The organism is Pseudoflavonifractor sp. An44 (genome assembly GCF_002161675.1).
Taxonomy (GTDB): Bacteria; Bacillota; Clostridia; order Oscillospirales; family Oscillospiraceae; genus Enterenecus; species Enterenecus faecium.
On record NZ_NFIH01000021.1, the window covers coordinates 1 to 45,401 of the forward strand.

The 45,401-nt window shown below is 61.2% G+C and carries 35 protein-coding genes, 2 tRNA genes and 1 pseudogene; 23 read left to right on the top strand and 15 right to left on the bottom strand.

Annotation, left to right across the window (positions count from 1 at the left end; all coding sequences use genetic code 11):
• The 3 genes and pseudogenes from B5F98_RS13005 to B5F98_RS09700 all read left to right on the top strand — a co-directional run.
• Window positions 1-424, top strand: a pseudogene (locus tag B5F98_RS13005) (hypothetical protein); the annotation flags it as partial.
• 85 nt (window positions 425-509) lie between these two features.
• Window positions 510-1,544 carry a M42 family metallopeptidase gene (locus tag B5F98_RS09695; RefSeq protein WP_087371966.1) on the top strand — a complete coding sequence of 345 codons (1,035 nt, stop codon included), beginning with the start codon at window positions 510-512 and terminating at the stop codon, window positions 1,542-1,544.
• 459 nt (window positions 1,545-2,003) lie between these two features.
• Window positions 2,004-2,468: a hypothetical protein gene (locus tag B5F98_RS09700; protein WP_087371969.1), complete on the top strand. Its 465-nt coding sequence runs from the start codon at window positions 2,004-2,006 to the stop codon at window positions 2,466-2,468.
• 253 nt (window positions 2,469-2,721) lie between these two features.
• On the opposite strand, the gene B5F98_RS09705 is transcribed toward B5F98_RS09700, so the two are convergent.
• The 13 genes from B5F98_RS09705 to B5F98_RS09765 form a co-directional block, all read right to left on the bottom strand.
• Window positions 2,722-3,408 (bottom strand): V-type ATP synthase subunit D, encoded by a 687-nt coding sequence (locus B5F98_RS09705; protein ID WP_087234360.1) that lies wholly within the window; start codon window positions 3,406-3,408, stop codon window positions 2,722-2,724.
• Between the two features lie 3 nt (window positions 3,409-3,411).
• Entirely contained in the window at window positions 3,412-4,794 is a 1,383-nt protein-coding gene (locus B5F98_RS09710) for a V-type ATP synthase subunit B (RefSeq protein WP_087234362.1), read from the bottom strand.
• On the bottom strand, window positions 4,791-6,566 hold the full coding sequence (locus B5F98_RS09715; RefSeq protein ID WP_087371971.1) for a V-type ATP synthase subunit A: 1,776 nt from the start codon (window positions 6,564-6,566) through the stop codon (window positions 4,791-4,793). The genes B5F98_RS09710 and B5F98_RS09715 overlap by 4 nt, the downstream gene beginning before the upstream one ends.
• A gap of 216 nt (window positions 6,567-6,782) precedes the next feature.
• Window positions 6,783-7,097 carry a V-type ATP synthase subunit F gene (locus tag B5F98_RS09720; protein WP_087371974.1) on the bottom strand — a complete coding sequence of 105 codons (315 nt, stop codon included), beginning with the start codon at window positions 7,095-7,097 and terminating at the stop codon, window positions 6,783-6,785.
• A gap of 15 nt (window positions 7,098-7,112) precedes the next feature.
• A complete protein-coding gene (locus B5F98_RS09725) occupies window positions 7,113-8,111 on the bottom strand; it encodes a V-type ATPase subunit (protein WP_087371977.1) in 999 nt (332 codons plus the stop codon).
• Window positions 8,112-8,155: 44 nt separating this feature from the next.
• Window positions 8,156-8,746: a V-type ATP synthase subunit E gene (locus tag B5F98_RS09730; RefSeq protein ID WP_087371981.1), complete on the bottom strand. Its 591-nt coding sequence runs from the start codon at window positions 8,744-8,746 to the stop codon at window positions 8,156-8,158.
• 15 nt (window positions 8,747-8,761) lie between these two features.
• Window positions 8,762-9,256, bottom strand: a complete 495-nt coding sequence (locus B5F98_RS09735; protein ID WP_087234373.1) for a V-type ATP synthase subunit K — start codon at window positions 9,254-9,256, stop codon at window positions 8,762-8,764.
• A 1-nt stretch (window position 9,257) separates the two neighbouring features.
• Window positions 9,258-11,264 (bottom strand): V-type ATP synthase subunit I, encoded by a 2,007-nt coding sequence (locus tag B5F98_RS09740; protein ID WP_087371986.1) that lies wholly within the window; start codon window positions 11,262-11,264, stop codon window positions 9,258-9,260.
• Window positions 11,264-11,578: a hypothetical protein gene (locus B5F98_RS09745; RefSeq protein ID WP_087234377.1), complete on the bottom strand. Its 315-nt coding sequence runs from the start codon at window positions 11,576-11,578 to the stop codon at window positions 11,264-11,266. Before B5F98_RS09745 ends, B5F98_RS09740 begins: the two co-directional genes overlap by 1 nt.
• A 285-nt stretch (window positions 11,579-11,863) precedes the next feature.
• Window positions 11,864-12,556, bottom strand: coding sequence for a hydrolase (locus B5F98_RS09750; RefSeq protein ID WP_087371989.1), 693 nt, complete (start codon window positions 12,554-12,556; stop codon window positions 11,864-11,866).
• Window positions 12,557-12,651: 95 nt separating this feature from the next.
• Window positions 12,652-13,695 carry a putative glycoside hydrolase gene (locus B5F98_RS09755; protein ID WP_087371992.1) on the bottom strand — a complete coding sequence of 348 codons (1,044 nt, stop codon included), beginning with the start codon at window positions 13,693-13,695 and terminating at the stop codon, window positions 12,652-12,654.
• 143 nt (window positions 13,696-13,838) lie between these two features.
• Window positions 13,839-14,093, bottom strand: a complete 255-nt coding sequence (locus B5F98_RS09760; protein ID WP_087233755.1) for a pro-sigmaK processing inhibitor BofA family protein — start codon at window positions 14,091-14,093, stop codon at window positions 13,839-13,841.
• Window positions 14,090-14,326 carry a DUF2508 family protein gene (locus B5F98_RS09765; RefSeq protein WP_087371995.1) on the bottom strand — a complete coding sequence of 79 codons (237 nt, stop codon included), beginning with the start codon at window positions 14,324-14,326 and terminating at the stop codon, window positions 14,090-14,092. The genes B5F98_RS09760 and B5F98_RS09765 overlap by 4 nt, the downstream gene beginning before the upstream one ends.
• A 440-nt stretch (window positions 14,327-14,766) precedes the next feature.
• Between B5F98_RS09765 and B5F98_RS09770 the strand changes: the two genes are divergently transcribed.
• The 7 genes from B5F98_RS09770 to B5F98_RS09800 all read left to right on the top strand — a co-directional run bounded on the left by B5F98_RS09770 (window position 14,767) and on the right by B5F98_RS09800 (window position 24,137).
• Entirely contained in the window at window positions 14,767-16,509 is a 1,743-nt protein-coding gene (locus B5F98_RS09770) for a Na/Pi cotransporter family protein (RefSeq protein ID WP_087371998.1), read from the top strand.
• A 204-nt stretch (window positions 16,510-16,713) separates the two neighbouring features.
• Window positions 16,714-18,711 (top strand): toprim domain-containing protein, encoded by a 1,998-nt coding sequence (locus B5F98_RS09775; protein ID WP_087372003.1) that lies wholly within the window; start codon window positions 16,714-16,716, stop codon window positions 18,709-18,711.
• Between the two features lie 172 nt (window positions 18,712-18,883).
• A complete protein-coding gene (locus B5F98_RS09780) occupies window positions 18,884-21,130 on the top strand; it encodes a DNA gyrase subunit A (protein WP_087372006.1) in 2,247 nt (748 codons plus the stop codon).
• 12 nt (window positions 21,131-21,142) lie between these two features.
• Complete coding sequence (locus tag B5F98_RS09785; RefSeq protein ID WP_087372009.1) at window positions 21,143-22,006, top strand: YitT family protein; 864 nt, start codon at window positions 21,143-21,145, stop codon at window positions 22,004-22,006.
• 32 nt (window positions 22,007-22,038) lie between these two features.
• Window positions 22,039-23,121: a hypothetical protein gene (locus B5F98_RS09790; RefSeq protein ID WP_087372011.1), complete on the top strand. Its 1,083-nt coding sequence runs from the start codon at window positions 22,039-22,041 to the stop codon at window positions 23,119-23,121.
• A gap of 76 nt (window positions 23,122-23,197) precedes the next feature.
• Window positions 23,198-23,273, top strand: a tRNA-Gly gene (locus B5F98_RS09795).
• Between the two features lie 788 nt (window positions 23,274-24,061).
• Window positions 24,062-24,137, top strand: a tRNA-Gly gene (locus tag B5F98_RS09800).
• A 282-nt stretch (window positions 24,138-24,419) separates the two neighbouring features.
• On the opposite strand, the gene B5F98_RS09805 is transcribed toward B5F98_RS09800, so the two are convergent.
• Window positions 24,420-25,682: a competence/damage-inducible protein A gene (locus B5F98_RS09805; protein ID WP_087372014.1), complete on the bottom strand. Its 1,263-nt coding sequence runs from the start codon at window positions 25,680-25,682 to the stop codon at window positions 24,420-24,422.
• Window positions 25,683-26,090: 408 nt separating this feature from the next.
• Here B5F98_RS09805 and aroF point away from each other — a divergent pair, with 408 nt between their 5' ends.
• The 9 genes from aroF to B5F98_RS09850 all read left to right on the top strand — a co-directional run bounded on the left by aroF (window position 26,091) and on the right by B5F98_RS09850 (window position 38,963).
• A complete protein-coding gene (gene aroF, locus B5F98_RS09810) occupies window positions 26,091-27,113 on the top strand; it encodes a 3-deoxy-7-phosphoheptulonate synthase (protein ID WP_087372017.1) in 1,023 nt (340 codons plus the stop codon).
• Between the two features lie 26 nt (window positions 27,114-27,139).
• The gene (locus B5F98_RS09815) at window positions 27,140-27,472 is read left to right on the top strand and encodes a DUF6054 family protein (RefSeq protein WP_087372020.1); all 333 of its coding nucleotides are present in this window, start codon (window positions 27,140-27,142) and stop codon (window positions 27,470-27,472) included.
• Between the two features lie 15 nt (window positions 27,473-27,487).
• Window positions 27,488-28,549: a 3-dehydroquinate synthase gene (gene aroB / locus B5F98_RS09820; protein WP_087372023.1), complete on the top strand. Its 1,062-nt coding sequence runs from the start codon at window positions 27,488-27,490 to the stop codon at window positions 28,547-28,549.
• 12 nt (window positions 28,550-28,561) lie between these two features.
• Window positions 28,562-29,788, top strand: a complete 1,227-nt coding sequence (locus tag B5F98_RS09825; RefSeq protein WP_087372027.1) for a 3-phosphoshikimate 1-carboxyvinyltransferase — start codon at window positions 28,562-28,564, stop codon at window positions 29,786-29,788.
• Window positions 29,785-30,831: a chorismate synthase gene (gene aroC / locus B5F98_RS09830; RefSeq protein ID WP_087372028.1), complete on the top strand. Its 1,047-nt coding sequence runs from the start codon at window positions 29,785-29,787 to the stop codon at window positions 30,829-30,831. Before B5F98_RS09825 ends, aroC begins: the two co-directional genes overlap by 4 nt.
• A 101-nt stretch (window positions 30,832-30,932) precedes the next feature.
• Entirely contained in the window at window positions 30,933-32,096 is a 1,164-nt protein-coding gene (locus B5F98_RS09835) for a bifunctional chorismate mutase/prephenate dehydratase (protein WP_087372031.1), read from the top strand.
• Entirely contained in the window at window positions 32,093-33,031 is a 939-nt protein-coding gene (locus B5F98_RS13530; protein ID WP_087372034.1) for a type II 3-dehydroquinate dehydratase, read from the top strand. Before B5F98_RS09835 ends, B5F98_RS13530 begins: the two co-directional genes overlap by 4 nt.
• Window positions 33,032-33,033: 2 nt before the next feature.
• Window positions 33,034-33,864, top strand: coding sequence for a shikimate dehydrogenase (locus tag B5F98_RS09845; protein ID WP_087372038.1), 831 nt, complete (start codon window positions 33,034-33,036; stop codon window positions 33,862-33,864).
• A gap of 314 nt (window positions 33,865-34,178) precedes the next feature.
• A complete protein-coding gene (locus B5F98_RS09850) occupies window positions 34,179-38,963 on the top strand; it encodes a beta-N-acetylglucosaminidase domain-containing protein (protein ID WP_158099833.1) in 4,785 nt (1,594 codons plus the stop codon).
• 273 nt (window positions 38,964-39,236) lie between these two features.
• Here B5F98_RS09850 and B5F98_RS09855 read toward each other — a convergent pair whose 3' ends face one another.
• A complete protein-coding gene (locus B5F98_RS09855) occupies window positions 39,237-39,431 on the bottom strand; it encodes a hypothetical protein (protein ID WP_087372045.1) in 195 nt (64 codons plus the stop codon).
• Between the two features lie 294 nt (window positions 39,432-39,725).
• On the opposite strand from B5F98_RS09855, the gene B5F98_RS09860 reads away from it, so the two are divergent.
• The 4 genes from B5F98_RS09860 to B5F98_RS09875 all read left to right on the top strand — a co-directional run.
• Window positions 39,726-40,076, top strand: coding sequence for an Asp23/Gls24 family envelope stress response protein (locus B5F98_RS09860; protein WP_087234398.1), 351 nt, complete (start codon window positions 39,726-39,728; stop codon window positions 40,074-40,076).
• Between the two features lie 34 nt (window positions 40,077-40,110).
• Window positions 40,111-41,787 (top strand): DAK2 domain-containing protein, encoded by a 1,677-nt coding sequence (locus B5F98_RS09865; protein WP_087372047.1) that lies wholly within the window; start codon window positions 40,111-40,113, stop codon window positions 41,785-41,787.
• A gap of 410 nt (window positions 41,788-42,197) precedes the next feature.
• Entirely contained in the window at window positions 42,198-43,319 is a 1,122-nt protein-coding gene (gene prfB / locus B5F98_RS09870) for a peptide chain release factor 2 (RefSeq protein ID WP_087372050.1), read from the top strand.
• 166 nt (window positions 43,320-43,485) lie between these two features.
• On the top strand, window positions 43,486-45,401 hold a 1,916-nt coding region (locus B5F98_RS09875), incomplete at its 3' end, for a CAP domain-containing protein (protein ID WP_242961648.1).

A 45,401-nucleotide genomic window follows, 5' to 3' on the forward strand; every position in this document is an offset into this window, starting at 1 on the left:
CCCGGCGCCCCCCAGACCGCAGCCTCAGCCCAAGACCTGCTGTCTGCGCCAGCAAGTGCTGGACAGCCTGGAGCAATGGCAGCTGGCCCGACTGCTCAGCCGCCGGGCGGGCAAGCAGAGCCGCCAAATGTCCAACGTGGCCGCCCAGCTCCACCAGCAGGCCAAGCAGCTCTCGGCGGCCTACTTCCTCCAGTCCGGGGTCCGCTACTGGCCCGTGGCCCAGCTCACCGCCCCCCGGATGACCACCTACGTAGGGGGCCTGCGCCAGCTCTATCAGCGAAACCAGGCCCTCACCCAGGAGTTCCAGACCTGCCGAGCCAAGGCGGGCAGCCCCGACCTTGCCCAACTCTATGGACAACTGGCCCAGGAGGGCGTGAAGCGGGCGGCCCTGCTGCGCCAGCTGCTGGAGCAGACCGGGATGTGACCTTGCACATTCCCCCGACACCATGCTATACTAAAGTCCGACGGCATTGGGCCGCCGGACTTTTTCAACAAAGGAAGCGATCTGTGTGGAACACGTAGTAAATGACGCCGTGGAACAGGCTCTGGCCCTGCTGGCCATTGACAGCCCCTCCGGCTACACCGAAACGGTGGCACAATATACATACAATCATCTGAAAGACCTGGGTTTTGAACCCCAATACACCCGGAAAGGGGCCGTTCTGGTGAACCTCACCCCCAACCTGCCCCAGGCGGGCGGCCTGCTGCTGCTGGCCCACCTGGACACCCTGGGGGGCATGATCTCCCGCATCACCGGAGAGGGCCGCATCCACATTGTCAACGTGGGCGGCCTGCGTCCCCACAACTGCGAGGGGGAGAATGTGCGCATCCGCACCCGGGATGGCAAGGTGTACACCGGCACCTTCCAGCTCCACAACCCCTCCGCCCACGTCAACCCCGACTACGCCGACACCCCCCGCACCTTCGACACCATGGAGGTGGTGCTGGACGAGGAGGTGGAGAGCCGGGAGGACGTGAAGGCCCTGGGCATCTCCAACGGGGATGTGGTGTGTTTTGACCCCCGCACCACCGTCACCCCCTCTGGGTACATCAAGAGCCGCTTCTTGGACGATAAGCTGTCTGCTGGTATCCTCCTGGCCCTGGCCCGCCAGGTGGCCCATGGGAACGTGACCCCCACCCGGCCGGTGTGGCTCCACCTCACCGGATACGAGGAAGTGGGCCACGGCGGCTCCACCTCCGTCCCCGCTGGCATCACCGACGTGGTGGCGGTGGACATGGGCTGCGTGGGCGACAACCTGGAGGGCGAGGAGCGCAAGGTGTCCATCTGCGCCAAGGATGGCCGCTCCCCCTATGACTACGCCCTCACCAGCCAGCTGATTGAAGCCGCCAAGGCCGGCGGCGCCGACTACGCCGTGGACATCTTCACCAACTACGGCTCGGACGCCGACGCCACCCTCTCCGCCGGGTACGAGGTGCGCCACGGCCTCATCGGCCCCGGGGTGTTTGCCTCCCACGGCTATGAGCGCAGCCACAAAAAGGGCGTGCTGAGTACCTTGAAGCTGCTGGACGCCTTTGTGGGGTAAATTTCCTCTGTATATCTCTTCCCCGCCAAAATCTTTAGACTTATTAAAGATTTGGCGGGGAATCCTTTACTTTCCATCATATCTTCTCTTCTTTTTTATTATTATGTCGCATATTATGCAAAAAACATATTTCTTATGTATATGTATGTAGTTTTAACTTGCACGGGTAATATATATATGCTAGAATTAGTAAGGAGGCATGTATCCTGTGCATAAAAAAGGAAGTATATTTATGACAAATTTTTTATATTCATCTAAGACAAAAAGCTATTCTCAATCTCAATCTATAGCCCCATCTAAAATAACTATATCCGACATGAAGGTGAAAATTGCACGTAACATAACCAAATCTTGCACAGTTCCCCTCCTTATTTCCTTGCTTAAAATGAATCACGACTTAACAATTTCTATTTTGCATGGTATTACCACAAGTAACATGAACAAGGAGGACTGACTGCAATGGAAAACGATGAAAACAATCTGAATGATTCTGGGCTGTCCGACAACTCCGACAATTTAGAACAGGATATTCCTGCAGAAATCGAAGCTATTTTGGGAAGCGTTCCTCCAGATCAAAAGAAACATGCTGAGCGGTTAGTTATTGAAAAAACTTTTGGCATGTTAGGAATGGGACAACTATCTCAAGAAAACGAAATTGCTAAAAAAATCACTGAATCACATATAACCGACTATCTTCAAGCCTCCAGAGAACAAATGCAAAATACATATCAAGAACGTCACGAAAGAAAAATATTTACTTTTGGTTTGGTCGCTCTTGCACTGCTATTCTTTATTGCGATAATTGTACTATTAGATGAAAAAACTGATATATTGGAAAAAATCATCTATTCTGTTACTGGCTTAGTTGCTGGTGCATTTGGCGGATATGGTTTTGGCCGCAATCACAAAAAAGATGATGATTAAAAACATTTACGCTTAATAGGCTTAGTACAGATAAATTCTTAAATTATAAGATCTTATGATAATATTTAAAGCCCTCAGCAGAAAATAGGTATGCTTACCTTTTTCTGCTGAGGGTATATTTTTACACTATACATGTCCATACACTGTTGCAAAATGGTGGTTAGCCCCCCCTTCCCTGGTTGTCAATGCCCAGCGGGGATGGCTTCCAGTCCAAAAAACAAGGTGCCAAAATAGGCACCTTGTTTTTTTGCTCTTATTGGAAGTTCTGCAAAGCCTCAGCATCCCGGGCCTTCTGCTCCTCCAGGGCCTGCTTGAGCAGCATGTCCTTCACCTTCATCAATCGGGTGGTGGTGGAGCGGTCGTTCTCATCCAGCTTCATGGTGATATACCGGATGGCCTCCTGGGTGTTGGGAATCATCACATATTCCAGGGCGTTGACTCGGCGGCGGGTCTTCTCGATCTCCTCGGCCAGCAGCTGGGCCGTCTTTTCGATCTGGGCCAGCTTGAGCATGGACTGGAACACATCCCCCAGGGCCTCCACGGCGGAGTCCAGCTCGCCGGAGGTGGTGGCAAAGCCGTAGGGGAAGATGTCCGAGGTGTCGCTGGTGCGGGTCTTGTAGGTGTAGGTGGGCACGTTGACGCTCATCACATTGCGGAAGCTCATGTCCAGCTCCACGCTCTGCTTGGGGTACATCAGCGCCTGCTCCATGGCCGCCCCGCTCATGAGGGCGGAGGCCACGGTGAAGGAGCCGTGCACCCGCATCAGCTCCTCCTCCACCTGGCTGCGCAGGGCGCGCACCTCCCGCACGGTGTCCAGAAACTGCTTCATCAGCTCGTCCCGCTTGTCTTTGAGCAGCTTGTGGCCCCGCTGGGCGGTCTTCAGCTTGCGTTTTAAGCGGGTGAGCTCCATTCGGGTGGGATTGACAACGGTGGCAGCCATTGTTTATCCCTCCTTCTTGGGCAGGTACTTGTCGATATACTCCGGCTTGATGCGCTTGAGCTCCGCCTTGGGCAGGATGGACAGCAGCTCCCAGCCCAGGTCCAGGGTCTCCTCAATGGAGCGGTTGGTCTCATAACCCTGGTTGACATAGCGCTTTTCAAACTCATCGGCGAACTTGGCGTACAGCAGATCGGTGGGGGTCAGAGCGGCCTCACCCAGAATGGACATCAGCTCCTTGTTGTCCTTACCGGTGGAGTAGGCGGCAAAGAGCTGGTTCATGGTGTTGGCGTGGTCCTCTCGGGTCTTGCCCTCGCCGATACCCTTATCCTTCAGACGGGACAGGGAGGGCAGCACGTCCACGGGGGGATTGATGCCCTGGCGGTAGAGAGCACGGGAGAGGATGATCTGGCCCTCGGTGATATATCCGGTCAGGTCGGGGATGGGGTGGGTCTTGTCATCCTCGGGCATGGTGAGGATGGGGATCATGGTGATGGAACCGGGCTTGCCCAGCTGACGGCCGGCACGCTCGTACATGGTGGCCAGGTCGGTGTACAGGTAGCCGGGGAAGCCACGGCGGCCGGGCACTTCCTTCTTGGCAGCAGACACCTCACGGAGGGCCTCGGCGTAGTTGGTGATGTCGGTCAAGATGACCAGCACGTGCATGCCCTTCTCAAAGGCCAGGTACTCGGCGGCGGTCAGGGCCATACGAGGGGTGGAGATACGCTCCACGGCGGGGTCGTTGGCCAGGTTGGTGAACAGCACGGTGCGGTCGATGGCGCCGGTGCGCTTGAACTCCTGGACGAAGTACTCGGACTCCTCGTAGGTGATACCGATGGCGGCGAACACCACGGCGAAGTTGCCGGCGTCGTCGCCCAACACACGGGCCTGACGGGCGATCTGAGCGGCCAGCTGGGCGTGGGGCAGACCGGAGCCGGAGAAGATGGGCAGCTTCTGGCCACGCACCAGGGTGTTCAGGCCGTCAATGGTGGACACACCGGTCTGGATGAACTCGTTGGGGTAGTCCCGGGCGGCGGGGTTCATGGGCAGGCCGTTGATATCCCGGTACTCCTCGGCCAGGATCTCGGGGCCTCCGTCAATGGGACGGCCCATGCCGTTGAACACGCGGCCCAGCATGTCGCCGGACACACCCAGCTGGAGGGGGTGGCCCAGGAAACGCACCTTGGACTGGGCCAGGTTGATGCCGGCGGCGGACTCGAACAGCTGCACCACAGCGGTGTCGCCGTTGACCTCCAGCACCTTACCACGGCGGATGCCGCCATCGGGCAGCTCTACCTCTACCAGTTCGTCATAGGTGACGTTTTCCACCATCTTCACCATCATCAGAGGAGAGACGATCTCCTGAATGGTTCTATATTCACGAATCACAGGGTATCACCCGCCTTTTCCACAACTTCGTCGATTTCCCGCTCCATCTGCACCCGGATGTCGGCGTACTCCTGCTGGTACTGCTCCACGGGCACGGACTTGGCGCGGCCAATGCGCTCCCGGGCGGGGATGCCAAACAGCTCCATGGTGGGAGCGCCCTTGGCGATGGCGGCCCGGCACAGCTTGTCATAGTTCAGAATCATGGCCAGCAGCTGGGCCTGGCGGTCATAGCTGGAGTAGGAGTCCACGTCCATAAAGGAGTTTTGCTGGAGGAAGTCCTCACGCACCATACGGGCGGACTCCAGGGTCAGCTGGTCATTGGGGGACAGGGAGTCCTTACCAACCAGCTGCACAATCTCGTTGAGGCTGGCCTCGCTCTGCAGCAAGCTCATGGCCTGCTCCCGGTTGGCCATAAACTCAGGGCCCAGGTTCTCGTCAAACCAGGGCTTCAGGGAGTCCAGGTACAGGGAGTAGGAGTTGAGCCAGTTGATGGCGGGGAAGTGGCGCTTGTAGGCCAGCTGGGCGTCCAGAGCCCAGAACACCTTGACGATACGCATGGTGCCCTGGCTGACGGGCTCGGACAGGTCGCCGCCGGGAGGGGACACGGCGCCCACGGCGGTCAGAGAACCACGGCGGTCGTCGCTGCCCAGGCAGGACACGGAGCCAGCCCGCTCGTAGAACTGGGCCAGACGGGAGGCCAGGTAGGCGGGGTAGCCTTCCTCACCGGGCATCTCTTCCAGACGGCCGGACATCTCACGCAGAGCCTCGGCCCAGCGGGAGGTGGAGTCGGCGATGACGGCCACATCGTAGCCCATGTCACGGAAGTACTCGGCGATGGTGATGCCGGTGTAAATGGAGGCCTCACGGGCAGCCACGGGCATGTCGGAGGTGTTGGCAATGAGCACGGTGCGCTTCATCAGGGACTCGCCGGTGCGGGGGTCGATGAGTTCGGGGAACTCCCGGAGCACGTCGGTCATCTCGTTGCCACGCTCGCCGCAGCCAATGTAGATGACGATGTCCACGTCAGACCACTTGGCCACGGCGTGCTGCATCACGGTCTTGCCGGAGCCGAAGGGGCCGGGGATGGCGGCGGTGCCGCCCTTGGCCACGGGGAAGCAGGTGTCCACAATCCGCTGTCCGGTGGACAGGGGACGGACGGGGGGATACTTGCGCTTGTAGGGACGGCCCACACGCACGGGCCAGCGCTGGCTCATGGTGATCTCCACGTCGGTGCCGTCCTCACGGGTCAGGACCGCCACCACGGTCTTCACGTTGTAGGAGCCAGCGGGGGTGACGCTCTTCAGAGTGCCCTTGAGATAGGGGGGCACCATGATCTTGTGGAGCACCACGGGGGTCTCGGGGACGGTGCCGATGACGTCGCCGCCCTCCACTTTATCCCCCACCTTGGCCACGGGAGTGAACTCCCACAGCTTCTCGGGGTCGATGGGGGGAACCTCCACGCCACGGGGCAGGTTGTTGCCCCCCACCTTCTTCATGATCTCCTCCAGGGGTCGCTGGATTCCATCGTAGATATTCTCAATCATGCCGGGGCCCAGCTCTACGCTCATGGGGTAACCGGTGGTTACCACCTCGGCGCCGGGGCCCAGGCCGGAGGTCTCCTCATAGACCTGAATGGAGGCGGCATCCCCGTTCATGGTGAGGATCTCACCGATGAGGCGCTGGGGACCCACACGGACTACGTCGGACATGTTGGCGTCCGACAGGCCGGTGGCCACCACCAGGGGGCCGGAGACCTTAACTACTTTACCCATATCGTCGAAACCTTCCTTCTAGGTTTTGATTTTTGTGTATTCAAACACGCCATGGCAATGCCGAGACATAACGGCAAGTGGTATGACGGAGCAATTTTGTGTCAGACCGAGGCGTGGCTTTGCAGAAATCCTTTGTGGATTTCAAAAAGTCACAACGATGGTATGGCGCAAAAGGGCCCGTCAGAACCGCAGCCGTCATGGCGAGGGATTGCCCCATCAAAGAATGTCTGCGCCTACGGCACGTTCCACCGCTTTTTTGATGTTGCGCATGCCGATGCCCTGGCTGCCCTCTTTCCCGGGAATGAGAATGATGGCAGGGGTCAGCTCGTCCTTGTAGCGGGCGATGTCGCTGTCCATACTGGCCGCCAGGGTCTCGGTGAGATAGATAATCCCGTAGTTCTCCTTGGCGATGGTGTGGAGGGTGGTGCGGGCCTGGTCCACGCTGTCCACCGGAAAGGTGGCCAGCCCTAAGGCCTTGAAGCCCAACACGCTGTCCTTGTCGCCGATGACGGCGATCTGATAACGAGCCATGTCCCTTCCCCTCCTTTAACCGTAGGTCCGGCGCAGACGCTGCCGGATGGTGTCTCCGTCCAGGCCCGCCATACGGCCGGACAAAATGATGCGAATGGCGGTCATCTCCGCCTCCCGGGCGTAGAGATAGCCCACAATGGGCTGCTCGCCAAAGGCCACTCGGCGACCGGCACCCAGGTACTCCATCACCGCATCGTCGCACTGCCGCTCAAAGTCAGTCAGCGCCCCGGAGCCGGGGGCGGACAGAGCGGAGCCAGTGGCAGCGGCCTGGGAGAGAGGACTGGTGCGGAACAGGCCCGCCAGCTCGTCCCCCCGGGCAGTGGCCAGGGTACGGGCGGGGACATTGCCCCCGGGCACCAGCACCTGCTGGAGAAAATCCATGCCCTTGTTCAGCCGGGATGCCCGGACGCAGGAGCGCAGGTTGGCCACGTCAATGGTCAGGGCCACGTAGCCCTCCAGGAACTTGCTGTCCGCCTGACGGGCCATGGCAGTGAGCTCCTCAAAGTAGGCCCGGTCCAGGATGAAGTCGGACAGCTGGGGGTCGCCGGTGGCACCCAGGGTCTCCCGGGCACGGGCCACACCCCGGCGGAAGATGTCGGAGCAGCCCCGCAGATCCTCCCGCTGGTAGTCCTCCGCCAGCTTCTGGGGGTCGTACCGGCCGCCCCCCACCAGCAGGGACTCCTGGTTTGACCCCAGGGCTTCCCCCTTCACCAGCACCTTGGCATTGTGGTAGTCGTAGCTGCACCGGAACACATCCAGCAGCGCCCGGTTGCCCACAGCACTGCTCAAATCGTGGAACAGGTCGGTCTGGGCCTTGGAGAGCATCTCCTCAATGCCCCCTGCCGTCACCTGCCCCAGGTCTTCATATCCGCACTCGGTGAGCACCTTGGCAGCCTCAGAAAGCTCCCGGGCCTCAATCATCCGCTCCATGCGCTCATGGTTGAGCAGTCGGTTCTCCATGGCGTGGATGCGGGCGGATATGGTCAAATAATCCAAATCTTTCTCGTGTGACATGGTTGATTTCCCCCTTTCTGAAATGATGTGTGAAAGGGTCTGCATCAACCGAAGAGCACGTCTGCCACCTGGGTGGACAGGGTGTTCCGCTGCAGCCGCACCAGGGTCTCAAAGGTGCAGTTGACCTCCACCACCCCGTCGCTGAGGATGAAGCCTCCCTGCATGGGGCGGGTCTCCTGGGACAGGGTCAGCTGGCCCTTGTCCCCCAGCTTCTGGTTAGCGGCCACCACCACCGCCTTGCCCAACCGGGCCCGGTCGGCAGCGGAGAAGATGAGGGCCTCGGTGCCCTTGGAGGCAGCCTGGGCGGCCAGATCGGCCAGCAGAGCCACGCACTTCTCCTGGGGCAGCTGGGTGAGTTTCTTCATGGCCAGCTGGAAGGCCTCTTCCACGACCTCCTGCTTGGCCCGCAGCACTTCCTTGCGACACTCCAGCTGGGCCACGCTGGCCAGCCGTTCGCCCCGCTCGGCAGCGGCCTTCTCCCCACGGGCCAGGATGTCGTCGGCCTCGGCCTTGGCCTGAGCCTGATACTCAGCGGTGATCTTCTCCGCCTCGGCCTGGGCCGCTGCCAGCACGTCGTCCACTTCCCGCTGGGCATCGCTGCTGATGCGGTCTATGATCTTCTCGATTCCGTCCATAGTCTACCTCTCAGCTCAGAAGCCGAACATGATCATCAGGAAGGAGATGAGCAGGGACAAAATGGCGTAGAACTCCACGATGATACACAGCACCATGCCCTTGGACCAGTCGTTGGGGTTCTTGGCCACGATGTTCACCGAAGCGGCGGCCACACGGCCCTGGGCAATGCCGGAGAGCAGACCACCCAGTGCCATGGGTAGGCAGGCGGCCAGAATCAGCAGGCCGTTGGCCACGCTCAGCTGGGCCACGGTGCCGTCAAACAGGCCCATCTTCATCAGGGCCAAAAAGCCGATGACCAGGCCGTACAGACCCTGGGTGCCGGGGATGACCTGCAGGATCATGCACTTGGAGAACTGAGAGGGATCCTCGGACAACAGGCCGGCGGCGGCCTCACCGGCCAGACCGGTACCCTTGGCGGAACCGACGCAGGCCAGGCCTGCAGCCAGAGCAGCACCCAGAAATCCAAAGAAGGGACCGGCATACATGGTCAGAAATTCGCTGATATACATATTATTTTTCCTCCTCAATATCGACGTACTTGGTGTTGATTTCCAACGGACGCCAGGGACGTCCGCCTTCCTGATAAAATTGTTTGAAAAATTCCAGATATTGCAGTCGGGACGTGTGTACATAGGTACCAATGACATTGAGCCCGATGTTGAAGCTATGTCCCAGCAGGAAGATGATGAAGAAAATTGGGATCCCCAGCGCCGGGGGCAGCCCGCTGCCGGGCATGGCCGCCAGGATGTTGAACACCTGGCCGATGACCGAGCCGGCCAACATCATCACCATCAAGCGGGAGTAGGAGAGGATGTCTCCAAAATAGCCGGTGACACCGTTGTACACCGCACCGATCACCGCACCCAGCTTCCCGCCGATGCCCTTGGCCCCCCGGGCCTGGCCCAGCAGCATCAAACAGCCCACGATCAGCACCACCGGGTAGCCCGACACATTGCCGATGCCCAAGGCAAACAGGGCGATGCCCACAAAGATGACCCACCAGGATCCCACGTCCAGCACCGCATCCAGCACCTTGCCGTCCCGGCACAGCATCCAGAACTTCACCGCCATGCCCACCACGATCTGAACCAGGCCTACCACCAGGGAGAACACCAGCACACTCATGGGATCGCCCATGACGTTGAGCAGCGGGCTGGGTACGCCGCTGCCCTCGGGCGCCGACAAAAACGGAATCACCGGCTGGGGCAAGCCCAGCATCCCGGTAAACTGCACCAAAAAGTCGGAGAAAAAGCCACCGGTGAGCAGGCCGATCACCGCAGAGGAAATGCCGCACATGATCATCAGCCGCACCAGCTGACCGAATCCCCCCTTGGGACGGATCCGCCACTGGATGAATGCGGTGACGGCGGCCAGGATCAGGCCGTAGCCCAAATCGGCAAACATAAAGCCAAAGAAAAACACATAAAAGGGCATCATCAGCCCATTGGGATCCACTCCGTCATAGGCGGGCAGGGAGTACATGGTGGTAATGGTGGTCAGCGGCTCGGTGAGCCGGTTGCTCTTGAGCTTCACCGGCACCGTGGGATACTCCTCCCGCTCCGGCGCCCGGATGTCCCAGGCGCAGACATAGCCCCTCAGGGCCTGTCCCAGCGCCTCTACGTCGGGGTCGGGCACCCAGCCCTCCAGATAGAAGGCACATTCCGAATCCACCAGTCGACCCTTGGCCTCCTCCCGAGCGATGTCCTGAGCCACCCGGTCCAGGCACAGACGCAGAGCGTCCCGGTGGGGGGCAAAGGAGGCGATGTGCTCTTTGGCCTCATCCATCTTCTGGGCCACCACCGCCAGCTGGTTGTCCAGCTGCCGGTCATTGTCCGCCGCCGTCCCTGTCCAGCCCCGGAGGTTGGAGCGGGAGAAGCCAAACTCCCGCATGGCCTCACAGCAAAGCTCCTCCACATCGCTATGACAGATGAGGAGGAAATACTGCAAGTCCCGGTCGGCGCTGGCATAGGTCAGGCTGGTCAAGTCACTGGCCTGGGTCACCGCCGCCTCCATGGCGGCGTAATCCGCCCGGGCGGGGATGGTGCCGAAGATCACGGCAATGTTCTCATCCCCGGACAGCTCCAAAGGTACATCCAGGGACAGCCATGGGGCCAGCGCCGCCTTTTGAGTTTGCAACTTGCCCTGCTCTGCCGTGAGGTTGGCCAGCTCCCGCTCCCCGTCCACAATGGCCTGAGCGGTGTCCAGCCCCCGCCGGTAGCTGTCCTGGTCGAACAGCTCCTTCCGGCTCAGCCGGGGCCGGGGGCGCAGCAGCCCCCCCTTGAGAGAGACGTGCCTGGCCAGCACGTTCAGCGCCTGGTTGAGCAGATTGCTCTGCTCCCGGGCGGTGGCCAGTCCCTGTCCATCCGGCTTGCCCACCGCCGCCCACTGGGGATCGGACAGATCAATGGCAGGCTCGTCCACCTCCACGCACCCCAGCTTTTGCAGCAGGTGCAGCAGGCTCTCACGCTCCGACCGCATCCCCATCAGGCGCAGCCGTTTCATTTTTACGATTGCCATCAGTTTTTACCTACCCTTCCAACAATGAGGTCCGCCGCTTGCTCCAGATGCCCGCGGGCCTGCCGCTTCATGGCCTCACAGGCCTGGGCGTTGCCCTCCAGCACCTGGCGGGACTGCTGGGCGGCCAGCTCCTCGGCCTGGGCCATCATGGCCTTGGCCTTCTCCTGGGCCTGGGCCCGGGCCTCGGCCACCAGCGCCTTTCCAGCCCGCTGGGCGTCCGCCACAATCCGCTTGGCCTGGGCGGCAGCTTCCGCCTTCTGGCCCCGGGAGGCCTCCTCGGTCTGGGTCACCTTCTGGATGGCTTCAAATGCCATAGTATCTCACCTCTTTCTGGGACTCAAAGGTCATCAGGTTCCTTGGTTAGATGATCCCCGATTATGTTAAAATTGTACCACATTTGTCAAATCAGTTCAATAGTTTTTTAAGATTTTCGGTGAAAAAGTTCTACACTTCTTTTTGTAAAATCCCTGTGTTTTTTGTATTTTCCGTTCTATTTTTATCTCTTTTCTACTTTACTACCTATTTAACTAATGTTCCACAAAAAGAAACCCCCAGGGCGTACGCCTTGGGGGCATAAAGGAATCGGGTATGTGGAAGGCTCAGGTTTCCCCCTGTTCCTGGCGGTAGCGCTGCATGGAAACGGCGAACAGATCCGCACTGCTGGGCGGGGTATAGGTAATGGCGTTGGCCCCGGCGGCGATGGTCTCCAAAATGCTCTCGTCGGTGGGTCCGCCGGTGGCGATGATGGGGACGTTGGGGAACTGCGCCCGCACCGCCCGGACGATCTCAGGGGTGTGCCGGGCCCCGGAGATGTTGAGGATATCCGCCCCGGCCTCCAGCCGGGCGGCGATGTCGGTGTTGGGGGACACCACAGTGACCACCACCGGGATGTCCAGCACCTGCTTGAGCCGACGCACCACGTCGTTTTGGGTGGGGGCGTTGACCACCACCCCGAAGGCGCCCTCGTGCTCGGCGTCGTTGGCCAGGTTCACCACCCGCAGACCCCGGGTGACGCCGCCGCCCACTCCCACAAACACGGGCATGTCGGCGGCCTGCATCACCGCTCGGTGGATGGCGGGCTGGGGGGTGAAGGGGTAGACGGCCATGACGGCGTCGGCGTTGATGTTGCGAATCACCGCCACGTCGGTGGTAAAGGCCAGGGATTTGATTCTCCGCCCGAATACCCGGATGCCGGAGCACTCGGAGATGCAGGTGGGAATTTTAATCATGTGGCTGCGCAGGGTGCCCTCGTACTCAGGCACCCACTTGCGGGGGGCAATTTTCTCTGTCATGGGGGTTCTCCTCTAAATGGGACAATGAAGAATGAAAAATGATGAATGCAAACCCTGATCGTGCTTGCGGCTCCCTCCGGGAGGCTTTTCGTCGCTCACTCCCAGATGGTCTGACCGCTGGTGTTCTCCTGGACCACCAGTTGGCGGGAGGGATCCATCCCCGCCTGGGTCAGCGCACGGGTCACCTGGGTCTGGGTGGTGGCCTTGTTCAGGGTCACCCACACCCGCTGGGTGTACTGGGCCAGCAGCTGGGGGGTCATGCCGCTGGTCACGCCGCCCTCCACCAGGGAGTCTCCCCGCACCTGGGCGGAGAGGCGCACCTGGCTGCCCTCCAGGGCCTGGGTGACCTCCTGCCAGAACTGCTCCACCACGGTGGCGCGGGTCTGGGGGTAGTTGGTGGACTGGGCCAGCACGTGCACCTCCCCCTGGTCGGGGAAGTAGGCGCTGTCCAGCACCAGCTCGTCAAAGCCCATCTGGGACAGCTCCACGCACAACTCCACCAGGTACTGCCGCACCTGGGTATTCACCGGGCTGACCCAGCTCATGCCCATGAAGTCATACCAGCGGTTGCCGCTACGGGCCATCAGTAGGCTACCTCCCACGTTGGCAGCGGCCAGGGCCTGGTCCCGGAAGCAGTCCACCCGGGCCACCAGGTAGATGTCCTGGGCGGTCAGAGCGTTGAGGGCCTGGGTGAGGCTCTGGGTGGTGGACACCGTGCCCAGCTGACGGGCCAGAGCGGCCTGGCTGGGCCATTGCAGCTTGCCCCACTCGCCCTTGACCTGAACCACCACGGCGTCACAGCCCGTCTGCTGGGCCAGGGTCTGGGCCGAGCCGTCCAACAGCTGGCTCACCGTCACGTCCACCGCCCGAATCTCCTCTGTCTCCGGGGCCTGGGAGGGCGTGGGAGAGGGCTGGGGGGAATCGGAGGGGTCCGGCTCCTGGGTGGGGGTGTCGGAGGCTGGGGTCTGGGGGGTGTCCGTGGTCTGCCCCTGGGGCAGCCAGCTGGGCAGCGCCCCGCCGTTGTTCAACGCCAGCAGGTATCCGCCGCCGCCCACCACCAGGATGGCCAAAATACACACGATAAGTTTCAGGAAGGTGCTGGCGCCGCCGCCCCGTCCCTGATATCCTCTATATCCCATGCGGTTTCGTCTTCGCACCGAAACCACCCGCCTTTCTCATCTGGAGTCTCTGGGGGCAGCGCTGGGCCGCCCACCGTGCCCCTTATTCTACCACACCTTTCCCAGCGATTCCACCGACATTTTGTAGATATTTTCCCGCCCCCTCAGCGGAACACCCACTGTGTCAACATGAGAAGCCCAAATCCTGGAACTCCCAGCACCCCCAGCACCAGGCCGTTGAGGGCGTTGAAGCCCAGGTACACCCCCAGGCTGGGCCCGATGCCCTGGAGGCCCCACAGCACCGCCATGGCCACCCCCCACCGCACCGCCAGCTTTCCCAGCAGGCGCAGGGGGCGGCGGAAGATTGCCAGCAGCATCAGCGCCCCCAGGGCCACCCCCAGCCACAGACCCCAGCTCATCGCATTCCCTCGTCGGCGGCGTCCAGGCGCTTGACCTGGCGCACCAGGTAGGAGTAGCGGCTGCGCAGGGCGTTGATCTCATACACGCAGGCGTCCACCAAGTCCGGGTCCGAGTGCAAATTGAACTGGGCATAGGCCTGGTTGAGCTGCACCCGGGTCTGGGCCACCCCCTCCATCAGGCACCGGCGCTCCTCCAGCCTGACATTCCTCCCCCGTTTTCTTCCCACCGTCATAGGGCATCCTCCTTTGGTTTTTTGTTCCAGATTCTCTCCCAGTTTAAGCGAAATACATAAAAATTATTCCAGACCGGAAAAACTCTCCTAATATGGAGCCTCGCAGAGTTCCGTCACCCGCAGGTGACGGAATCCATTGAAATCTCGTCATTTCCGGGGACATGTGCATCGGAAATGACACCTCTCATGGCGGACGGGGTGACTTTTTCGCAAGAAATCGAGCCCCATCCGCCATGCAATCCCCCACTCAAAGAAGTCCTGGGACTTCTTTGAGTGATTAAAAATTATTCCTCTATTGGTGGAGTGGTTATAATACGGAAAGGAGTGGCGGCTCTGGTATCAGATTTTTGGGACACACACTCTTTACACTCCGTTTACGTGTATGTTATACTATGACCAGTTATGTCCAAATTTGAAGAAAAAGATTGAGGTATGCGACTATGGATTTATTCGACGTCCTGACGATGTTGGGCGGCCTGTCCCTGTTCCTCTTTGGTATGTCCATTATGGGCGATGGACTGGAGCGAGCAGCGGGCAACAAGCTCAAAACCATCCTGGAGCGGCTCACCTCCAGCCCCATCAAAGGCTTCTTCCTGGGCCTGGTGGTCACCGCCATCATTCAGTCCTCCTCTGCCACCACGGTGATGGTGGTGGGCTTCGTCAACTCCGGTGTGATGAAGCTCAATCAGGCCGTGGGTATCATCATGGGTGCCAACGTGGGCACCACGGTGACGGCCTGGATTCTGTCTCTGTCCGGCATTCAGGGCGACAGCTTCTTTATCCAGCTGCTCAAGCCCACCTCCTTCTCCCCCATTCTGGCCGTCATCGGCGTGGTGCTGTATGTGTTCCTCAAGGACAACCGCAAGCGGGACATCGGCGCCATTCTGCTGGGCTTTGCCACCCTCATGTTCGGCATGGACACCATGTCCGGGGCTGTGGCCGGTCTGAAGGACGTACCTGAGTTCACCAACATCCTGCTGATGTTCTCCAACCCCATCCTGGGCGTGCTGGCTGGCGCGGCTCTCACCGCCATCATCCAGTCCTCCTCTGCCTCTGTGGGTATCCTGCAGGCCCTGGCCTCCACGGGTGTGGTGACCTTTGGCTCCGCCATCCCCATCATCCTGGGCCAGAACATCGGCACCACCGTCACCGCCATGCTCTCCTCGGTGGGCGCCAACAAGAACGCCCGTCGGGCTGCCCTCATTCATCTGTATTTCAACGTCATTGGTACCATTACCTTCCTCATTTTGTTCTTTATCCTGCAAGTCTTCATCCCCATGCCCTTCCTCAACGACAGCATCAACGAGTTCTATATCGCCGTGGTCCACACGGTGTTCAACGTGGTGTGCACCCTGGCCCTGCTGCCCTTCAACAAGCTGCTGGTGAAGCTGGCCTGCGCCACCATCAAGGAAGAGGCCAAGGAGCCCGAGGTCATGCTGTTGGACGAGCGCCTGCTGGTCACTCCTCCCATCGCTCTGGAGCAGTGCAACAAGCTGGCCATCGGCATGGCCAACCTGGCCAGCACCTCCGTCCAGCGTGCCCTGGGCCTCATCACCTCCTACAACGAGGAGGACGCCAAGCTGGTGTGCGAGGTGGAGGATCAGCTGGACCAGTACGAGGACCAGATTGGCTCCTACCTGGTAAAACTGTCCACCAAGACCCTGTCTGTGGATGACAGCCGCGCCGTGTCCCTGCTGCTGCACTCCATCAGCGATCTGGAGCGCATCAGCGACCACGCCAAGAGCATCCAGATCTCCGCCCAGCGGATGCACAACAAGCACAACCAGCTCTCCGGGGACGCCAAGGAGGAGCTGCAGGTGCTGGCCAAGGCCGTCACCGCCGTCACCAAGGAGACCGCCAAGAGCTTCGCCGACGACGACAGCAAGCAGGCCCGGAAGGTGGAGCCCATGGAGCAGGTGGTGGACCACCTGTGCTCCAACATGAAGGCCCGCCACATCAAGCGTCTCCAAGACGGGGCCTGCCGTGTGGAGCAGGGTATGCTCTTCACCGACGTGCTGGGCGACTGCGCCCGCATCTCCGACCACTGCTCCAACGTGGCCGCCGCCATCATCGAGCTGCACCACGACAGCTACGACACCCACCAGTACCTGGATGACCTGCGCAGCGACCCCGAATTTAAAGAGCTGTACCAGGAGTATCTGGCCCAGTATCCCCTCCCCTAAGCAAATCGGCAACATGCACGCATTTCCAACCGCCGCAGCCACAGCGCTGCGGCGGTTTTGTTTGCACTCCTACGGGCGAACCAGTGAAGAGTGAAGAGTGAAAAGTGAAGAAGTGGAAGCGGCAAAGCCGCTTCCTTGACGGGGGCCAAACCTTGCGCTATAATTAAAATGAAATGATATGCTCATACAAAAGTAGGTGCAACTATGGCAAAAGCCAGTGTAAAGACAACATATGACAACCAATCCATATCTTCCCTGAAGGGTCCGGACCGGGTGCGCAAGCGCCCCGGCGTCATCTTCGGCTCCGACGGACTGGACGGCTGCCAGCACGCCGTGTTCGAGATTCTCTCCAACGCCATCGACGAGGCACGAGAGGGCCACGGCAGCCAGATCATTGTCACCCGCTACCAGGACCACTCCATTGAGGTGGAGGACTTCGGCCGGGGCTGCCCCGTGGACTGGAACGAGGCGGAGGGCAAGTACAACTGGGAGCTGGTGTTCTGCGAGCTGTACGCCGGCGGCAAGTACAAAAACGGGGACGGGGACAACTACGAGTACTCCCTGGGCCTCAACGGCCTGGGCTCCTGCGCCACCCAGTACGCCTCCCGCTACTTTGACGCCACCATCTACCGGGACGGCTTTAAGTACACCCTCCACTTTGAGCGGGGCGAACTGGTGGGGGAGATGATCAAAGAGCCCGCCGACCGGAAAAAGACCGGCTCCAAGTTCCGGTGGCTGCCCGACCTGGACGTGTTCACCGACATCGACATCCCCCTGGAGTACTACACCGACACCTTGAAGCGTCAGGCGGTGGTCAACGCCCCGGTCACCTTCCGGCTGCGCAACCAGATCGGGGCCAACCGCTTTGAGACCACCGACTTCAAGTACGAAAACGGCATCATCGACTATGTCACCGAGCTGGTGGGAGATCAGTCCCTCACCCCCCCGGTGTTCTGGCAGACCGAACGGAAGGGTCGGGACCGGGCGGACAAGGCAGATTATAAGGTAAAGCTGTCTGTGTCCTTCTGCTTCTCCAACACGGTGAATTTGGTGGAGCACTACCACAACTCCTCCTGGCTGGAGTACGGCGGCGCCCCGGAGAAGGCCATGCGCTCCGCCTTTGTCTCCGCCATTGATTCCTGGCTCAAGCAAAACGGCAAGTACCAAAAGAGCGAGTCTAAGATCACCTGGGCGGACATTCAGGACTGTCTGGTGCTGGTGAGCAACAACTTCTCCACCCAGACCAGCTACGAAAACCAGACCAAAAAGGCCATCACCAACAAGTTCGTCCAGGAGGCCATGACCGAGTTCCTCCGCTCCCAGCTGGAGGTCTACTTCATCGAGAACCCCTTTGACGCCGAGAAGATCGCCGGACAGGTGCTCATCAACAAGCGGTCCCGGGAGACCGCCGAAAAGACCCGCCTGGGCATCAAAAAGAAGCTGTCCGGCTCGGTGGACATCTCCAACCGGGTGCAGAAGTTCGTGGACTGCCGCACCAAGGACGTCGCGAGGCGGGAACTGTATATCGTGGAGGGCGACTCCGCTCTGGGCGCCTGTAAGCTCAGCCGAGACGCTGAGTTCCAGGGTATCATGCCCGTTCGTGGTAAGATTCTCAACTGTTTGAAGGCCGATTACGCCAAAATCTTCAAAAGTGAGATCATCACCGACCTGCTCAAGGTCATGGGCTGCGGCGTGGAGGTGAAGGACAAGCACGTCAAGGACCTGTCCGCCTTCGATCTGTCCGCCCTGCGGTGGAACAAGATCATCATCTGTACCGATGGCGACGTGGACGGATTTCAGATTCGCACCCTCATCCTCACCATGCTCTACCGCCTCACCCCCACCCTCATCCAGGAGGGGTATGTGTTCATCGCCGAGTCCCCCCTGTACGAGATCACCTGTAAAGAGAAGACCTGGTTTGCCTACTCCGACCGGGAGAAGGCAGAGATCTGCCAGCAGCTGGACGCTGAGAAGAAAAAGTATGACTTGCAGCGCTCCAAGGGTCTTGGTGAGAACGAGCCGGACATGATGTGGCTGACCACCATGAGCCCGGACACCCGGCGGCTCATCAAGGTCATGCCCGAGGACGTGGAGCGCACCGCCCAGGTCTTCGACCTGCTGCTGGGGGACAACCTCCAGGGCCGCAAGGATCACATTGCGGAAAACGGCTACAAATACCTGGATATGGCCGATATTTCATAACTTCTATCTCTCATTTGTTGCTCCTGTAGGGGCGGGGCTTGCCCCGCCCGTATCACCAGGGCAATTCCAGGGTAGCAACGGGAGGGGCAAGCCCCTCCCCTACCCCCACGCCGGAAAGTCCAAAGCGTGGATTTTAACGCTAGAAATCGTATCATGATAAGGACGGAATTACATGGCTAAGAAGAAGTCCCCCGCAGAGGGGGCAAAGAAGAAGACAAACCCCAACGTCATGGGACTCCACGCCCAGGTGCTGGAGCAGCCCATCACCCAGACCCTGGAGCTGAACTACATGCCCTACGCCATGTCGGTGATCGTCTCCCGGGCCATCCCGGAAATCGACGGCTTCAAGCCCAGCCACCGAAAGCTGCTGTACACCATGTACCAGATGAAGCTGCTCTCTGGGCCCCGCACCAAGAGCGCCAACGTGGTGGGCGCCACCATGAAATTAAATCCCCACGGCGACGCCGCCATTTACGACACCATGGTGCGCCTCTCCCGGGGCTATGGGGCTCTGCTCCACCCCCTGGTGGACTCCAAAGGTAACTTCGGCAAGGTGTACTCCCGGGACATGGCCTGGGCCGCCTCCCGATACACCGAGGTGCGGCTGGATGCCATCTGTCAGGAACTATTCCGGGACATTGACCAGGACGCCGTGGACTTTGTGCCCAACTACGACGGCAAGCTCCAAGAGCCCACCCTGCTGCCCACCACCTTTCCCAACGTGCTGGTGGCGGCCAACCAGGGCATCGCCGTGGGCATGGCCTCCAACCTGTGCGGGTTCAACCTAGGGGAGGTGTGCGAGGCCGCCATCGCCCGGATGAAGAACCCGGAGGCGGACCTGCTGGCCATTTTGAAGGCCCCGGACTTCTCCACCGGGGGCCAGCTGCTCTACGACCAGAAGGCCCTGGAGGACATCTACCGCACCGGTCGGGGCAGCGTGAAGCTGCGGGCCAAGTGGAACTATTCCAAGAGCGAAAACCTCATTGAAGTTACTGAAATCCCCTACTCCACCACCGTGGAGGCCATCATTGACAAGGTGGCGGAGCTCATCAAGGCGGGCAAAATCCGGGAAATCTCGGACATGCGAGATGAGACGGGTCTGGACGGCCTGAAACTGGCCATTGACCTCAAGCGTGGCACCGACCCGGACAAGCTCATGGCCAAGCTCTTCTCCCTCACCCCCCTGCAAGACTCCTTCTCCTGCAACTTCAACATCCTCATTGCGGGCATGCCCCGGGTGATGGGAGTGGGCGAGATTCTGGACGAGTGGACGGCGTGGCGGATGGACTGCGTGCGCCGCCGCACCTACCACATCTGCAAAAAGAAAGAGGACAAGCTGCACCTGCTCCGGGGTTTGAAGCAGATTCTGCTGGACATCGACAAGGCCATCGCCATCATCCGGGAGACAGAGGAGGAGGCGGAGGTGGTGCCCAACCTGATGATCGGGTTCGGCATCGACCAGATTCAGGCCGAGTACGTGGCAGACATCCGGCTGCGCAACATCAACAAAGAGTACATCCTCAAGCGGGTGGAGGAGGTCTCCACCCTGGAAGAGGAGATTGCGGACCTCACTGACCTGATGAACTCCCCCAAGCGGATTCAGAAGGTCATCATCACCGAGCTGCAGCAGGTGAAGAAGAAGTACGACACCCCCCGGCGCACCGAGATCATCTACGAGTACGAGAACCTCTCCGCCGAAAAGGCCGCCGCCCAGGAGGCCCCGGACTACCCCGTCCACGTCTTTCTCTCCCAGGAGGGGTATTTTAAAAAGATCACCCCCCAGTCTCTGCGCATGAGCGGAGAGCAGAAGTACAAGGAGGGGGACGGCCCCTACCTGCACTGGGAGGGGAGCAACCGGGACGAGCTGCTGGTGTTCACCGACCGCCAGCAGTGCTACAAGACCCGCCTGTCCGACTTCGACGACTCCAAGGCCAGCATTCTGGGCGACTACCTGCCCACCAAGCTGGGTATGGACCCAGAGGAAAAGGTGGTGTGGGCCTGCTGTCCCGGCGACTACTCCGCCCACCTGCTCTTCTTCTTTGAAAACGGCAAGGCCGCCCGGGTGGAGCTGGGGGCCTACCAGACCCAGACCCGGCGGAAAAAGCTTACCACCGCCTACTCGGACAAGTCCCCCCTGGTGTCCGCTCTGGTACTCTCGGAGGACACCGAAATGGCGGTATGCTCCACCGAGGGGCGCTGCGTGGTGTTCCACACCGCCTCCCTCACCCCCAAGTCCACCCGCTCCACCCAGGGTGTGAACATCATGACCCTGAAACCCAAGTACAAGGTGGAGTGGGCCAAGCCCCTGAGCGAAACCACCATTGTAAACGCCCCCCGGTACCGGGCCCGCTCCCTGCCCATTGCCGGTGCACTGCTAAAGGAAGAGGACCGTGGCGAGACGCAGCTGTCTCTGCTGTAACAAGGAGAAGCTATGAATGTAAAGAAAAATCTGTGGGCCATTCTGGTCATCACCTTCGCCTCCGCCATCTACGCGCTGGGCTTTGTGTGGTGCTTTGCCCCCAACAACATCGCCTTCGGCGGCATCACCGGCGTGGCTCAGATCATCAACCACTTCATCCCCGCCTGCCCTGTGGGTATGACGGTGATCGTGCTCAACATCCCCCTGTTTATCCTGGGCTGGAGGTTCATTGGCGGGCGGCTGCTGGTGCTGTCTCTGTACGCCATGTTCATCTCCTCGGTGTTCATCGACATTCTCACCCCTCTGTATGACTGGCAGCCCATGGAGCCTCTGCTGGCCTGTATCTTCGGCGGCCTGCTCATGGGCCTGTCCCTGGGCTTTGTGTTCCAGCAGGGCGCCACCACCGGCGGCACCGACCTGGCCGCCCGGCTTCTCAAGCTGGTGTTCAAGTGGCTGCCCATGGGCAAGCTGCTGCTGGCCGTGGACCTGATCGTAGTGGTGTCCGTGGCCCTGGCCTTCCAGACCATCAACACCGCCCTCTACGGCCTGGTGGCCCTGTACATCTCCACCCTGGCTCTGGATGGGGTCCTCTACGGCATGGACACCGCCAAGGTGGCCTACATCATCAGCGACCACAACGAGGAGATCCGCCGCACCCTGGTGGAGGACCTGGACAAGGGTGTCACCATCCTCCACGGCCAGGGCGCCTACACCGGGGCGGAAAAGCAGGTGCTCCTGTGCGCCTTCAAGCAGCGGGAGATCGCCACCATCAAGTCCGCCGTGAAGGGCCTGGACCCCAACGCCTTCCTCATCGTGTGCGACGCCCATGAGGTGCTGGGCGAGGGCTTCCGGGTGTACCACTCCGACGGACTCTAAGCCGCCCCACATGGGGCAAAGGAGGGAGACTCATGAAAGTACGACTGCTGGCCCTGGGCCTTGCCACCGCCCTCACCCTGTCCGGCTGCACCGCCATGCTGGAGCGCAGCTACGTCTCCTCCGCCACCCACCTGGACTACTCGGTGACGGAGGACTCCTCCATCCTGCGGGTGGAGAACTATCAGGGTCTGGTCAACGCCCTGCTCTACTTCGTCAACCAGCACTCCACCAACGGCACGTTGCGGCTATACAACTACGCCGGGGATGTGGAGTCGGACTTGGAGCGCGCCTGCAACGAGGTCATGACCGAGGACCCCCTGGGGGTATTCTCGGTGCGCTCCATGAAGTATGACAGCACCCGCATTCTCACCTACTACGAGGTGGATGTGCGCATTGTCTACTCTCGCTCGGCTCAGGTGGTGTCCTCCATTCAGTCTGTGGCTGGCCTTTCCGGGCTACGGGGCGAACTGACCCGGGTCATCTCCACCCGGCAGTCCCAGAGCATCTCCCGGGTGAGCTACTTCTCCGGGGATGCCGCCGCCGTGGAGTCCCTGTTCTGGCTGGCCTTTTACAGCAACCCCCAGACCGCTCTGGAGCCTCCCAAAATCTCCGCGTCCCTCTATCCGGAATCCGGGGCCCAGCGCATTGTAGAGCTGACCCTCACCTGGCCGGACACCCAGATGGACCTGGAGGAATACGCCAAGTCTCTGGAGACTCTGGCGGGCCAGATGCTGGAGGAGTCCGCCCAGACCCCCTACACCCTGGAACAGCTCACCGGCCTGGTCCAGAGCGTGGCCGCTCCCTCCACCACCGGTTCCCTCACCGCCCTGGACGCCCTGTCCGGCAAGCCCGCCAGCGACCAGGGGCTGCTGCTGGGCCTGGAAGCCCTGCTGCAAGAGGCGGGGATGGAGTACACCATGGTGTTGGGCTCTCAGAACTCCATCCGCACCCTATGGCTCATTGTGGCCACCGACCACGGCTATCGCCACCTGTTGGCCCAGTCCCTCCACCCGGACCAGCCCCTGAAGCTGTACACCGACCAGCAGATGACCGACCAGGGGTATAGCTGGTCCACCTCTCTCTATCCCGCCTGTCGGGAAAACGGGGAGGAATAAGGAAACGTTTTTTCGAGAAACTTTGAATTTTGTGTTGACAAAAGGGATGATATCTGGTATCATCCCTTTTGTTGTCGCGAGTGTAGCTCATCTGGTAGAGCGCCACCTTGCCAAGGTGGAGGTAGCGAGTTCGAGCCTCGTCACTCGCTCCATAGTATGGAGATATGCCTATCTGGGTATATCTCCATTTTTTCTTGTCTTAGCGAACTCGCTACCTCCACCTTAACTTGAAATCTGAGGTTGGGGGCCCCGCAAAAGCCATGGGCTTTTGTGGGTACGGAAGCGAGTTCGAGCCTCGTCACTCGCTCCAAACAAAAACGGTCTGACTTAAGTCAGGCCGTTTTTATTTGGCATCCGTAGGTTATTTCAATGCTCGCCGGAAGTCAATTCCGGCTGCGCCAAGGTTTTCGCCTCAGGCGAAAACACTTGTACGGCGCACCCGCGCCGCCCCGCCTTGCGGGGCCCCATGGAGACGTACCTGTTCGGGTATGTCTCCATTTTTCTTGTCTCGGTGAACTCGTCCTCCTCCATCGGCTCCCTTGTGTAAAGGGAGCTGTCAGCCGCAAGGCTGACAAGGGGTTGTCCTTCTAAACAGCATAGTTCAGGCTTCCCAGCCCGGTGGGGACGCTACCCGCTGGGGGTACCTTTTGACCGGGCAAAAGGTACCAAAACCCGCTTAGGGCGTTCCCCCCTAAGTACCCCCCTGGGGTACGAGGCTGGAACTGCGTCAATCCGACCGTCGGCCCTGGCCCCGGTGGGGTCACATAGATAGCCTGGCAAGTCTATGGAAAGCGCCCCTTCTCTGTGAGTCTGTGCCTCTGTTTCCAGGCCCTCACCCTGGTGCGCGGCGTTTCCGCCGCCAGGAGTGTCTGCCGCTCCACATTTTTTCATTTCACCCTTGACAAATCCTCTTCCCTCTGGTATCATACCCTTTGTCGTTGCGAGTGTAGCTCATCTGGTAGAGCGCCACCTTGCCAAGGTGGAGGTAGCGAGTTCGAGCCTCGTCACTCGCTCCATGTAAATGGAGGCGTACCTGTTCGGGTATGTCTCCATTTTTTCTTGTCTCGGGAACTCGCTACCTCCACCTTAACTTGAAATCTGAGGTTGGGGGCCCCGCAAAAGCCATGGGCTTTTGTGGGTACGGAAGCGAGTTCGAGCCTCGTCACTCGCTCCAGAAAAAGAAGTTCTGACTTACGTCAGACCTTCTTTTTTATTCCGCATACGGCCCGGCGCAGATGCGCCGGGCCTTTTCCATTCCAATCCGTGCCGCTACGCGGCACACCACAATTCTTCATTATTCATTCTTCATTATTCATTTTTAGGCAGTATTTCCGCACCAAATCCAGGGCATGATTGGCCGCCAGGGTCCGCACTCGGTCCCGGCGCTGGGCAGCGCCCCCCAGGTGCAGCTCCACCGCCTCACAGCCCTCGGGTGTGGCCAGGGCCACATACACCAGCCCCACCGGGTTGCCCCGGTCATCGCTGTCCGGGCCCGCCACCCCGGTGGTGGACACCGCCAGGTCACAGCCCAGCACCCTCATCGCCCCCTGGGCCATCTGCCGGGCCACCTCGGCGCACACCGCTCCCTGCTGCTCCAGCACCTCCTGGGACACCCCCAGCACGTTGTGCTTGACGGCATTGGTGTAGCTCACCACGCCGCCCTGGAGCACTGCCGAGGCCCCGGGCACGTCGGTGACCCGCTTGGCAATGAGGCCCCCGGTGCAGCTCTCGGCAGTACCCAGGGTCAGGCCCTGTTTGGCCAGCATGGGCACCACCACTTCCTCCAGGGAAGTCACATCCGCCCCGTAGACCTGGTCCCCCAGGATGTCCCGGACCTCCTGTTCCACCGGGGCGATCATCTCTTTGGCTGCCTCCACACTCTCTGCCTTGGCGGTGATGCGCAGCTCCACCTCCCCCTCCTTGGCGTAAGGGGCCAGGGTGGGATTTTGGAGGGTGCTCATTTTGTCCCGGAGCAGCTGCTCCACCCCCGACTCGCCCAGGCCGAAAATGCGCAGGGTGCGGGAATGAATGACCCCCTGGGTGAGTTGGGCCAGATACGGGGTCACCTCCTCCCGGAACATGGGCAGACACTCCCGGGGCGGGCCGGGGAGCATCACCACATGCACGCCATCCACGCAGAAGGCACAGCCCGGGGCGGTGCCCCAGCGGTTTTCCAGCACCGTGCACCCCTTTGGCAGATAGGCCTGCTGGAGGTTGTTGGCCGTCATGGTGCGCCCGGACTTGGCAAAGTAGTCCCGGATGCTCTGCTCACACTCGGGGTGAAACTCCAGAGGGAGCCCGAAGGCCCCCGCCACCACCTTTTTGGTCAAGTCGTCGCAGGTGGGCCCCAGCCCTCCAGTGGTGATGAGGATGTCTGCCCGGCCCTTGGCAATCTCCACCGCCTGGGCCAGGCGGGCGGGGTTGTCCCCCACCACGGTGTGGTGGTAGACGTTGAGGCCCAGCCCAGATAAGAGCTGGCTTAAATCCCGGGCGTTGGTATTTAAAATGTTGCCCAGCAGCAGCTCGGTGCCCACTGCCAGCAATTCTACGCGATGTTCCATGTTTGGTGCTCCCTCCTGTGGTCTTTGCTGCTATCCTATTCCCTCCTCCGCCCCCTTGTCAATGCCCTGCATCTTTCTCACTTTAGCGCACCAGAAAAAAAGACTTGCATTTTCTGGCTGTGTGGTCTATAATAGCCTCACTTGAACGAAACGAGGTTTACAGCAATGGCCCGTCTGTCTGCCCACAACTTCATGGCTTATTATGGCTTTACTCGATTTACCGGGTACGGCAAATTTGTCGTGGAGCAATGTGGCATATGAGTGAGGCGTTTGGCACCCACACCCGTGGGGGCAACTGCTGACATACCGGAATGGGACGCTCATTGACGCATTGGCAGTCAATGGGCGTTTTTGCATACCGGGGACCTCTTCCCAGCCGCTGAGACAAGTAGAAAGGATGAACAACGTATGGTTATCGTGATGAAGCCCTCTGCCACACAAGATACCATCCAGGCTCTGGCCCACCAGCTGGAGACAGACCACCCGGAAGTGCGGGTGAGCATCACCAAGGGCGTGGGCTGCTCCATTCTGGGCCTGGTGGGAGACACCTCCCAAATTGACCAGGACAAACTCACCATCCACCAGGACGTGGACCGGGTGATGCGGGTCCAGGAGCCATACAAGAAGGCCAACCGGAAGTTCCACCCCGAGGACAGCGCCGTGCGTATTGGCAACGCCGTCATCGGCGGCGGTGGATTCACCGTCATCGCCGGGCCCTGCTCGGTGGAGAGCCGGGAGCAGATCATTGACGTGGCCCAGTCGGTGAAGGCCTCCGGGGCCTCCCTGCTGCGGGGCGGCGCTTTCAAGCCCCGCACCTCCCCCTACGCCTTCCAGGGCATGGGCACCCCCGGCCTGGATTTGCTGCTGGAAGCCAAGGCAGAGACCGGGCTGCCCATCGTCACCGAGCTGATGAGCCCCAAATACTGCGAGCTCTTCGAGGAAAAGGTGGATTTAGTGCAGATTGGCGCCCGGAACATGCAGAACTTCGACCTTCTCAAAGAAGTGGGCAAGATGTCCAAGCCCATTTTGCTCAAGCGGGGCCTGGCCAACACCTACGAGGAGTGGATTATGTCGGCGGAGTACATCATGGCCGCCGGCAATGAAAACGTGATTTTGTGCGAGCGAGGGGTGCGTACCTTCGAGACCTTCACCCGTAACACCCTGGACCTGTCCGCCATCCCCGCCATCCGCCGCATGAGCCACCTTCCCATCGTGGTGGACCCCTCCCACGCCGCCGGGATGTACTGGATGGTGGAGCCCCTGGCCATGGCCGCCGCCGCTGTGGGCGCCGACGGTTTGATGATCGAGGTGCACAACAACCCCGCCTGTGCCAAGTGCGACGGCCAGCAGTCCCTGACCCCCGAGAAGTTCCGCCGCCTCATGGACAAGGTGGTGCCCCTGGTGGAGCTGATGGGCAAAACCCTCACCTAACATACAACGAGAGAGGAGTATGAACTATGGCCATGCTAGAGCGCACCCTCACAGGAAACTTTGACCAAGTCCTCCGCACCCTGGACCAAGCCATCTTAAACGGCAGCATGTCCGCCTCCTACGAGGACGGCACGGTGTACACTATGGGCGACGTCCGCTGCGCCGTGCGTATGTACGAGCGGTACAGCTACACCGGCGGCAACCGGGTGGCCCTGTGTATGACCCTCACGGGACAGGGCGACCAGCTGCGCCTGACCGCCATCACCGCCGGCGGCAGTCAGGCCATGTTCTTCAAGCTCAACACCTGGGGCGAGGAGGCCTTTTTGGACACTTTGGCCCAGGCCATCGACAAACTCTGAGAGGAGATATCCCCCATGCGAACCCTCACAGTCCCCCTCCCCGGACGGGAGTATGACATTCTCATAAGGCCCGGCCTGCTCCCCCAGGCCGGGGGCTACATCTGCTCGGTGGTCCCCCAGGCCCGGAAAGTGGCCCTGGTCACCGACTCCCACGTGGCCCCGCTGTACGGCGAGACGGTGGCCCACAGCCTGGCCCGGGCCGGGTTCCAGGTGGAGACCTTTGTGGTCCCCGCCGGGGAGCAGAGCAAGTGCTCCAAGCAGCTGGCCCGGCTGTGGAGCAGCTTCGCCCAGTTCGGCCTCACCCGCACCGACTGCGTGGTGGCCCTGGGGGGCGGCGTGGTGGGGGACCTGGCGGGCTTTGCCGCCGCCACCATCCTGCGGGGGGTGGCCCTCATCCAGATTCCCACCACCCTCCTGGCCCAGGTGGACTCCTCGGTGGGGGGCAAGGTGGCCATCGACCTGCCCGAGGGGAAAAACCTGGCGGGGACCTTCTACCAGCCCCGGCTGGTGCTCATGGACCCGGAGGTGCTGGGCACCCTCCCCCACGAGACCTTTGCCGACGGCATGGCGGAGGTCATCAAGTACGGCTGCATCGCCGACCAGGGCTTTTTGGAGTTTCTGAGCCAGAACCCCTCCCGCTCCGCCATCATGGCCAACATGGAACAGGTGCTGTACACCTGCTGCCGCATCAAGGCGGAGGTGGTGGCAGAGGACGAGCTGGACACCGGGCGGCGGATGATTCTCAACTTCGGCCACACCCTGGGCCACGCCTACGAGCTGGCGGGCCACTACACCACCCACACCCACGGCCAGGCCGTGGCCGCCGGGATGGTTCGGGCCGCCCAACTGGGCACCGCCCTGGGTCTCACCCCCGCCCACCTGGCCCCGGACATCGCCCAACTGGTGGAGGCCTTCGGCCTGCCCACCGCCATTCCCTGTTCCCAGGCGGACTACGCCGCCGCCATCGGCCTGGACAAGAAGGGGGCGGGCTCCTCCCTCTCCCTCATCCTCCTGGACCGACCCGGCCACGCCCTGGCCTACCCCATTTTGAAACAGCAGCTGCTGGAGATGCTGTAACGAGGTATTGCTATGAACGTCACCATCACCCCCACCAAGCTTCACGGCCCCGTCACGCCTCCTCCCTCCAAAAGCCAGGCTCACCGGCTCATCATCGCCGCCGCCCTGGCCTCTGGGGAGAGCGTGCTCACCCACGTGGCCCCATCCCAGGACATTCTGGCCACCATCCGGTGTATGGAGGCCCTGGGTGCCTCCTTCACCTGGTCCGGGTCCACCCTGACGGTGCAGGGCCTCACCATGAACCGCCCCACCCCTTCCCTTCCCCGCCTGGACTGCGGGGAGTCCGGCTCCACCCTCCGCTTTCTCATCCCCATCGCCCTGGCGGTGGCGGGCGGGGGCGTGTTCACCGGACAGGGGCGGCTGATGGAGCGGCCCCAAAAGCCCTACTTTGATCTCTTCGAGGCCAAAGGCATCTCCTACGCCCTGGAAGACGGGGTGCTCACGGTCCAGGGCCAGCTCCCCCCCGGGGACTACCCCCTGCCGGGCAACGTGTCCAGCCAGTTCGTCACCGGGCTGCTGTACGCCCTGCCCCTGGTGGAGGGCACCTCCACCATCACCCTCACCTCCCCCCTGGAGTCGGAGGACTACGTGGCCATGACCCGGCAGGCCCTCCACCAGGCGGGCATTACGTTGGACGGATACACCGTCCCCGGTTCCCAGCACTACTCCCCCATTCAGGGCAGCGTGGAGGCGGACTGGTCCCAGGCGGGCTTTTTCTACGCCGGGCTGGGGCTGGGCAATGACCTGGACATCCAGGGTCTGGACCCCCACTCCCCCCAGGGAGACCGGCGCATTGTCTCCTTCTATGAGCAGCTCACCGGGGCGGGACACACCGTCACTTTGGACGTGAGCCAGTGCCCCGACCTGGTGCCCCCCCTGGCGGCCCTGGCCGCTGGTATGGAGGGGAAAACCACCCACATTGTGGGGGCGGCCCGGCTGCGCATCAAGGAGAGCGACCGACTGGCCACCACCTCCCAGGTCCTCAACGAACTGGGTGCCCAGGTGGAGGAGCTCTCCCAGGGGCTCACCATCCGGGGTATAGCCCAATTCGCCGGGGGCGTCACCGTCCCCTGCCACAACGACCACCGCATCGCCATGATGGCTGCCATGGCCGCCACCCGGTGTGAGGCTCCCGTCACCCTCACAGGTGCTCAGTGTGTGGCCAAATCCTTCCCCGACTTCTGGGAGGTCTATGAGAAGCTGGGTGGAACCATTGTAAAAAGCGAGGAAATCCTATGAACTATACCATTTTCGGCGAATCCCACGGCCCCGCCATTGGCGTCACCCTGACAGGGGTGCCCGCCGGGCTGGAGCTGGACTGGGCCGCCATTGAGAAAGACATGGCCCGCCGGGCCCCCGGCAAGTCCCCCCTGGCCACCGCCCGCAAGGAGGCCGACCAGGTCCAGGTGCTCTCCGGGGTATTTGAGGGAAAGACCACCGGGTCCCCCCTGTGCGCCATGATTGCCAACACCGACACCCGCTCGGCGGATTACAGCAAAACCCGTGACCTGGCCCGGCCCGGCCACGCCGACTACCCCGCCCACGTCCGCTACCAGGGCTTCAACGACTACCGGGGCGGCGGCCACTTCTCCGGGCGGCTCACCGCGCCCCTGGTATTTGCCGGGGCCATCGCCAAGCAGATTCTGGCCCAGCGTGGTATCACCGTGGGGGCCCACATCAGCTCCATCTACGGGGTCAACGACGAGGCCCTGGAGGACTGGGATACCCTGAAAGGGGTGGCGGACAAGGACTTCCCGGTGCTCAACGACGAGAAGGGCCAGGAGATGCAGGAGGCCATTTTGGAGGCCAAGGAGGACCAGGACTCCGTGGGCGGCTCCATTGAGTGCGGGGTGTTCGGACTCCCCGCCGGATACGGCTCCCCTGACTTCGGGGAGAACGCCGAGGGCATCTTCTCCCAGTACCTGTTCGCCGTCCCGGCGGTGAAGGCGGTGGCCTTCGGCGCTGGCACCGCCTTCTCCCTCATGCGGGGCTCCGAGGCCAACGACCCCCTGTACGTGGACGAACATGGAAACGTCGGGGCGGAGCAGAACTGCGCCGGGGGCATCAACGGCGGCATCACCAACGGCATGCCCCTGGTGTTCGAGGTGACCATGCGCCCCACCCCCTCCATCGCCCGCACCCAATTTACCATTGATATGAACCGCATGGAACATGCGGAGCTGGAGCTCCAGGGGCGGCACGACCCCTGTGTGGTCCCCCGGGCGGTCCCCGTCATTGAGGCCGCCGCAGCCCTGGCCGCCTGCCAGCTGCTGGGAATCTGATTTCCGGCCGTTCAGGCCGGAAAAACGAAGAATTAAGAATGAATCATGAAGAATTGTGGTGTGCCGCATAGCGGCACGGAGTTTCATTGGAGGCCATTCCCATGGATGAATTGCAGCAGTATAGAGAGGAAATCGACCGCATTGACCGACAGATGGTAGAGCTGTTCCGCCAGCGCATGGCGGTGACCGGACAGGTGGGCCAGTACAAGCTGGAGCGAGGCATCCCGGTGCTGGACGCTCAGAGAGAGCGCCAGGTGCTCCAGGACAAGGCCCGTCTGGTGGACGGAAACCTGCGCCCCGGCGTCACCACCCTCTTTCAGACCATGATGTCCATCTCCCGCCGCCAACAGCGGGACCTGACCCGGGAACGGGCGGATAACCCCGGCGTTCCCCGGTTTGTCCAGGCCCTGTCCCAGATACGGGAGCCCATCCAGAACCCCCGGGTGGTGTTCCAGGGCGAGCCTGGGGCGTACAGTGAGCAGGCCTGTGTCAACTTCTTCGGCGAAGGGGTCCAGGCCACCGGGCTGCCCCAATTTGAGGACACCTTTCTGGCCCTGAAAGAGGGCCGGGCGGACTATGCGGTGCTCCCCATTGAAAATAGCTCCACGGGCGCCATCCGCCAAATCTACGATCTGCTGTCGGAATACGATTTCTTCCTGATGGGGGAAACCACAGTGAAGGTGGACCACTGCCTCATGGCCCTGCCCGGGGCCACCCTGGACACCATCACCCAGGTGTACTCCCACGAACAGGGCCTGCTGCAAAGCGCCAAATTTCTAAGCCAACACCCCAACTGGCGGCCCATGACCCAGTCGGACACCGCCGGGTCGGCCAAGATGGTGGCCGAGAGCGGCGACCTGACAAAAGCCGCCCTGTGCTCGGCCCGGGCCGCCCAGATCTACGGGCTGAACATCCTGGTCTGTCCCACCAACGACAACCCCCACAACACCACCCGCTTTGTGGTGGTCTCTCCCCAGGTGGAGCTGCGGGAGGGCGCTGACAAGATCAGCACCGTCTTTCTCCTCCCCCATGAGGCGGGCTCCCTCCACGAGATTCTCACCATCTTCGCCGTCCACGGCCTGAACATGGTGAAGCTGGAATCCCGCCCCCTGCCCCAGCACAGCTGGGAGTACATGTTCTTCTTGGAGTTCACCGGGAACCTGAACACCCCGGAGATCGCCGATGTGCTCCATGAGCTGTCCCAGACCACCGGAGACTTCCGGGTACTTGGCAACTTCGTGTCGAATTTGGAGGAAGAAGCATGAAGAATATTATCCTCATTGGTATGATGGGCTGTGGAAAAACCACCGCCGGACATATGTTGGCCCAGCAGCTGGGCCGCCCCTTCGTGGACTGCGACGAGCTGATGGAGGGGACCACCGGGCGCACCATCTCCCAGATCTTCGCCCAGGACGGCGAGCGGGGCTTCCGCTCCCTGGAAAGCCAGGTGCTGGAGCAGCTGAGCAGCCAGGAGGGTTTGGTCATCGCCACCGGCGGCGGGGCGGTGCTGTCCCGGAAAAATGTGACCTCCCTGCGCCGCAACGGCATTCTGGTGTTCCTGGACCGCCCCATCGACGAGATCTGCGCCAGCCTGGACACCGAGGGCCGCCCCCTGGCCCAGGAGGGACACCACGCCTTTGTGGAGCGCCACCACCACCGTCTGCCCCTGTACCTGTCCGCCGCCGACGTGATCATCCAGGACTTTTCCACACCGGAGGCCACCGTTGCGGAAATTCTGGAGAAGATCTCCGAGGTGGGCAAGAAGTTTCTCATCATCAACGGCCCCAACCTGAACCTGTTGGGCAAGGGGGATGTGGAGCTGTACGGCCGGGAAAACCACGAAAATTACGCCTCTCTGTGCACCATGATCGAGGAGTACGCCAAGGTACATAACTCCACCGCCACCTGCTATCAGTCCAACCACGAGGGGGACATTGTGGACCAGATTCAGGCCGCCGACGGCATCTATGACGCCATCATCATCAATCCCGGCGCCTACGCCCACTACTCCTACGCCATTCTCGATGCCCTGCTGGCGGTGAACACCCCCGCCTTCGAGGTGCTCATCGGCAACATCCACGCCCGGGAGCCCTTCCGCTCGGTGTCCGTCACCGCCTCGGGGTGTGTGGGCCAAATCTACGGCCTGGGCCTCCAGGGCTACCTGCGGGCCATGGACTTCTTCCTCAAAGGGGGACAATAACCATGCTGCAAGTCATCGGTGATCCCATCTCCCACTCCAAATCCCCCATCATCCAGACCACCATGCTGGACTACCTGGGGCTGGACATTCCCTACACCCCCCACCTGGTGAAAAAGGGGGAGGTGGCCCAGTACCTGGCCCAGGCTGAGGTCCAGGGCATCACCGGCTTCAACGCCACCATGCCCCACAAGGAGGACCTGGTGCCCCTGATGGACCAGTTGGGGGAGGAAGTGGAGCTATACGGGGCGGTGAACACCGTCTGCCGCCGGGACGGAACGTGGATTGGCCACAACACCGACGGGGACGGCTGTCTGGAGTCCCTGGTGCACATGGGCATGTGGCCCGCCCGGCAGGTGGTACTGCTGGGGGCGGGGGGCGCTGCCCGGGCGGTGGCCCTGCGCCTGGCCCAGACCAAGGCCGAGCGCATCTGGGTGTGCAACCGCACCCTGCCCAAGGCCCACCAGCTGTGCCAGCTGGACGCCTCCGGCACCCTCATCCCCGTGGGCTTCGACCCCAGCACCCTCTCCCAGGTGTGCTCCCAGTCCCAGCTGGTCATCAACTGCACCAACCTGGGCATGGACGACTGCCCCCACCAGTTTGAGGACTTCTCCTTCCTGGATGCTCTTCCCCGTGACGCCGGGGTGATGGACCTCATCTACTACCCCGCCTGCACCGAATTGCTGCGTCAGGCCCAGACCCGGGGTCTCAAGACCTGCAACGGCCTGCCCATGCTCATCTATCAGGCCATTTTCGCCCTGGAATACTTCCTGGACCGGCCTCTGCCCCGGTATGAGCTGGCCCAAGTGGTATTTGCCAAGCTGGGCCTGGTATAGACAGAATGGACAATATAATTCATACAGTTTCATGAGATATAACAATCCTTCTTTTGTTTACTTTTTCCATATCCAGTGGTATACTGGTAGCAAGTGAACAACAAGAAGGATTGTTACCGTATGGGCAAAACCAGATGAACCGAAAGGGGGCGTATCTCTGTGATATGGGCCCCTTTGGTGTCGTCTGGTCTTTTTCGTCGGTACCTCTACCGTGGGAGTTCCCCACGGCGTCCATCTTGTCCCATCAGGAGGTGATACATCCCCCAAATTGTCCCGTACATCTTCACTTAAGGAGAATAGGAGGAACATCAACCATGCGCAAGATTACCAAAAAAGTCGGCGCTCTGGTCACCGTGTGTGCCATGTGTCTGTCCACGGTCAGCTATGCCGCTGCCCTGCCTCAGACCCAGGCCGACGAGATCACCAACTCCGCTGCCACCCTCGCCAATGAGGCGACCAGCCCCAACCTGGCCCTCAAGGCCACCGCCGCCTCGTCCGCCAACGAGACCTCTAACTTCACCCAGGAGAAGGCCAACGACGGCAACATGGACACCCGCTGGTCCAGCGGCTCTGTGGAGAACAATCCCCAGTGGCTGCGCCTGGACTTCGGCGAGCCCACCACCTTCAACTGCGTCCGTCTGTTCTGGGAGAAGTCCGGCGGCAAGGCCTACAAGGTTCAGGTCTCCGACGACGGCAATGAGTGGCGTGGCGTGGCCAACATCACCGACGGCCAGCCCGAGGAGACCCGCACCCTCACCTTTGACGAGGTCACGGCCCGCTATGTCCGGGTGTATGTCACCGAGAACTTCCCTGACATCTGGACCTGCGTGTCCATTTACGAGATGGAAGTGTACAACAACACCTGGGACTTCGTCTTCGGCCAGGCCAAGACCCAGCTGGAGAACGCCCAGAAGTGGAACGCTCTGAGCCGGGATGTGTCCCTGGTGGAGACCACCGACTACGGCGCCACCGTCACCTGGAAGAGCGACTCTCCCTACCTCACCGTGGAGTACGGAATGCTGAAGGTGACCCTGCCTGAGACCACCACCCAGGCCACCCTCACCGCCACGGTCTCCTACCTGGGCAACAGCGCCGACGTGGAGATTCCCGTGACCATTCTGTCCCAGACCGATCTGGACAACACCTATGACCTCAACCCCACCCCCCAGAAGCTGGAGATGCAGTACAACCTCATCGACTTTGACAACGTCAAGGTCTACTATGAGTCCGGCATCACCGACGTTACCCGTGGCCGGGTGCAGGAGATCATGGACAAGCAGGGCGTGTCCTACACCGTCACCGAGAACTATGAGGAGAGCACCCTGGCGTTAGGGTTGCACGGCTCTACTGAGAACGTGGACACCAACACCACCGGCTACTCCGACGACCTGTTTGTGGCCAGCGAGACCAAGTATGACGCCCACTTTGTGGACATCAACTCCAATGGCCGCGTGACCATCCTGGGTGAGGACGACGACGCCGTGTACTACGGCCTGGCCACCCTGGACGACGCCATGGAGACCGTGGCCGGTCAGCAGCTGACCTGCGCCACCATCGAGGACTATGCCAACATGCAGTACCGCGGCATCGTCGAGGGCTTCTATGGCAAGGTGTACTCTGTGGAGGACATTCTCTCCCTGTTCGAGTACATGGAAGACAACAAGATGAACACCTTCGTCTACGGCCCCAAGGGCGACCCCTATCACCTGGGCAACTGGCGGGATGAGTATCCCACCGAGATCACCGACGAGCAGCGCTTCTACGGCATGATGACCCAGGACGACATGCGCACCATCACCGCCGCTGCCGCCGAGAACAACATCTCCTTTGCCTGGTCCATCCACCCCGCCATGCAAAACGGCATCAACTTCACCGACCGTGACAGCGTGGAGCAGGGCATTGACGACATCATGGAGAAGTTCTCCCACATGTACGATCTGGGCGTGCGCCAGTTCGGCGTGTTTGTGGACGACATCGACACCGGCGTGGCTCTGCGTGGTTCTGAGAACCAGGCCTACATGATGGCCGAGCTCCAGCGCCGCCTGGAGGACAAGTACAACGGCTCCGAGGATCCCGCCGACCACGTGGCCGGCACCTACTACGTGCCCAGCTTCTACGCCCTGGGCTTCGGGTCCTCCTCTCAGCTGGAGACCAACCTGGGCGCCTTCCGTGAGGCCAACCAGGGCAACAACGTCATCATGATGATGACCGGCTCCGGCGTGTGGTCCCCCATCCGCAACTCCGACCTGCTGAAGATCCAGCAGTACACCGGCAAGAAGCCCGTCATGTGGTGGAACTACCCCGTCAACGACAACATTGACGACCAGATGCTCATGAACCGTCTGGACTCCGTGTACGCCACCGATTTGGACGTCACCGCCAGTCTGGGCGTTCTGTCCAACCCCATGAACCAGGCCGAGGCCTCCAAGGTGGCCCTGTACGGCGTGGCCGACTACACCTGGAACACCGCCAACTTCGATGTCCAGAGCAACTGGGAGGAGTCCTTTGCCTCCTACACCGATGACCCCGCCATGCAGGAGGCCCTGCGTGTGTTTGCCAGCCACGCTGCCAAGAACCAGGACCACACCAACATCAACTCCATCTTCAACGCCTACAAGTCGGACAGCTCCAACTATCCGGCCGTGCTGGAGGAGATGCAGAAGATCGTGGATTCCTGCCAGCTCATCCTCACCCTCAAGGACAGCGATGATTACAAGCTGGTGAACCTGGAAGAGGAGATTCGCCCCTGGGTGTACCGCCTCAATGACATGAGCCAGATCATCATCGACTGCATCCAGGCCATGTATGGCGAGGAGAGCCAGCGCTTCGATCACCTGATGAACGCCATCTACCTCTCCAACGGCATCGACACCCTGGAGAAGTACAAGGTGGAGAGCCTGGAGGGCCAGGGCACCAGCCAGACCATCAGCAACTATGTCACCAGCCCCGGCAACCTCTACATCCTGCCCTTCGCCCGCTACATCATGACTCAGGCCGGCGGCTCCTTCTTCACTGACGCCTCCGACCCCTTCGTCTACACCGACACCAACACGGAGGGCTGGGCCATGGCCAAGTCCGGCAACACCTTCACCGTCACCGACGGCGAGACCGTGACCCTGGCCTCCGGCTCCTATGTCCAGTTCGACCTGGCCCAGCTGGTGGCTCTGTCCTCCGTGTCCGGCCTGGACGACCTGAACGTCCAGATCTCCCTGGACGGCAAGACCTGGACCGGCTTTGCCGCCGGCACTCAGGCCCGCTATGTGCGTGTGATGAACAACACCGCTGAGGAGATTTCCGTGGACCTGACCCAGGTGTCCATCGCCGCTCAGGTGGTGTCCATCGCCTCCGTCACCTCCAGCGCCCAGATCTATGAGCCCAACAACTACCCCACCAGCAACATCAACGACTACAACAACACCACCTTCGTCTGGCTCAACAGCCAGCAGCCCGGCACCAGCCTCACCGTCACCTACTCCGCCCCCACCAGCATCAACCGCATCGAGTACACCACCACCACCGATGGTGACCGCATGGTTGGTAAGGTGAACCTGGAGTATCAGGACACCGACGGCAACTGGAACTCCGTGGGCATCGTGGACAGCGATGACTTTGTCTCCGGCGCCATCGCCGTCACCTTCGACACCGTCCAGGCCAAGGCCATCCGGGCCACCGTCACCGAGTCCCGCTCCACCAACTGGCTGAAGATCGCCGAGTTCCACGGGGTGTCCACCGACGCTGAGTACGTGGCCACCGTCAACGGCGTGGGCGAGGCCAAGCTCACCGACCGGGACGTGATGAGCTTCATCCAGGCCACCGGCGAGGGTGAAGTGGTGTACAACGTCTACGAGAGTGCCAAGGCCAACGCCCTGGTGCTGTACAACGCCCTGGACAGCTGGGACGGCGTGAGCGTGTACGCTGTCACCGCCGACGGCGAGACCCTGCTGGAGTACGCCCCTGACGCCAGCACCTCCGGTTCCCGGGTCTATCCCGCCAACCAGCTCAAGGGCGTCACCGCCTTCCGCATCGCCTACACCGACGGCATCTACCTCAACGAGATCGAGATCCAGGGCGACCGCTTCGTGGCCCTGAACACCTACGGCGTGCAGCCTCAGGTGGACGAGGCCAAGGCCGCTGCCGCTGAGCCCGGCTACACCGCCGAGTCCATCGCCGCCCTCAACGACGCCATCGCCGCTGTGGAGGCCATTCTGGCTGACAACACCCTGGGTGAGCCCGTGACCCAGGAGGCTCTGAACACCGCCGTGGAGGCCATGAACGCCGCTGTGGAGGCCCGTGTGCCCGATCAGCCCGGCCAGGAGGCCAACAAGGCTCTGCTCCAGGCCACCTACGACTACGCTGTGACCCTGGACACCACCGGCGTGGTGGACTCCGCCGTGGCCATCTTCCAGAAGGCCCTGGACGAGGCCAAGACCGTGCTGGACGACCCCAACGCCACCCAGGAGCAGGTGAACACCGCTTGGGACAACCTGCTCACTGGCATCTGGTCCCTGGGCCTGAAGCAGGGCGACAAGGACATTCTGGAAGTGCTCATCGCCAAGGCTGAGACCATGGTCGCCAACCAGAGCAAGTACGTGCAGGACCACTGGCAGGAGCTGCTGGACGCTCTGAACGCCGGCCAGAAGGTCATGGACGACGGCGACGCCCTCCAGGGCGACGTGGAGACCGCTGTGGATGCCCTGATGAACGCCATCCTGGCCCAGCGCTACAAGGCCGACAAGTCCATCCTGGAAGACCTCATCGGCAAGGCTGAGGGCATCGACCTGACCGGCTACACCGCCGAGTCCGTGGCCGTGTTCCGCTCCGCTCTGGCCACCGCTCAGTCCGTGCTGGCTGACGAGACCCTGTCCGAGGACGATCAGGCCACCGTGGACAACGCGGTCGCCGCTCTGTCCGCTGCTATGGACGGCCTCACCGCCGGTGGCGCTCCCGAGACCACCGACAAGCCCCAGACCACCCAGAAGCCCGAGAACGTGCCTCAGACTGGCGACTCCGCTCAGCTGATGGTGTACGTGGCTGCTCTGGCTGGCTCTGTGAGCCTGCTCACCGGCGCCGCTTACGTGACCCGCAAGCGCCGCAGCTAATGCAAAAAAGCTCCGGGGGGAAGCAAATTGCTTCCCCCCGGTCTTTTTTGCAAATGAATAACGAAGAATGAAAAACGAAAAATGCAGGTCCTGAAAGCTTTTTCAGCTTCCTGAACCTGCCTAGGCTTTCGGTAGTGACCGTTGTAGGGCTTGCCCCTCATAAAATCCGTGCCGCTGTTGCGGCACACCACAATTCTTCATTCTTCATTCTTCATTTATCATTATTCATTGCCAAAAAAGGGGCCGCTGATCGCTCAGCGGCCCCTTTTTTGCTTACAGGTCGATATCCTCGTAATCGTCGTACTCGGAGGAACAGAAGCAGCAGTTGGCCTTCTTCTCCTCCACCTTGTCGGCAATGGCGTAGAATGTGTCCACGATCTTGTCCCAGTATGCCATCACCACGCATACCACGGCGCTCACGGCCATAGCCACGGCGGCTGCCTTCAAGATAAAGCGGATGACTTTCATGTTCAGTCCCTCCCTTGTGTGTTTCGGTACGTCATAGTTTACACGATTTGCGTGCAAAAAACAATGGGATTTGAAAAAAATTCACAATTCCCTTTCCCCCCTCTCCGGCCCTCCGGGCCTCCTTCCACAAATTGCACCAGAAACCGGGAATTTCTCTTGAAATTTTCCATCCTTTCCCCCGCCTATGTGGGAAAACTCCCCTTGTTTTTTCCTCCAAAATGGAATACAATGTATTGACTAAAGCTTTGTCTTGACCACACATTTCCCACTCTTACCATAGAAAGGAAGGGTTCCATGAAGATACAAACTGAAATTGGCCGCATCCGCATTGCCAGCGAAGTGTTCAGCAACATCACCGGCGCTGTGGCTACCAGCTGCTACGGCGTGAAAGGGATGGCCTTCCGCTCCAAGACCGACGGCCTGGTTCATCTGCTCCGCCGGGAGTCCATGTCCAAAGGCGTGAAGCTGGTCTATCACGAGGACGATTCCGTGTCCATTGAGCTGCACATCATCGTGGACAACGGGGTCAATCTGGTGGCCGTGAGCCGCTCCATCCAAAGTGAAGTCAAGTACAACGTCAACCGCCTCACCGGCGTGGAAGTGCGCAGCGTCTCCGTGTGCGTAGACTCCATGGTCATCGGCTAAGGCCAGCGCTGATAGAAAGGAATTTGCTAACATTATGATCGACATCATTGACGGCGCATTGTTTCAGCGCATGGTGGTGCACGCTGCTGCCTCCATCAACGCCCAGAAACAGAGCATCAACGAGCTCAACGTCTTCCCTGTGCCCGACGGCGACACCGGCACCAACATGTCCCTGACCATTGGCACCGCCGCCGCTGAGGCCAAGAAAAAGCCCGCCACCACCGTGGCCCAGGCTGCCGCCACCAACGCCTCCGCCCTGCTGCGGGGCGCCCGTGGCAACTCCGGCGTCATCCTCTCCCTGCTCTTCCGCGGCGTGTCCAAGGCCCTGAAGGACCACGACACCGCCGACGGCGTGGCCCTGGCCGCCGCCCTCCACGAGGGCGTGTCCGCCGCCTACAAGGCCGTCATGAAGCCTGCTGAGGGCACCATCCTCACCGTCTCCCGCCTGGCCGCCAAGGCTGCCGCTGAGGCCGCCCAGGAGCAGAACAGCGCCGAGCACGTGCTGGAGGCTGCCATCGCCCACGGCCAGGAGGCCCTGGCTGAGACCATCAACCAAAACCCCGTGCTGAAGAAGGCGGGCGTGGTGGACGCCGGTGGTAAGGGCTTCCTCATCATCCTCCAGGGTATGCTGGACGAGATGCGGGGTATTCCCGCTCCCCAGGACTACCGGGACGACGCCCCCCAGACCAAGGACAAGGCGGACTTTATGGCCATGAGCCAGGAGGAGATCACCTTCGCCTTTGACACCGTCTTTATTGTCCGCAAAGCCCAGCCCGATGTCAACCTGGGCCCCTTCCGCACTTACCTCAACAGCATCGGTGACAGCCTGGTCATCGGTGAGGACGACGAGGCCTTTAAGGTCCACGTCCACACCAACATCCCCGGCAACGCCCTCAACGAGGCCCAGAAGTACGGCACCCTGGAGCTGGCCAAGATTGAGAACATGCGCACCCAGGCCGACGATCTGGCCGCTGGACGCAAGGCCCAGAGCGTGGACGACCTGGAGGACGACCACCACGAGGAGAAGCAGACTACGGTGGCCCCCGTGGAGAAGAAGTACGGCGTGGTGGCCGTGTGTGCCGGCGGCGGCCTGGCCTCCGTGTTCCGGGACCTGGGCGTGGACGGCATCATCTCCGGCGGCCAGACCATGAACCCCTCCACCGAGGACATTCTGCGGGAGATCGCCCGCACCCCCGCCGAGACCGTGTTCGTGCTGCCCAACAACAAGAACATCATCATGGCCGCCCAGCAGTGTGTGGGCCTCATTGAGGGCCGGGAAGTGGTGGTCATCCCCACCCGCACCGTGCCCCAGGGCATCTCCACCCTGCTGGTGATGGACCCCGAGGGTCCCGTGCAGGACAACGTGGACGCCATGACCGAGGCCATGAGCCACGTGCACACCAGCGAGGTGACCTACGCCGCCCGCAACTCCGACTTTGACGGCTTCGCCATCCAGGAGGGCGACTACATGGCCCTCAGCGACGGCCAGCTGTTCGGCACCGCCAAGTCCATGGAGGAGCTGCTGGAGAACCTGGCCCAGGCCGAGACCCAGCAAACGGCAGAGTTCATCAACATCTTCTACGGTGAGGATGTGGACGAGGAGTCCGCCGGCAAGGCCCTGGCCCTGTTCCAGCGCCTGTGCCCCAACGCTGAGATCACTCTGCTCAGCGGCGGCCAGCCCGTGTACTACTATATGATTTCCGCGGAATAACGGCCAAAACACTCCACCCGGCGGTGCAGCTGACGCTGCGCCGCCGGGTTTTTCTTTTTTCCTGCAAAAAATGATTCTCCATATTTCACGCAACTTTTCACCCTGGTTTGCATATACTACATGGTATACGGGGGAGTGTGGCGGGAATTTGCCCGTCCCTCCTCCACAGACATTGACAGAAACGGAGCGATTGACCATGTTGTTGCAAACCACACCCCCGAAATCCAACACCCCCGCCCAGGACGTGGACGACCTGATCTTTATGGGCCAGGCCGGGCCAATTGTCAGCCAGCGTTGACGGTGAAAAATCATCTTTTTGACGGGAATCTCCCCCCTTTACAACCCAGGGGCCTTTCTATATAATATATGGGATATATTATGGCCATGGGCCGGTTAAAGGATGAACGAGAATGCTGCAATTTGACGAATACAAGGTAAAACTCAACAACCTCAAGCCCGAGCTGGAGGAGCTGGGGCAGGCCCTGGACCTGGAGGCCGCTGAGCGGGAGCTGGATATGCTCCAGGCGGAGTCCGCCTCCGACGGGTTCTGGGACAACGTGGAGAAGGCCCGGAAGATCCAGCAGCGCATCAGCCAGCTGGAGGGCAAGATCAACGCCCAGGCCAAGCGTCTGTCCACCTGGGACGACCTGATGGTCATGTGTGAGATGGGCAACGAGGAGGAGGACGAATCCCTGGTGCCCGAGGTGGAAGAGGGCTTCGAGGGCCTTCTGCGCAACATGGAGGAGGCCCGTCTGGCCACCCTCCTGTCCGGCGAGTACGACCCCTCCCCCGCCATTGTCTCCCTCCAGGCCGGCGCCGGCGGCACCGAGGCCCAGGACTGGGCCCAGATGCTCTACCGCATGTACACCCGCTGGGCCGAGCGCCACGGCTTTACCTACTCCATTCTGGACTACCAGGACGGGGACGAGGCGGGCATCAAGTCCGCCACCATCCGCATTGACGGCGAGAACGCCTACGGCTACCTGAAAAGCGAGCACGGGGTGCACCGCCTGGTGCGCGTCTCCCCCTTCGACGCCAACGCCCGCCGTCAGACCTCCTTCGCCGCCGTGGAGGTCACCCCCGAGATCGACGACAGCGTGGAAGTGGAGATCCGCCCCGAGGACATTGAGATGCAGGTCTACCGCGCCTCCGGTGCCGGCGGCCAGCACGTCAACAAGACCTCCTCCGCCGTGCGACTGATCCACAAGCCCTCCGGCCTGGTGGTGGCCTGCCAGACCGAGCGAAGCCAGCTGCAAAACCGGGAGACCTGTATGAAGATGCTGCGCTCCAAGCTCATCCAAATCAAGGAGCAGGAGCACCTGGACAAGATCTCCGACATCAAGGGCGTGCAGCTGAAAATCGAGTGGGGCAGCCAGATTCGTTCCTACGTGTTCATGCCCTACCAGCTGGTGAAGGACAACCGCACCGCCTACGAGACCTCCAACATCAATGCCGTGATGGACGGCGACCTGGACGGCTTCATCAACGCCTACCTCACCGCCTCCGCCACCGGCAACTGGGCCACAAAATAATTCCCACACACATCGCCTGTCCCGGGTGCTCCTCGCCTCCGGGACAGGCGATTTCTTCCCTCTAGGCCAGGGGAACTTCTTTGTAAATATTGTCTTATATGGTTGACTATTCCTGACATGAGGACTACAATAGTACCACAATGATACGATTAGGAGGGTATCAATCATGAAAAAGCTGATTCGCCGATGTCTTGCTCTGGCGCTGAGCGCTGTGTTTGTGCTCACCTGCGCCGCCCCCGTCTCTGCCGCCGGCACTGACATCAACGTCCAATTGGATGTCACCTATTCCCAGACCGACGCCCGGGATATGCTGACACTGATCAATGACTTCCGTGCCAGCGACGATGCCTGGTACTGGAACCAGGACAATTCCGCCAAAACCGATGTATCCGGTAAGCTCAAGGACTTCGTCTACGACTACAACCTGGAGAAAATAGCCATGCAGCGGGCCGCGGAAATCGTGGTGGCGTATGGTCACATCCGCCCGGACGGTACTAGCTGGTATTCCGCATTCCGGGAGTTTGGCGTCTATTACCACAGCGCATCGGAGAACATTGCCATTGGCTACACCTCCGCCCAAGATGTCTTTGAGGGCTGGCGGGAGGACAACGAGGACTATTCCGGCCAGGGTCACCGCCGCAATATGCTCTCCCAGGACATGACCTCCATCGGCATTGCCCATGTGGTATACGGCGGGGTGCATTTCTGGGTTCAGGAGTTTGGCACCCTGGCAAACCCCAACACCACGGAGACCACCCCCGCCACCGCTGCCACCGTGGACATCCGGGTGGCGTCCGACTCCATCCGCAGCGTCACCCTGGACGCCATCTCCCCCCTGTCTCTGACGGCTGGAGAGCAGGCAGACCTGCCCACCGTGTCCGCCACGCTGACGACCAACAGCACCTGGGACCACACCCCTGAAATCCATGTGACGCTGGAGCCCAACTGGACTGTGACGGCAGGCAGCGATGTGGTGAAGGTGGAGGGCGACAAGCTCACCGCCCTGGGGGCGGGCAGCGCCACCCTCTCCGCCACCGTGGCGGGCCAGACCGTCACCTGCTCGGTCACCGTCACCCAGGCCCCCTGTCAGCACCAGTGGGATGACGGTGTCGTCACCACTGAGCCCACCTGCACCCAGGACGGGGTGTGCACCTACACCTGCCAGCTGTGTGGGGCGACCAAGACCGAGGCCATCCCCGCCACCGGCCACACCGTTGTCATCGATCCTGCCGTTGCCCCCACCTGCACCCACACCGGCCTCACGGAAGGCAGTCACTGCTCCGTGTGCAACACGGTGATCGTGGCCCAGACTGAGGTACCTATGCTGCCCCACGACTATGTGGCCTCTGTCACCACGGAGCCCACTTGCACCGTGGATGGTGTGCGCACCTATACCTGTTCCATGTGCGGCGACAGCTATACCGAAGCCATCCCCGCCACCGGCCACACCTTTGGCCCCTGGACCACCGTCACCTCTCCCACCTGCACCCAGAGCGGCAGTGAGCAGCGCTCCTGCTCCGTCTGCGGCTATACCGAGACCCGGGGCGTCGATCCCACCGGCCACTCCTGGGAGGATGACTACACCGTGGATCAGGCTCCCACCTGCACCCAGGACGGCAGCAAGTCCATCCACTGCTCCCGGTGCGATGCCGTCACCGATGTCCAGACCATCCCCGCCACCGGCCACACCTGGGACCAGGGCACCGTCTTCACCCCCGCCACCTGCACGGAAAGCGGCACCATGCGCTATACCTGCACCGTCTGCGGCGAGACCCGGGATGAGGTGATCCCCGCCACTGGTCACACCTGGGACCAGGGCACTGTCATCACCCCCGCCACTTGCACGGAAAACGGTACCATGCGCTACACCTGCACCGTCTGCGGCGAGACCCGGGACGAGGTGATTCCCGCCACCGGTCACACCTGGGACCAGGGCACTGTCCTCACCCCTGCCACCTGCACAGAAAACGGCACCATGCGCTACACCTGCACCGTCTGCGGCGAGACCCGGGACGAGGTGATTCCCGCCACCGGTCACGCCTGGGAGGATGATTACACCGTGGATCAGGCTCCCACCTGCAC

Bases quoted from the DNA above. Each gene is read 5' to 3' on its own strand.
- B5F98_RS09700 (WP_087371969.1), top strand. From the start codon at position 2,004: ATGGAAAACGATGAAAACAATCTGAATGATTCTGGGCTGTCCGACAAC.
- B5F98_RS09705 (WP_087234360.1), bottom strand. From the start codon at position 3,408: ATGGCTGCCACCGTTGTCAATCCCACCCGAATGGAGCTCACCCGCTTA.
- B5F98_RS09715 (WP_087371971.1), bottom strand. From the start codon at position 6,566: ATGGGTAAAGTAGTTAAGGTCTCCGGCCCCCTGGTGGTGGCCACCGGC.
- B5F98_RS09720 (WP_087371974.1), bottom strand. From the start codon at position 7,097: ATGGCTCGTTATCAGATCGCCGTCATCGGCGACAAGGACAGCGTGTTG.
- B5F98_RS09725 (WP_087371977.1), bottom strand. From the start codon at position 8,111: ATGTCACACGAGAAAGATTTGGATTATTTGACCATATCCGCCCGCATC.
- B5F98_RS09730 (WP_087371981.1), bottom strand. From the start codon at position 8,746: ATGGACGGAATCGAGAAGATCATAGACCGCATCAGCAGCGATGCCCAG.
- B5F98_RS09735 (WP_087234373.1), bottom strand. From the start codon at position 9,256: ATGTATATCAGCGAATTTCTGACCATGTATGCCGGTCCCTTCTTTGGA.
- B5F98_RS09740 (WP_087371986.1), bottom strand. From the start codon at position 11,264: ATGGCAATCGTAAAAATGAAACGGCTGCGCCTGATGGGGATGCGGTCG.
- B5F98_RS09745 (WP_087234377.1), bottom strand. From the start codon at position 11,578: ATGGCATTTGAAGCCATCCAGAAGGTGACCCAGACCGAGGAGGCCTCC.
- B5F98_RS09750 (WP_087371989.1), bottom strand. From the start codon at position 12,556: ATGACAGAGAAAATTGCCCCCCGCAAGTGGGTGCCTGAGTACGAGGGC.
- B5F98_RS09755 (WP_087371992.1), bottom strand. From the start codon at position 13,695: ATGGGATATAGAGGATATCAGGGACGGGGCGGCGGCGCCAGCACCTTC.
- B5F98_RS09760 (WP_087233755.1), bottom strand. From the start codon at position 14,093: ATGAGCTGGGGTCTGTGGCTGGGGGTGGCCCTGGGGGCGCTGATGCTG.
- B5F98_RS09765 (WP_087371995.1), bottom strand. From the start codon at position 14,326: ATGACGGTGGGAAGAAAACGGGGGAGGAATGTCAGGCTGGAGGAGCGC.
- B5F98_RS09770 (WP_087371998.1), top strand. From the start codon at position 14,767: ATGGATTTATTCGACGTCCTGACGATGTTGGGCGGCCTGTCCCTGTTC.
- B5F98_RS09775 (WP_087372003.1), top strand. From the start codon at position 16,714: ATGGCAAAAGCCAGTGTAAAGACAACATATGACAACCAATCCATATCT.
- B5F98_RS09780 (WP_087372006.1), top strand. From the start codon at position 18,884: ATGGCTAAGAAGAAGTCCCCCGCAGAGGGGGCAAAGAAGAAGACAAAC.
- B5F98_RS09785 (WP_087372009.1), top strand. From the start codon at position 21,143: ATGAATGTAAAGAAAAATCTGTGGGCCATTCTGGTCATCACCTTCGCC.
- B5F98_RS09790 (WP_087372011.1), top strand. From the start codon at position 22,039: ATGAAAGTACGACTGCTGGCCCTGGGCCTTGCCACCGCCCTCACCCTG.
- B5F98_RS09805 (WP_087372014.1), bottom strand. From the start codon at position 25,682: ATGGAACATCGCGTAGAATTGCTGGCAGTGGGCACCGAGCTGCTGCTG.
- aroF (WP_087372017.1), top strand. From the start codon at position 26,091: ATGGTTATCGTGATGAAGCCCTCTGCCACACAAGATACCATCCAGGCT.
- B5F98_RS09815 (WP_087372020.1), top strand. From the start codon at position 27,140: ATGGCCATGCTAGAGCGCACCCTCACAGGAAACTTTGACCAAGTCCTC.
- aroB (WP_087372023.1), top strand. From the start codon at position 27,488: ATGCGAACCCTCACAGTCCCCCTCCCCGGACGGGAGTATGACATTCTC.
- B5F98_RS09825 (WP_087372027.1), top strand. From the start codon at position 28,562: ATGAACGTCACCATCACCCCCACCAAGCTTCACGGCCCCGTCACGCCT.
- aroC (WP_087372028.1), top strand. From the start codon at position 29,785: ATGAACTATACCATTTTCGGCGAATCCCACGGCCCCGCCATTGGCGTC.
- B5F98_RS09835 (WP_087372031.1), top strand. From the start codon at position 30,933: ATGGATGAATTGCAGCAGTATAGAGAGGAAATCGACCGCATTGACCGA.
- B5F98_RS13530 (WP_087372034.1), top strand. From the start codon at position 32,093: ATGAAGAATATTATCCTCATTGGTATGATGGGCTGTGGAAAAACCACC.
- B5F98_RS09845 (WP_087372038.1), top strand. From the start codon at position 33,034: ATGCTGCAAGTCATCGGTGATCCCATCTCCCACTCCAAATCCCCCATC.
- B5F98_RS09850 (WP_158099833.1), top strand. From the start codon at position 34,179: ATGCGCAAGATTACCAAAAAAGTCGGCGCTCTGGTCACCGTGTGTGCC.
- B5F98_RS09855 (WP_087372045.1), bottom strand. From the start codon at position 39,431: ATGAAAGTCATCCGCTTTATCTTGAAGGCAGCCGCCGTGGCTATGGCC.
- B5F98_RS09860 (WP_087234398.1), top strand. From the start codon at position 39,726: ATGAAGATACAAACTGAAATTGGCCGCATCCGCATTGCCAGCGAAGTG.
- B5F98_RS09865 (WP_087372047.1), top strand. From the start codon at position 40,111: ATGATCGACATCATTGACGGCGCATTGTTTCAGCGCATGGTGGTGCAC.
- prfB (WP_087372050.1), top strand. From the start codon at position 42,198: ATGCTGCAATTTGACGAATACAAGGTAAAACTCAACAACCTCAAGCCC.